General features: G+C 66.9%; 55 protein-coding genes and 1 pseudogene. 16 read left to right on the top strand and 40 right to left on the bottom strand.

The features are described from left to right. Window positions 1–52: 52 nt before the first annotated feature. On the top strand, window positions 53–574 hold the full coding sequence (locus ACGLHR_RS20390) for a hypothetical protein (RefSeq protein WP_400096087.1): 522 nt from the start codon (window positions 53–55) through the stop codon (window positions 572–574). A gap of 85 nt (window positions 575–659) precedes the next feature. Here ACGLHR_RS20390 and ACGLHR_RS20385 read toward each other — a convergent pair whose 3' ends face one another. From ACGLHR_RS20385 to ACGLHR_RS20350, 8 genes are all read right to left on the bottom strand, one after another. After that, the gene (locus ACGLHR_RS20385; RefSeq protein ID WP_400096093.1) at window positions 660–1,730 is read right to left on the bottom strand and encodes a phytoene/squalene synthase family protein; all 1,071 of its coding nucleotides are present in this window, start codon (window positions 1,728–1,730) and stop codon (window positions 660–662) included. Between the two features lie 490 nt (window positions 1,731–2,220). Further along, window positions 2,221–2,880 carry a glutathione S-transferase family protein gene (locus ACGLHR_RS20380; RefSeq protein ID WP_400096086.1) on the bottom strand — a complete coding sequence of 220 codons (660 nt, stop codon included), beginning with the start codon at window positions 2,878–2,880 and terminating at the stop codon, window positions 2,221–2,223. A 1-nt stretch (window position 2,881) separates the two neighbouring features. Continuing rightward, window positions 2,882–3,868: a Bug family tripartite tricarboxylate transporter substrate binding protein gene (locus ACGLHR_RS20375; RefSeq protein WP_400096085.1), complete on the bottom strand. Its 987-nt coding sequence runs from the start codon at window positions 3,866–3,868 to the stop codon at window positions 2,882–2,884. A gap of 51 nt (window positions 3,869–3,919) precedes the next feature. Further along, window positions 3,920–4,876 carry an SMP-30/gluconolactonase/LRE family protein gene (locus ACGLHR_RS20370; RefSeq protein WP_400096084.1) on the bottom strand — a complete coding sequence of 319 codons (957 nt, stop codon included), beginning with the start codon at window positions 4,874–4,876 and terminating at the stop codon, window positions 3,920–3,922. A 44-nt stretch (window positions 4,877–4,920) separates the two neighbouring features. Next, window positions 4,921–5,778 (bottom strand): amidohydrolase family protein, encoded by an 858-nt coding sequence (locus ACGLHR_RS20365; RefSeq protein ID WP_400096083.1) that lies wholly within the window; start codon window positions 5,776–5,778, stop codon window positions 4,921–4,923. 25 nt (window positions 5,779–5,803) lie between these two features. Beyond that, a complete protein-coding gene (locus ACGLHR_RS20360) occupies window positions 5,804–6,787 on the bottom strand; it encodes a Bug family tripartite tricarboxylate transporter substrate binding protein (RefSeq protein WP_400096082.1) in 984 nt (327 codons plus the stop codon). A 109-nt stretch (window positions 6,788–6,896) separates the two neighbouring features. Next, the gene (locus ACGLHR_RS20355; RefSeq protein ID WP_400096081.1) at window positions 6,897–7,697 is read right to left on the bottom strand and encodes an SDR family NAD(P)-dependent oxidoreductase; all 801 of its coding nucleotides are present in this window, start codon (window positions 7,695–7,697) and stop codon (window positions 6,897–6,899) included. A gap of 59 nt (window positions 7,698–7,756) precedes the next feature. Beyond that, window positions 7,757–8,308 (bottom strand): carboxymuconolactone decarboxylase family protein, encoded by a 552-nt coding sequence (locus ACGLHR_RS20350; RefSeq protein ID WP_400096080.1) that lies wholly within the window; start codon window positions 8,306–8,308, stop codon window positions 7,757–7,759. A 245-nt stretch (window positions 8,309–8,553) separates the two neighbouring features. On the opposite strand from ACGLHR_RS20350, the gene ACGLHR_RS20345 reads away from it, so the two are divergent. After that, complete coding sequence (locus tag ACGLHR_RS20345; protein ID WP_318234111.1) at window positions 8,554–9,444, top strand: LysR substrate-binding domain-containing protein; 891 nt, start codon at window positions 8,554–8,556, stop codon at window positions 9,442–9,444. 14 nt (window positions 9,445–9,458) lie between these two features. Here ACGLHR_RS20345 and ACGLHR_RS20340 read toward each other — a convergent pair whose 3' ends face one another. From ACGLHR_RS20340 to ACGLHR_RS20330, 3 genes are all read right to left on the bottom strand, one after another. Next, window positions 9,459–10,823, bottom strand: a complete 1,365-nt coding sequence (locus ACGLHR_RS20340; protein ID WP_400096079.1) for a TAXI family TRAP transporter solute-binding subunit — start codon at window positions 10,821–10,823, stop codon at window positions 9,459–9,461. Window positions 10,824–11,219: 396 nt separating this feature from the next. Next, on the bottom strand, window positions 11,220–11,738 hold the full coding sequence (locus tag ACGLHR_RS20335; RefSeq protein WP_400096078.1) for a hypothetical protein: 519 nt from the start codon (window positions 11,736–11,738) through the stop codon (window positions 11,220–11,222). 258 nt (window positions 11,739–11,996) lie between these two features. Next, on the bottom strand, window positions 11,997–12,272 hold the full coding sequence (locus ACGLHR_RS20330; RefSeq protein ID WP_400096077.1) for a hypothetical protein: 276 nt from the start codon (window positions 12,270–12,272) through the stop codon (window positions 11,997–11,999). Window positions 12,273–12,632: 360 nt separating this feature from the next. Between ACGLHR_RS20330 and ACGLHR_RS20325 the strand changes: the two genes are divergently transcribed. Continuing rightward, window positions 12,633–13,352 carry a Crp/Fnr family transcriptional regulator gene (locus ACGLHR_RS20325; RefSeq protein ID WP_318234115.1) on the top strand — a complete coding sequence of 240 codons (720 nt, stop codon included), beginning with the start codon at window positions 12,633–12,635 and terminating at the stop codon, window positions 13,350–13,352. Window positions 13,353–13,359: 7 nt separating this feature from the next. Here the strand turns inward: ACGLHR_RS20325 and ACGLHR_RS20320 are convergent, their stop codons facing one another. From ACGLHR_RS20320 to ACGLHR_RS20310, 3 genes and pseudogenes are all read right to left on the bottom strand, one after another. Then, a complete protein-coding gene (locus ACGLHR_RS20320; RefSeq protein WP_400096076.1) occupies window positions 13,360–14,247 on the bottom strand; it encodes an NAD(P)-dependent oxidoreductase in 888 nt (295 codons plus the stop codon). Between the two features lie 59 nt (window positions 14,248–14,306). After that, a pseudogene (locus ACGLHR_RS20315) lies at window positions 14,307–14,455 on the bottom strand (aldehyde dehydrogenase family protein); the annotation flags it as partial. A 135-nt stretch (window positions 14,456–14,590) separates the two neighbouring features. Next, on the bottom strand, window positions 14,591–15,571 hold the full coding sequence (locus ACGLHR_RS20310; protein ID WP_400096075.1) for a 2-hydroxyacid dehydrogenase: 981 nt from the start codon (window positions 15,569–15,571) through the stop codon (window positions 14,591–14,593). 219 nt (window positions 15,572–15,790) lie between these two features. On the opposite strand from ACGLHR_RS20310, the gene ACGLHR_RS20305 reads away from it, so the two are divergent. After that, complete coding sequence (locus tag ACGLHR_RS20305; RefSeq protein WP_400096074.1) at window positions 15,791–16,615, top strand: FadR/GntR family transcriptional regulator; 825 nt, start codon at window positions 15,791–15,793, stop codon at window positions 16,613–16,615. Window positions 16,616–16,641: 26 nt separating this feature from the next. Here ACGLHR_RS20305 and ACGLHR_RS20300 read toward each other — a convergent pair whose 3' ends face one another. Next, on the bottom strand, window positions 16,642–17,109 hold the full coding sequence (locus ACGLHR_RS20300) for a ferritin-like domain-containing protein (protein WP_318234119.1): 468 nt from the start codon (window positions 17,107–17,109) through the stop codon (window positions 16,642–16,644). A 34-nt stretch (window positions 17,110–17,143) separates the two neighbouring features. Next, on the bottom strand, window positions 17,144–18,220 hold the full coding sequence (locus ACGLHR_RS20295; RefSeq protein ID WP_400096073.1) for a methyltransferase: 1,077 nt from the start codon (window positions 18,218–18,220) through the stop codon (window positions 17,144–17,146). Between the two features lie 333 nt (window positions 18,221–18,553). On the opposite strand from ACGLHR_RS20295, the gene ACGLHR_RS20290 reads away from it, so the two are divergent. Beyond that, window positions 18,554–19,327, top strand: coding sequence for a BON domain-containing protein (locus ACGLHR_RS20290; RefSeq protein WP_400096072.1), 774 nt, complete (start codon window positions 18,554–18,556; stop codon window positions 19,325–19,327). Window positions 19,328–19,401: 74 nt separating this feature from the next. Here the strand turns inward: ACGLHR_RS20290 and ACGLHR_RS20285 are convergent, their stop codons facing one another. Both ACGLHR_RS20285 and ACGLHR_RS20280 read right to left on the bottom strand, forming a co-directional pair. After that, a complete protein-coding gene (locus ACGLHR_RS20285; RefSeq protein WP_400096071.1) occupies window positions 19,402–20,874 on the bottom strand; it encodes an MFS transporter in 1,473 nt (490 codons plus the stop codon). A gap of 25 nt (window positions 20,875–20,899) precedes the next feature. Beyond that, window positions 20,900–21,808 (bottom strand): alpha/beta fold hydrolase, encoded by a 909-nt coding sequence (locus ACGLHR_RS20280; protein WP_400096070.1) that lies wholly within the window; start codon window positions 21,806–21,808, stop codon window positions 20,900–20,902. A gap of 247 nt (window positions 21,809–22,055) precedes the next feature. Here ACGLHR_RS20280 and ACGLHR_RS20275 point away from each other — a divergent pair, with 247 nt between their 5' ends. Beyond that, window positions 22,056–22,520: an RcnB family protein gene (locus tag ACGLHR_RS20275; protein WP_400096069.1), complete on the top strand. Its 465-nt coding sequence runs from the start codon at window positions 22,056–22,058 to the stop codon at window positions 22,518–22,520. Between the two features lie 96 nt (window positions 22,521–22,616). Here the strand turns inward: ACGLHR_RS20275 and ACGLHR_RS20270 are convergent, their stop codons facing one another. The 5 genes from ACGLHR_RS20270 to ACGLHR_RS20250 form a co-directional block, all read right to left on the bottom strand. Then, window positions 22,617–22,829 carry a hypothetical protein gene (locus tag ACGLHR_RS20270; protein ID WP_400096068.1) on the bottom strand — a complete coding sequence of 71 codons (213 nt, stop codon included), beginning with the start codon at window positions 22,827–22,829 and terminating at the stop codon, window positions 22,617–22,619. Window positions 22,830–22,855: 26 nt separating this feature from the next. Then, entirely contained in the window at window positions 22,856–23,182 is a 327-nt protein-coding gene (locus tag ACGLHR_RS20265) for a hypothetical protein (protein ID WP_400096067.1), read from the bottom strand. A gap of 122 nt (window positions 23,183–23,304) precedes the next feature. Further along, entirely contained in the window at window positions 23,305–23,964 is a 660-nt protein-coding gene (locus ACGLHR_RS20260; RefSeq protein WP_400096066.1) for a hypothetical protein, read from the bottom strand. A gap of 203 nt (window positions 23,965–24,167) precedes the next feature. Next, window positions 24,168–24,332 carry a hypothetical protein gene (locus ACGLHR_RS20255; RefSeq protein WP_318234126.1) on the bottom strand — a complete coding sequence of 55 codons (165 nt, stop codon included), beginning with the start codon at window positions 24,330–24,332 and terminating at the stop codon, window positions 24,168–24,170. A 259-nt stretch (window positions 24,333–24,591) separates the two neighbouring features. Continuing rightward, the gene (locus ACGLHR_RS20250) at window positions 24,592–24,966 is read right to left on the bottom strand and encodes a response regulator transcription factor (RefSeq protein WP_400096065.1); all 375 of its coding nucleotides are present in this window, start codon (window positions 24,964–24,966) and stop codon (window positions 24,592–24,594) included. Between the two features lie 228 nt (window positions 24,967–25,194). On the opposite strand from ACGLHR_RS20250, the gene ACGLHR_RS20245 reads away from it, so the two are divergent. Further along, window positions 25,195–26,616, top strand: coding sequence for an MFS transporter (locus ACGLHR_RS20245; RefSeq protein WP_400096064.1), 1,422 nt, complete (start codon window positions 25,195–25,197; stop codon window positions 26,614–26,616). A gap of 334 nt (window positions 26,617–26,950) precedes the next feature. After that, window positions 26,951–27,331 (top strand): amino acid ABC transporter permease, encoded by a 381-nt coding sequence (locus tag ACGLHR_RS20240; RefSeq protein ID WP_400096063.1) that lies wholly within the window; start codon window positions 26,951–26,953, stop codon window positions 27,329–27,331. Window positions 27,332–27,404: 73 nt separating this feature from the next. Here the strand turns inward: ACGLHR_RS20240 and ACGLHR_RS20235 are convergent, their stop codons facing one another. From ACGLHR_RS20235 to ACGLHR_RS20215, 5 genes are all read right to left on the bottom strand, one after another. Then, window positions 27,405–27,818: a PaaI family thioesterase gene (locus ACGLHR_RS20235; RefSeq protein ID WP_400096062.1), complete on the bottom strand. Its 414-nt coding sequence runs from the start codon at window positions 27,816–27,818 to the stop codon at window positions 27,405–27,407. Between the two features lie 107 nt (window positions 27,819–27,925). Further along, window positions 27,926–28,288 carry a DUF3325 domain-containing protein gene (locus tag ACGLHR_RS20230; RefSeq protein WP_400096061.1) on the bottom strand — a complete coding sequence of 121 codons (363 nt, stop codon included), beginning with the start codon at window positions 28,286–28,288 and terminating at the stop codon, window positions 27,926–27,928. Then, on the bottom strand, window positions 28,285–29,943 hold the full coding sequence (locus ACGLHR_RS20225) for a PepSY-associated TM helix domain-containing protein (protein ID WP_400096060.1): 1,659 nt from the start codon (window positions 29,941–29,943) through the stop codon (window positions 28,285–28,287). Before ACGLHR_RS20225 ends, ACGLHR_RS20230 begins: the two co-directional genes overlap by 4 nt. Then, complete coding sequence (locus ACGLHR_RS20220; RefSeq protein WP_400096059.1) at window positions 29,940–30,230, bottom strand: iron transporter; 291 nt, start codon at window positions 30,228–30,230, stop codon at window positions 29,940–29,942. Before ACGLHR_RS20220 ends, ACGLHR_RS20225 begins: the two co-directional genes overlap by 4 nt. A gap of 13 nt (window positions 30,231–30,243) precedes the next feature. Beyond that, on the bottom strand, window positions 30,244–30,966 hold the full coding sequence (locus tag ACGLHR_RS20215; protein WP_400096058.1) for a cobalt ABC transporter substrate-binding protein: 723 nt from the start codon (window positions 30,964–30,966) through the stop codon (window positions 30,244–30,246). Between the two features lie 386 nt (window positions 30,967–31,352). Between ACGLHR_RS20215 and ACGLHR_RS20210 the strand changes: the two genes are divergently transcribed. Further along, window positions 31,353–32,114 (top strand): H-NS family nucleoid-associated regulatory protein, encoded by a 762-nt coding sequence (locus ACGLHR_RS20210; protein WP_400096057.1) that lies wholly within the window; start codon window positions 31,353–31,355, stop codon window positions 32,112–32,114. Between the two features lie 192 nt (window positions 32,115–32,306). Here the strand turns inward: ACGLHR_RS20210 and serA are convergent, their stop codons facing one another. Beyond that, on the bottom strand, window positions 32,307–33,518 hold the full coding sequence (serA, locus tag ACGLHR_RS20205) for a phosphoglycerate dehydrogenase (protein WP_400096056.1): 1,212 nt from the start codon (window positions 33,516–33,518) through the stop codon (window positions 32,307–32,309). A 410-nt stretch (window positions 33,519–33,928) separates the two neighbouring features. On the opposite strand from serA, the gene ACGLHR_RS20200 reads away from it, so the two are divergent. Next, window positions 33,929–34,888, top strand: coding sequence for a Bug family tripartite tricarboxylate transporter substrate binding protein (locus ACGLHR_RS20200; RefSeq protein WP_400096055.1), 960 nt, complete (start codon window positions 33,929–33,931; stop codon window positions 34,886–34,888). Window positions 34,889–34,936: 48 nt separating this feature from the next. Continuing rightward, entirely contained in the window at window positions 34,937–35,857 is a 921-nt protein-coding gene (locus ACGLHR_RS20195) for an SMP-30/gluconolactonase/LRE family protein (protein ID WP_400096054.1), read from the top strand. 21 nt (window positions 35,858–35,878) lie between these two features. On the opposite strand, the gene ACGLHR_RS20190 is transcribed toward ACGLHR_RS20195, so the two are convergent. Continuing rightward, window positions 35,879–36,619 carry a hypothetical protein gene (locus tag ACGLHR_RS20190; protein WP_400096053.1) on the bottom strand — a complete coding sequence of 247 codons (741 nt, stop codon included), beginning with the start codon at window positions 36,617–36,619 and terminating at the stop codon, window positions 35,879–35,881. Window positions 36,620–36,674: 55 nt separating this feature from the next. Continuing rightward, on the bottom strand, window positions 36,675–37,697 hold the full coding sequence (locus ACGLHR_RS20185) for a S1C family serine protease (protein ID WP_400096052.1): 1,023 nt from the start codon (window positions 37,695–37,697) through the stop codon (window positions 36,675–36,677). Between the two features lie 227 nt (window positions 37,698–37,924). Here ACGLHR_RS20185 and ACGLHR_RS20180 point away from each other — a divergent pair, with 227 nt between their 5' ends. Beyond that, window positions 37,925–38,212, top strand: a complete 288-nt coding sequence (locus ACGLHR_RS20180; RefSeq protein ID WP_400096051.1) for a YjfB family protein — start codon at window positions 37,925–37,927, stop codon at window positions 38,210–38,212. A 69-nt stretch (window positions 38,213–38,281) separates the two neighbouring features. Here the strand turns inward: ACGLHR_RS20180 and ACGLHR_RS20175 are convergent, their stop codons facing one another. The 8 genes from ACGLHR_RS20175 to ACGLHR_RS20140 all read right to left on the bottom strand — a co-directional run bounded on the left by ACGLHR_RS20175 (window position 38,282) and on the right by ACGLHR_RS20140 (window position 48,050). After that, complete coding sequence (locus ACGLHR_RS20175; protein ID WP_400096050.1) at window positions 38,282–40,198, bottom strand: ATP-binding protein; 1,917 nt, start codon at window positions 40,196–40,198, stop codon at window positions 38,282–38,284. Window positions 40,199–40,332: 134 nt separating this feature from the next. After that, window positions 40,333–40,731, bottom strand: a complete 399-nt coding sequence (locus tag ACGLHR_RS20170; protein ID WP_400096049.1) for a hypothetical protein — start codon at window positions 40,729–40,731, stop codon at window positions 40,333–40,335. A 78-nt stretch (window positions 40,732–40,809) separates the two neighbouring features. Next, a complete protein-coding gene (locus ACGLHR_RS20165) occupies window positions 40,810–41,586 on the bottom strand; it encodes a TolC family protein (RefSeq protein ID WP_400096048.1) in 777 nt (258 codons plus the stop codon). Next, window positions 41,541–42,191, bottom strand: coding sequence for a TolC family protein (locus ACGLHR_RS20160; protein WP_400096047.1), 651 nt, complete (start codon window positions 42,189–42,191; stop codon window positions 41,541–41,543). Before ACGLHR_RS20160 ends, ACGLHR_RS20165 begins: the two co-directional genes overlap by 46 nt. Before the next feature lie 10 nt (window positions 42,192–42,201). Then, a complete protein-coding gene (locus ACGLHR_RS20155) occupies window positions 42,202–45,342 on the bottom strand; it encodes an efflux RND transporter permease subunit (protein WP_400096046.1) in 3,141 nt (1,046 codons plus the stop codon). After that, window positions 45,335–46,501 (bottom strand): efflux RND transporter periplasmic adaptor subunit, encoded by a 1,167-nt coding sequence (locus ACGLHR_RS20150; RefSeq protein ID WP_400096045.1) that lies wholly within the window; start codon window positions 46,499–46,501, stop codon window positions 45,335–45,337. The genes ACGLHR_RS20155 and ACGLHR_RS20150 overlap by 8 nt, the downstream gene beginning before the upstream one ends. Before the next feature lie 460 nt (window positions 46,502–46,961). Further along, on the bottom strand, window positions 46,962–47,318 hold the full coding sequence (locus ACGLHR_RS20145; RefSeq protein WP_400096044.1) for a hypothetical protein: 357 nt from the start codon (window positions 47,316–47,318) through the stop codon (window positions 46,962–46,964). Window positions 47,319–47,345: 27 nt separating this feature from the next. Beyond that, a complete protein-coding gene (locus ACGLHR_RS20140; RefSeq protein ID WP_400096043.1) occupies window positions 47,346–48,050 on the bottom strand; it encodes an MgtC/SapB family protein in 705 nt (234 codons plus the stop codon). Between the two features lie 428 nt (window positions 48,051–48,478). Between ACGLHR_RS20140 and ACGLHR_RS20135 the strand changes: the two genes are divergently transcribed. Beyond that, window positions 48,479–48,667: a hypothetical protein gene (locus ACGLHR_RS20135; protein WP_400096042.1), complete on the top strand. Its 189-nt coding sequence runs from the start codon at window positions 48,479–48,481 to the stop codon at window positions 48,665–48,667. 16 nt (window positions 48,668–48,683) lie between these two features. Here the strand turns inward: ACGLHR_RS20135 and ACGLHR_RS20130 are convergent, their stop codons facing one another. Then, the gene (locus ACGLHR_RS20130; protein ID WP_400096041.1) at window positions 48,684–49,916 is read right to left on the bottom strand and encodes an MFS transporter; all 1,233 of its coding nucleotides are present in this window, start codon (window positions 49,914–49,916) and stop codon (window positions 48,684–48,686) included. Window positions 49,917–50,461: 545 nt separating this feature from the next. On the opposite strand from ACGLHR_RS20130, the gene gnd reads away from it, so the two are divergent. The 3 genes from gnd to ACGLHR_RS20115 all read left to right on the top strand — a co-directional run bounded on the left by gnd (window position 50,462) and on the right by ACGLHR_RS20115 (window position 54,251). Next, on the top strand, window positions 50,462–51,466 hold the full coding sequence (gene gnd, locus ACGLHR_RS20125; protein WP_400096040.1) for a phosphogluconate dehydrogenase (NAD(+)-dependent, decarboxylating): 1,005 nt from the start codon (window positions 50,462–50,464) through the stop codon (window positions 51,464–51,466). Beyond that, window positions 51,466–53,028: a glucose-6-phosphate dehydrogenase gene (zwf, locus tag ACGLHR_RS20120; protein WP_400096039.1), complete on the top strand. Its 1,563-nt coding sequence runs from the start codon at window positions 51,466–51,468 to the stop codon at window positions 53,026–53,028. The genes gnd and zwf overlap by 1 nt, the downstream gene beginning before the upstream one ends. 260 nt (window positions 53,029–53,288) lie before the next feature. After that, window positions 53,289–54,251 (top strand): chemotaxis protein, encoded by a 963-nt coding sequence (locus ACGLHR_RS20115; protein WP_318234152.1) that lies wholly within the window; start codon window positions 53,289–53,291, stop codon window positions 54,249–54,251. Window positions 54,252–54,487 lie beyond the last annotated feature (236 nt).

The raw sequence follows: 54,487 nt of genomic DNA, 5'->3' as shown, positions 1-54,487 counted from the left end.
GGAAGGGTTCCTGGCCCGGGAACACAACCCGCGCCGACGATGGAGAATGGTCATGCAATATCGCTTAGCCAGGTGGATAGGGACTACCGCCGCTGCGGTCGCGTTGTGCGCCTGTGCATCCCTGCAGCCGGTCGAGACCGCGCAAAAAATGATCGGCGGCCCGGAGAGCGCCGTGCGTGACACCTTTGGCAAGCCCACGGAGACCTACCAGCTCGCCGGCGGCACCAGCCGCTGGATCTACTCGAAGCAGCCGCTCGGCTTCGCCGTCTACGCGGCGGATTTCGATGCCAGCGGAAACCTCACCGGGTTCCGCCAGATGTTGACCGAAAAAGAGATCTATGAGGCGCGTCCAGGGACGTGGACCAAACAGGACGTGGCCCAACGTTTCGGGCTACCTCGCGAACCGGTCGAGTACTACCCGCTGATGAAGCGCGAGGCATGGTCGTACCGGATGTATATCGGCGCCTACCAGCCGGCCCACTTCAGCGCCTACTTTGACGATCGCGGGGTGCTGGATCGCACGATGATCATTGTCGATCCGCTTGGGGGCGACAGCCACACCAGCAGCAAGTGATTGCTGCCCGCCAAGGGACCCATCCCCTGCTGGCGTTGAATCGCCGCTCCTGTCCACTCGGATCGTCGGGGCGGGGTGGCGGCGGCTATCGACCGCCGCTGGGCTCGCCTCCCAGCCGCGCCTCGATCCCTCCCATCAACCGCTCGACCCAAATCCGCAGCAGCCCATTGGACGGCGCCATCAACGCCGAATACCCCACAATCCGATACACCTCACCCCGCCGTATCTTGGGCACCTTCGCCGGATCCAGCCAATCGTCATTGTTGACCAACAGCAGCAGGGTCTCCAATCCGATAAGCACCGGCCACAAACAGGCCAGCCGCAATCGCACAGAGAACGCCGGAATGGCAAACGTGTAGTCAACCGCCTCGCGAAAATGCGCCAGCGTCTTGCGGATCAACTCGAACAAGAGCGGCTTCGCACGCGCGGAATTGCTCGGCACCAACAGGTCCTGCGGCGTCAGTCCATGCCGATCCAGCATCTGCCCAGGCAGGTAGCAGCGGCCGATACGCAGATCCTTGGCGCAGTCCCGCAGCACATTGGTCATTTGCAGCGCCTTGCCAAAACGAACACCTCGCAGCAGCATCGCCTCTGAATCCCCTTTGAGGGTTCCGGGCATATGTGCGTAGGTCATCTTGGTCCAGAACTCGCCCACGCATCCCGCGACCAGGTAGGTGTAGCGGTCCAGCTCCTGCCATTCGCGCAGCACGCCAATCTGCCCGGAGTTTTCATCAGGGAAGGTGCGCAGATCAAATTCCATGCCGGTCGTCAGGGTCGACACGATTTCGCGTACCGCCGTGCGGTCGGCTTGGCTCAATTGAGACAGCACAGTGAGCGCCGGCCCCAACGATTCAAGCAGGACCTTCTCGTCCGATAGCGCTTGTTGCCCGGCAACCTCGGCCGCCAGGCGCGGCATGAGCGTGCCGTCGTCGGTGGCGCCGTTGACCTGGTCGCGCAGCGCCAGCAGCAGATCCAGCCGTTGCTGCGGCGGAATCAGCGAGGTGTCTGCAATGGTGTCGGCGGCGCGGGCCAGCAGATACGCCAGGCCGATTGGATCGCGCATGCCGGCGGGCAGCACGCGCAGGGTGAGGTAGAAAGAGCGTGAAACGCCTTTGAGCAGCGGGCCCAGAAGGAAGGCCCGGGTAGGGTTAGGCATGAATGGGGTCAGATCGGTATTGGACGTCTTGGACAGGTCAGGCGCTGCCGAATTGTATCCGGCAAGGATGTCGCGGGACAGCAACTCCGGGCCTGAGCCGATTTCTGGGCACGTCAGGGAAGCTGGTGGCCGAACAGAAGCGCCTGGATGAAGCCTCCGCATCGTGGCGCAAGGGCTCCGTTTGTTAGCGTGCCATTAGTGGCGAATAATGCACTCGTCCAAATTGACATATGCTGGCATATGTGTGGCACGCCGATCGGTGAGACCGATGCTGCCATCGCGGGACATGCAATCTCCGCTCGTGCTCGGCTGGTGACCAACAACGTGCGCGAATTCAAACGTGTGCCTGACCTTCTCTTCGAAGACTGGGCAAGACCTGCCGTCGAGTAGGCTCGCGATTTTCTGCCGACGAATTCGTCGGCAGGTCAGGAGGAAGAGGCCTGGCTTGGACACCATAGTCGCGCACACAGATCGCGCTATATGGCCAGGCTCAAGCCAGCGCCGGCAGCGTCGCCTGCATCGAAGCCCGCTGGTTGAACCCATCGAACCATGCCCCCAGCACCGGCACGCTATCCCGCCACCGCATCTCCTCGAAGCGGAAATCCAGGTAGCCCAGCGCGCAAGCCACCGCAATCTGTCCGATCGAGAGGGGCGCTGCTTGCAACGCCGCAGCCTCGGTCTGCAGGCGGCCCAGCGTAGCGCTCGCCTTGCTGCCCCAGGCGCGCATGACTTCGCCCGACTGCTTTGCCGGGGGCCGGTTGCGTTCGTTGCGCCACAGCACCAGCAGATCGGTCAGGCCATGCCCCAGTGCATGCCAGCGCATGGATTGCAGGCGCGCGGTGCGCGCTTGCGGGAACAGCGACGGCACCGCAGCCACGCTGTCCAGGTATTCGCAGATCAGCACCGTATCGAACAGCGCCGCGCCGTCCTCGGTGATCAGCGTGGGGATCTTGTTGAGCGGGTTGATCTGCATCAGCCCGGCGTGGCAGCCGGTCATGGCGACCACGGTGTCGATGCAGTGGAGGTCTTGCGCCAGCCCGAGTTCATGGGCTGCCACCATGACGCGGCGCACAAAGGGCGAACGGGGCGAGCAGAACAGGTTGAGGCGGCAGGGCAGGGGCGAGGGCGCCGGGGTGTCGGAGGGCATCATCTTATTCTCCATGGATGTTCTGGTCCTTGATGACGCGGGCCCATTTCGCGGAATCGGTGCGGATGATGCCGGCAAAGTCCGCGGCGCTGCCCGGGGCGGGCACCAGGCCGAGCTGGTCGAGGCTCTTGCGCACTTCGGGCGTGGCCAGCGTGCGGCGCAGCGCTTCGTTGACGCGGGTGACCACGGCGCTCGGGGTGCCGGCCGGGGCCATCATGCCGTACCAGTTGCTGGCTTCGACATTCCTGATGCCGAGCTCCGTCAGTGTGGGCACGTCGGGCAGGAAGGACAGGCGCTTGGGCGCGGCTACGCCGATGGGCTTGAGGCGCTTGCTGGTGATAAAGGGCATCAGGCCGGAGGCGTCGCCGAAGAAGGCGTCCACCTGCCCGCCGAGGGTGTCGGTGATGGCTGGCGCGGCGCCTTTGTAGGCTACATGCAGGAAGTTGACGCTGGTGGCTGCCTTGAACAGCTCGATGGCCATGTGCGGCATGCTGCCGACGCCGGTGGAGGCAAGGCTTGGCGGCTTGCCCGCCTGTTGCGCTTGCTTGACGAAGGCGGCCGCGGTGGCGGCGGGCGCATCGGGCTTGACCACCAGCACCTCCGGCGTGTTCACTACCATGGAGATGGGCGCAAGATCCTTCTGCGGGTTGTAGGGCAGGTTGGCGTACAGCGCCGGGTTGATGACGATGGCGCCGGCGCTGGTGAGGAACAGGACCGAGCCATCCGCTGGCGATTTGGCGACAAAGCCGGCGGCGATGGCGCCATTGGCCCCGGGGCGGTTGTCGATCACCACGGTCTGCTTGAGCTCGGTCTCGAGCTGGCGCGAGATCGCGCGGGCGAGCGAGTCGGCCGGGCCGCCGGCGGGAAACGCCACCACCAGCCGGGTGATGGGGGTCGCCTGGGCGGCGCCGGGCATGGCAAGCAGCGGTGCAAACAGGCAGGCGAGAAGCGCCGTGGCAAAGGTGCCGCGGGGCGAGGCGCTAAAGGGCATGGGTGGTCTCCGGTTTTCGGCGTTTTGTGGTCAACGTGCGGCGCGGCACGCTTAGCCGCCCAGCGCGCCTTGCGTGTTGACGTAAAGCGAATAGATCGACGTGCACGAGGCCATGAAGAGCCGATTTCGATGGCGGCCGCCAAAGCAGAGGTTGGCGCAGCGTTCGGGCAACGAGATATGGCCGATCGGCTCACCCTGGGGCGAGAACACGCGCACGCCGTCCAGCTCCGGCGCTCCCATGCCCCAGCCGCACCAGAGATTGCCGTCTACATCCACGCGGAACCCATCCGGCGTGCCGGGGCCGGCGTCCACCAGCACGCGGCTGGCGCCCAGGCCGGTGCCGCTGGCATCGACCTCGATCGCGCGAATGCGGCGCGGACGTGCGCGCGACTCGATCACGTACAGGGTGCGTTCGTCGGGCGAGAAGGCCAGGCCGTTGGGTCCGCTGATGTCGTCGGCCACCACGGCGGCTTTGCCGGTGGCAGGGTCCAGCCGGTAGACCCGCTCGGGCAATTCCTGCTCGGCGTGCTCGCCCTGGTAGTAGCCGGCAATGCCGAAGGGCGGGTCGGTGAACCAGATCGAGCCATCGGATTTCACCACCAGGTCATTGGGGGAGTTCAGGCGCTTGCCATCGAAGCTGTCCATCAGCACGGTAATGCTGCCGTCGTACTCGGTGCGCGTGATGCGCCGGCCGCCGTGCTCGCAGGTCACCAGGCGGCCCTGTCGGTCGCGGGTATTGCCGTTGGCGTTGCTGGACGGGGTGCGGAATTCACTGACTGCACCCGTTTCTTCTTCCCATTTGAGGATGCGGTTGTTGGGAATGTCGCTCCACAGCAGGTAGCGGCCGTCGCCGAACCAGACCGGGCCTTCGGCCCAGCGGCTGCCGCTGGCGATGCGCTCCACCGCGGCCAGCACCAGGTGGTACTTCTCGAAGGCGGGGTTGAGCACCTGGACGGCGGGGTCCGGGTAGCGGCACAGCGGCATCGGCGTATTCACGTTGTTATGCATGATGTCTCCAGTTTCAGGCTTGCTTTTGGCTTGCTTGCGGCGTGTTATGCGTACAGGCGCGCCGGGTTGCGCACCAGCACCGAGGCGGCGGTGTCGGCGTCGCCGCACACAGCGCGTACCCAAGCGAGCAACTGCGCCTCGTCCGGGCGGGGGTAGGCAATGTTCGGATGGGGCCAGTCGCTGCCCCAGATGGCGCGGCCCGGCGCGATGTCCAGCATCCTGCGCGCTACCACCGCTGCGGCGTCGGACGGTGCGCCGCCGGTGATGCGGTCTGCGCCGGAGAGCTTGATCCACACGTTGGGCAAGGCAAGGAACCGCTCGAATGCCGCGAAGGCGGGATAGTCCACGCCATCCGCTGCCTTGACGCGGGCCATGTGGTCGATCACCAGCGTCACGCCATGCGGAGCAAGGGTCTCCAGCGCGCCGTTCACGTCCTTCAATTCGCCGTGCAGCAGCGCATGCCAGCCGTAGGGGCGGATGCGATCCAGGATAGCCAGCATGCGGCCGGGATCGATGCGCCCGCCCAGGTGAGACATCAGGCCGAGCCGGATGCCCCGCACGCCACGCGCATGCATGTCCGCCAGGCGGGCTTCCTCGATCTGCGGATCGATCAGCGCCACGCCGCGATAGGTGCCGGCGCTGCTATCCAGCGCCGTCAGCAGGGCGCTATGGTCGTCGCCGTAGCAGGCGCCTTGCACCAGCACGCCATGGGCGACGCCGAGGCCGGCGTGCAACGCGTGCAGCTCGGAGAACGGTGCCGGGGGCGGGCTGTAGATGGCGTTCGCCGGCAACGGGTGCTGCGCATAGGGGCCGAAGATATGCGTGTGGCAGTCCCAGATGCCGCCGGATGCGGCACGAGTGGCATGAGTGGCACCAGTGGCAACAACGTCTTGATCGGTCATGGTGTGTCTGGTGTCCTTTGGAAGATCAGTCGGAGCTGGCGCCGGTTTCCTTGACCACGCGCGTCCAGCGGGCGTATTCGGCCTTGATCAGTTCGCCGTACCTGGCGGGGGTGCCGCCGGTGGGCTCGGCGCCTTGCGCCTGCAGCGCGGCGACGGTCTCCGGGTCCTTGAGCACGGCGGCAATGTCGCGGTTCAGGCGGCTGACAATGTCGGCAGGCAGGCCGCGCGGCGCCACGATGCCTTGCCAGGTACCGGAGTCGAAGCCCGGCGTGATGGTCTCGGCCAGCGTCGGCGTATCCGGCAGCACGGAAACGCGGCGGCTGGTGGTGGCCGCGATGGCGCGCAGCTTGCCGTCCTTGATATAGGGCATGACGGCGTTCAGGCTGCCGGACATCATGAAGTCGAGCCGGCCGGAGAGCAGGTCCGGCAGGGCGGCGGCGTTGCCCTTGTATGGAATATGGTTGAACTCGGTGCCAGTCTTGGCGGCAAACAGCACGCTGGTCAGGTGGTCGATGGTGCCGTTGCCGGACGAGCCGAAATTGAGCTTGCCCGGCTTGGACTTGAGCAGGTTGAGGAATTCCTGCGGCGTCTTCACCGGCGTCGACGCATTGACGATCACCACCAGCGGCACCGTGGCGACATACGCCACCGGCGTGAAGATCTCGCCCGGGTTCAGGGCCGGCTTGTGAAACAGCGCAGGGGAGATGGCGATGGACGAGCTGTTGTAGAGCAGCGTGTAGCCGTCCGCAGGCGCTTTTGAGACCTGCTCGGCGGCGATATTGCCGCCGGCGCCGGGCCGGTTCTCCACCACCACCTGCTGGCCAAGCCGGTCCCCCAGCTTGCGTGCGATCACGCGCGCGATGATGTCGGTGGGCCCGCCGGGCGAGAACGCGACCAGCATGCGCAGGGGTTTGTCGGGGTAGCTACTTGCCTGCGCGGTGCCGGCGATGAGGGCGGTGCCTGCCACGGCTGTGGCCAGCATGGCCTGCAACAGCGTGCGCCGTTGCATGATTGGCGCTCTGGCAGCCATGACGATTGATTTGCGCGATGCCATCGTGAAACAGTCTCCTGTGGTGTTCTTATCGGTGATGACTTGCGGCGAACGCCGCCGCCTGGTCCTAGTCGCAGCGCACGCTCATGCCGCCATCGACCACGATCTCCGTGCCGGTGATGAAGCGCGCCTCGTCGGACGCCAGGAACAGCGCCGCATTGGCGGTGTCGCGGCCATCGCCCATGAAACCCAGGGGGATGCGCGCCACACGCTGTGCCAGCAGCGCTTCGACGTCACCCCCGGCGCGCTGGCCGGCCAGGCGGGCCTCCACCATGGGCGTATGCATCTGCCCGGGGATGACCGTATTGACGCGCACCTTCTTCTTGGCATATTCCACCGCCACCACGCGCGAGAACTGGATGACGGCCGCTTTCGCCGATGCATAGCCCACCTGCGCCGCGCCCGTCCAGCGGATGCCGGAGGTGGAGGCGGTGTTGACGATGGCGCCGCCGCCCTGGTTCTCCATCAGCGGCAGCACGTGCTTGCAAGCCAGGTAGACGCTCTTGAGGTTGAAATCCAGTTGCTTGTCCCAGTCCGCCTCGCTCAGGTCCACCGGGCCGCCGCGCGCCGAGCCGCCCACGTTGTTGACGAGGATGTCCACGCGCCCGAAGCGCGCCACGCAGGCCTTGACCATGGCCTCTACCTCGGCGGCGCTGGTCATGTCGCAGGTGTAGGGCTCAACCTCGCCTTGTACCGCGCGGACCCGGGCCAGGGTTTCTTCCATGGCGTGGGCGCTCTTGTCCACGGCGAACACCTTGGCGCCTTCCTCGGCAAAGCGTACCGCTACCGCGCGGCCATTGCCCCAGCCGGGGCCGACGCAGCCCGCGCCGGTGACGATGACGACTTTTCCTTGCAGTCTTTGCGACATGATCTGACGTTCCTTGTGTGGCGATTGTTCGTGTGGGGGGCGGTGGATGCAGGCAGCGCTCAGGCGCTGAGTTCCGGCGGGGTGCCCTCGGGCGGCATGACCTCGAAGGCGTTGATCGTCATGGAGATCAAGGTGTAGTAGCCGGCCAGGCCGACCAGGTCGATCACGCTGTCCTGGCCCAGCAAGCTCACGGCTTGCTGGTAGAGCGGGGCGGGGATCTTGCGTTCCTGGTTGAGGGCGCGCATCACAGCGTAGACCACGGCCTCGTCGTCGTGCGCGAACTGCGGCGCCTGGCCTGTGCGGATGGCTTCCACCACCTCGGCGGTGATGCCGGCCTTGAGTGCCAGTGGCTTGTGGGCCCACCATTCGAACTCCGCGCCCCAGAACTCGCCCATGACCAGGATGGCGAGCTCGGACAGGCGAGTGGGCAGCGACGAGTCATAGCGGCAGTACTGGCCCAGTGCCTGCGCGGTGGCGGCCAGCTTGGGGCGATGCAGCCAGACCGCCAGCGGGCCGCGTACCTGACCGCGCGGGCCGGCCACGATGGTGTCGTGCACGGCGCGCTGCTCGGGCGTCATGTCGGCGGGGGCTAGAGGGGCAAGTCTTGTCATGGTGGCGCTCGTCAGGAGGTACGTGGACCGTCGTGTACGCACGTACGTACGGACGACGAGCTGCCGGGCAGGCAGGGCTTTGCCTCCATATCGCGTTGTTGTACGTTCTGGTGCGGTGCGGTGCGGTGCATTGCGATGCTGCATGCATTGTGCGTAGCGCGGCATGGCATCGTCCAATATATTTTTTGGAACAGACTAATTCCAAATTAGAATTACTGGCCCCTTATCCCGACGCGAGACGTTTCATGGAATTGCGAGACCTGCGGATGTTCCTGGCCCTGGCCGAGGAACTGCACTTTGGCCGCGCTGCCGAGCGCCTGCGCATCTCCCAGCCGCCGCTGACCAAGCATATCCAGCAGCTCGAGGCACAGCTCGGTGTGATGCTGTTCGATCGCAACAAGCGCAGCGTGCGGCTCACGCCGGCTGGCAGCGCGCTGGTCCAGGAAGCGCGGCGGATACTCAGCCAGGCCGAGGTGGCCATGCAGGTGGTGCGGCGCGCCGAGCACGGCGAGACCGGCACCTTGCGCATCGGCTTCGTGGCCGCGGTGATCTACATCGGCATCGAAAAACTCTTCGCGCGGCTGGAGCGCGACCTGGCCGGCGTGGAGACGGTGTGGGAGGAGATGGGCTCGTCCGAGCAGGTCGAGGCCTTGCGCCATGACCGCATCGACCTCGGCTTTGCCCAGGTGCAGACGGGCGCCGCCGAGATGAGCGCGCACCTGGTGGCGCGCACGCCGCTGGTTGCCGCGCTGCCGGCCACGCACCGGCTGGCGGGCAAGCGGCGGGTGGATCCCGCGGAGTTGGTGGAAGAGCCCTTCATCGTGATTCCGCGCGAGAGCGCGCCGGGCTACTTCGACCTGGTCGTCTCCACCTGCCTGCAGTCGGGCTTCAGCCCCAATATCCGGCACTACGCCAGGCACCTGCTGTCCGTGGTGAGCCTGGTGGCGCTGGGGCGGGGCGTATCGCTGGTGCCGCGCACGCTGGGGCGCGCGGCGTTGCCCGGCGTGGTGCTCAAGCCGCTGGCGGGGGCGCCGGCACAGGCGCAGGCGGAGTATTCGGTGATCTGGCATCCCGACAACCAGTCGCCTGTGCTGGCGCGGGCGCTGGGGCTGCTAGGCGTGCCGGCGGGGAAGTAGCGCCGCCCGCCAGCTCAGAGCGCGCCCGTCAGCCTGCGGCGCACAAAGACGATATGCTCGCGCAGCACATAGAACTGGTCGGCATAGGCGAGCGGCATCTTCATCTTGTTGACCGCGTCTTCGATGTGGTCGAGGCGCTGGGCCAGGGCGGCCTTTTCTTCCTCCGAGGGGTTCACCAGCGCCACGCGCTCGATTTCGATCAAGGCGCCGTACCAGCGATAGATGCGGGACTTGACCCGCCACCTGTAGAGCGAGGGCACCAGCCGGAAGGCCGGAATCAGGATCACGATAATCGGCACCAGCACCAGCGCACGGGAGAGCAGGCTCGCCAGCCAGAAGGGCAGGTGGCGGTAGAGGAAGCCCTTGCCCGATGCGTAGTAGCGCGTGGCGTCGTCGCTCAGCGGGAATTCATGCGCGCTGGCCGAGGGAAACTGCCCGGCGTTCTGCAGCAGCCCGGCCTTGCCGTGGACCTCGCGCGCGGCCTCGATCAGCAGGTCGGACAGGGCGGGATGCAGCGAGTCGCGCGCCACCAGTTCCACCGTCGGGCCGATCAGGCGGATCGGGTGCACGGGGAGATTCTTACCCAGGTCGAATACGCCGGCGGGCAACACCAGCTCCTGCAGATAGAGGAAGCGCCGCGTATAAGCATCGGCCTGCGCGAAATCCAGCAGGCGGATACCCGGCATGCGAAACAGTTTGCGCATGATTGGGCCGGTGGCGGAATCGCCGGTCAGCATGGCCACGTCGATCTTGCCGTCGACCAGCGCCTGCGCGGCGTCGTCGCCGTCAAACGCGATGAGCTCGGCGCTGCCGCCGGGCTCGATGCCGTTTTCCTTGAGCAGCGTCAGCGCCAGCGCGCGGGCACCGCTGCCTTCACGGCCGATCGCGATGCGCGACTTGCGGAAGTCGGATAGTTTGTGCTGTTCCTTGCCGCGGTACAGCACCGTGATGGGCGCGTAGAACATGCTGCCCAGCGAGACCAGGCCCTCGGTGTCCACATCGCTGGAGACACCGCCTTGCACCAGCGCCAGGCCAACGTCCTGCTTGCGATCGGCCAGCTGCTGCACGTTCTGGCGGGAGCCTTCCGAGGCCAGCACATTCAGCGTGATGCCATTGCGCGCAAGGATCATCGCGTACTTCTCGGCGGCGTTGTAGAAGGAGCTGCCCTTGGGGCCCGCGCTGATGGAGATGCTGCTCGGCGGCGCCGGCTGCACCAGCCAGACGGCGAGCCAGATGGCTGCCAGGGCAAAGACCAGCACGGGGCCGAAGGACACGGCCAGGTCGCGCCAGGAAATGGCGACAAAGCGGGCGCGCAGGCGGCGGATATCAGGGAGCGCGTTGGCGGGAGTGGGCTTGTCTGGTGTGGGGTCCGGCGTCATCGGCGCGATTGCGGGGGGATAGGGCCGTTGGATGATAGCACCCGCGGTGTGCCGCATTTTCCGCGCGTGCTATCCGGCAATGTCATTGCATCCAGCCGTTTCTCGGAGAGTAGTCGCGCCCCCGGCTATCGCCGGTGCGCTCCGCGCCGTTCATCTGCCCGCGATCGCCAGAGCGATGGTCGTTGTTCCATTCGTTGTACGGACGGCTGTCATGCCGGTCTGCACCGCGATACCCACCGTCCCCACCGGACCGGCCTTCGCCACCGGGTACCCACAAGCACCCCGTTTGGGTGAGCGCGAGCGCAGCAGCGCAAATAATGAGACGAGTTCGCATGACATGCTCCTATCGATACCACGCCGCAGGCGTGATGCGCTGCAACGGTCATTCGCAGTGTTTCATGCCCACCGGAAACCCGGTATGACGTCACTGTGTTCCTCAACGCTCACGCCGCCCAGCTCATTGATCATGAGTTTGACGGAATCCCTCGCGTCCTTGGCGCAGCTTGCGACCAGCAGCATTTCGCCTTGCGCAAGCCGTGCGCGTTCCCGGGCGACCTTGCCTCGCCGGATGTGTGCGCCAAGCCGGCCCGCGAGCCACCCGCCGAAAAAGCCGCCGAGGGACCCGCTGGCCACGCAGGCCAGCACACTGGCAAAGGTGCCGGCTGAGGTGCCAAGATGCAAAGTTGCAATGACGGCCAGCGCGGCTCCGCATAAAACGCCCGCTATCGTCCATTCCTCGCGATACGTTGTTTGGCTGGCCGCGGCACGGGGCAACCCTTCCATGGGCTGGTCGTCGCGCTGGATAAACCAGGGGCCGCCGATATGCACTGGGGCAACAGGCAACGCAAGCAATGTCGATTGAATGCTTCTAGCGGCAGCGATGCCGCTAAGCCGGAAAACCAGAACGCTGCGCATGATGTCACCTCGGTAGCCGTAGCGTTGCCCTGGCCACGCGGCGAGGGCCCGCGATGCGGGGCCGCTACGAGTCGAGAGTGGCACGGATTCGCAGGCAAGTCGGTACGATGGCGGACGCGGAAGCTGGCGGGTCGCGCCATGAAAAAAAAAGCCCTCGGCCCGAAGGCCGAGGGCATGAAAGGAATTGCGTTCAGCGTTGGCTTGCGTTTGCCGCCATCGCCGGTCGGCTGCACGACCTCTGCCCGGTCGCAGCCGCGTCTACTGCCTGGCAGTCTCCTGCTCTTCTGTGACTTGTGATACCCGTTCCCCATTGCCCAGGATCATCAGGGCGCTGTCATCCATTTCTGGAGACGGCTCTACCAGCTCAAGAACCGGGATCTTCGGGAACAACACCACGACCAGCTCTCTGACGAACTTGTGCGATTCGAACGGCCCGAAGCGGTAGACGGCTTTCCCGTTGACTTCCGCGAAGTACCATCCACCGATCATGTCGGGATAGACGATCACACTGTGACCATTACCTTGGACTTGCATGTGCCCTCCAAATCGTTTCCCCTGCCAAGTGGGTTGAGCGCCACTAATTACCGCATGCCCCAAGGGGAGGGAGAGGCATACATTGGCTGTGATGCGGCCTTGCGACCCTATGGCATCTGGCCGATCGACATCTGAGGGCATCTTAGGCGGGCGCCTACGGCAAGTCGGTACGCTAGCGTGCAAGCAGGGTTCTCTTTTTATGGGGCGGGGCAAGGGGCGAGCGCTCGCCACCCGGGTTTGGTGGCTTCGATAAGCGCGTCATGCGGCTGGTTTACACTGTGGCTCAGATAGCGGTCCTGACCCTCATTTGCCATGGCAGCTGCCGGCAAGAGGCAGGTCCTGAACCTACGAGGCACACCCATGCAGACGCAGGAAGACGCGAGAGCCAACCATCTGTTGGCGGTGTTGCCGGAAGAGGAATGGGCGCGCCTGGCGCCGCTGCTGGTGCTGGTGGATTTGCCGCTGGGACAGGTGATCTACGAGTCTGGCGACCGGCTCAATCATGTGTATTTTCCAACCACGTCGATCATATCGTTGCTCTACGTGATGGAAAACGGTGCATCGGCCGAGATCGCCATCGTCGGCAACGAAGGCATGGTCGGGATTGCGCTGTTCATGGGGGGCGAAACCACGCCGAGCCGCGCCATCGTGCAAAGCGCCGGCACCGCCTATCGGCTTGACAGCGCCGCGATGAAGGCGGAATTCAATCGCGCCGGCCCCATGCAGCGGCTATTGCTGCGCTATACGCAGGCGCTGATCACGCAAATGGCGCAGACCGCTGTGTGCAACCGGCATCATTCCATCGAACAGCAGCTTTGCCGCTGGCTGTTGCTCAGCATGGACCGCTTGCCAAGCAACAAATTGAAGATGACGCAGGAGCTGATCGCCAACATGCTCGGCGTACGACGGTCGGGCGTGACGGAGGCGGCGCTGAAACTGCAGAATGCCAGCCTGATTCGCTACCACCACGGTCATATCGAAGTGCTCGACCGGCCAGGGCTGGAGCAGCGCGTGTGCGAATGCTATGCCGTGGTGAAGCGCGAGTGCGATCGCCTGCTGCCCGACCTGCGGGCGATCTGAGCGAGGATCAGCCCGCCTTGCCGGCTTCGTCTGCCAGGATCGAAATCAGCTCCGGCACCGTCGGCTGCGGCCGCGGGGTGTGGCTGGCGCGCTCGTAGGTATCCCGCACCGCCTCCGCCGTGGCCCGCGCGGCGCCGAGCTCCTGCGCCATCGTGGTGTAGTAGCCCATGTCCTTGAGCGCGTTGGCAATCGAGAAGCGGAAGCCGGACTTGTCCTGCGACTCGATGTAGGGGCGCAGGCGGTTGAGGATCACGCCGTCTCCGCCGCCCTTGGCCAGCACCTCCACCAGCACGGCCGGGTCTACGTCGGAGCGTTCGGCGCAGGCGGCGGCCTCCGCCAGCACGGCTGAGAAGCCCAGCGAGACAAAATTGTGCAGCAGCTTGAGCCTGTGGCCCGAGCCGGCGGGCCCGGCGTGCACGATGTTTTCCGCGAAGCAGGCCAACAATGGCCGGCATTGCTCGAACAAGGCGCGGTCGCCGCCGACGATCAGGTTGAGGCGGCCTTCCGCGGCTTCCTTGGGCGTGCGCGTCATGGGCGCGTCGAGGAAGCGTCCGCCGGCCTTGGCCACCGCCGCGGCGATGCGCTCCGTGGAGGAGGGGATGGCGGTGGAGCAGTCGATCACCACGGCGCCCTGGCGCAAGCCGGCAAGCACGCCGTCCGGGCGGAACAGCACATCCTCCACTTCCGGCGTGCCTGTGACGCACAGGATCACGATATCGACCGCGCGCGCTAGCTCGGCCGGCGTGGCGGCCGTGGTGGCGCCGGCGGCCAGCAGGTTGTCGACCGGCTGGTTGCCGGGATGGTCGAGCAGCACCAGCGGGTGGCCGTGCTTGGCGATGTTGGTGGCGATGCCATGGCCCATCATGCCAATGCCGATCATGCCGATTGTTTTCATGTCGTCTCCGTTCTTGTGTTTTTTTCCGCGGTGCGATTATCTGAGCGCGGGTGCGTGGCTCAGCCGCGCTTGCCGCCAAGGCCGCCGGCGCAGATGTACTTGATTTCCACGTAGTCCTCGATGCCGTACTTGGAGCCCTCGCGGCCAACGCCGGATTCCTTTACGCCGCCAAACGGGCCACCTCGGTGGAGATGATGCCTTCGTTCAGGGGTTTCGCCGTTGGCGGCGTCCACCCACTGGCCGTTGAGGTGGCATTGCTGGCGCAACAGCGAGGTGCGTGTGATCTTCATCAGGTGGAACTCCCGGCGGGCGCGCGCCGTATCGAAGGGGAAAGAACGGCCAGTCAGGCCAGCAGGTTGGTTGGCACCTCGCCACGGCCCAGCGCTTCCAGGCCGTCGATCAGCAGCCAGCCCATGGCGTCGCGGGTCTCGAACGTGGCGCTGCCGATGTGCGGGGTGAGGAAGACGTTGTCGAGCGTGCGGTAGCGGGGATCGAGCTTGGGCTCGTTGGCAAAGACGTCGAGCCCGGCGGCGAATACCTGGCCGCTTTGCAGCGCTTCGATCAGCGCGCCATCGTCTACCAGGTCGCCGCGCGAGATGTTGATGACCACGGCCCGGGCCGGCAGCAGGGCCAGGCGGCGGCGATCGAACACGCCCTTGAGCTGGGGCGTGCCGGGCGCGGCGATCATCAGGATATCGGCGTTGCCCAGCAGGCTTTCCAGGGTGTCATGGTAGACGGCGCCGTCTTCCAGTTCCGGCGCCAGGCGGCTGCGGTTGTGATAATGGATCCTCAGGCCGAAGCCGCGCGCGCGGGTGGCGATGGCGCGGCCGATCCGGCCCATGCCGAAGATGCCGAGGCGGCGCCCGACGAGGCCCTTGCCCAGCAGTTGCGTGGGCGCCCAGCCTGGCCACTGTCCGCTGCGCACCATGCGGTCGGCCTCGAAGCCACGGCGGCAGGCGTTGAGCAGCAGCAGGAGCGCGATCTCGGCGCAGGCGTCGCTGAGCACGTCGGGCGTGTGCAGCACGCGGATGCCGAGCTTGCGGGCCGCGGCCAGGTCGATGTGGTCATGCCCGACCGAGAGCGTGGCGATGGTATGCAGGGTGGGGCGCAGCGCGCGCATCAGGCTGGCGTCGACGATCTCGGTGGCCGTCACGAAGAGCACGTTGGCCCCTTCGGCCTGCTCCGCGATTTGCGCTGGCGCCAGGATCGCGTCATCGGCGTTCAGGCACAGCGCGTAGCGCCTGCCGAGTTCAGCCTCCACCGCCGGGGTGAAACGCCGGCACAGGTAAGCCTGTTCGGTGAGGATGGCGGAGGTTGTACTCATTGCTGCTGGCAGCATGCTCTTTGCGTCTCCTTTGGCCTCGACTGGCAGACCTTGCCGGCTTGCTACGGCGCTTGCAGGGCCCGTTCCGTGGGCGTTAAGTTGTATTACAAATTTATACTATGAGTTTGTCAAGCAAATTTGTTCGCAGTGCTATGATCGCCATCAGACGAGTCTCATCACCAACTTCAGAACATCCTGCATCCCAAGTATGGAGCCCGAATGCGCACAGACACCGTGAAGAACGCGGCAGCGCCGAAAAAGCCGGCTGGCGAGCTGACCCTGGCGGATCGCATCACCGAGCTGCTGGCGGGGCAGATTCGCAAAGGCACCTATCCGGTCAATGCACGCCTGCCCACCGAGAAGTTCATGACCGAAGCATACGGCGTGAGCCGTACCGTGGTGCGTGAAGCAATCTCCCGGCTGAAATCCGAAGGCCTGGTTGAAACCCGGCAGGGCAGCGGCACCGTGGTGCTGGACCCCAAGACCAGCGAAGCCTTCCGGCTCGGGTCCAGCGATGACAACCCCGCGCGGGGCGTGCTCCGCATCATCGAGTTGCGCCGCGGCATCGAGGCCGAGATGGCCGCGCTGGCGGCGGAGCGCCGCAGCGGGGCCGAGATGACGCAGATCCGCCGCGCGCTGAAGGCGATCGACCGGGCCGTTGCCGCGGGCGGCGACGGCGTGGAGGAGGACCTGGAATTCCATATGGCCGTGTCCCGCGCCACCGGCAATCCGCATTACACCGAGTTACTCGGCCTGCTCACGCGCGCGCTGCAGGATGCCATCCGCGTCACGCGTGGCAACGAGGCGCGGCGCACCGACCTGGCCGCGCAGGTACGCGCTGAGCACGAAGCCATGTGCGCGGCCATCCAGGCGCGCGACCCGGAGGCGGCGCGCAAGGCCGCCTTCTTGCACATGAAGAATACAGCGGACCGCATCGGCGAAGCCGACCAGAGCTTCTGGACCGGCAACAGCCGCGAAGCCGCGCAGCGCCTGGCGCGCGCGGGCCTGGGCGAAGTGCTGCGCCGGCCTTCCGCGCGGCGTTGACACAAGCCGGCCGCGCACCACGCGCGTCAGGCTTTTGGCGGCGGCGCAAAGGCGGCAGTCTGCCCCGGCTTGCGCAGCATCTTGTCGACCTCGCCGGCATGCAGTTCCTCGATCTGGATCATCTGGCGCGCGAACTCCTCCAGTGCCACGGAGCGGTCCTCCACCAGCGTCAGCAACTGGCGATACAGTGCGAGGGCAGCGTTTTCCGCTTCCAGCGATTCACGCAGCATGGCGGCGGTATCGAAAGTGTGGCTGTCGAGCAGCTTGCCGATGGCCAGCGACGGATACGCGCCTAGCGTGGTAATCCATTCCCCCGCCTGCTGGGCATGCAGCAGTGATTCATTGGCCTGCTCGCGCAGCCAGGAAACGATCGGGATGCGGCCGAAGCCGAACACGAGCAACGAGTAATGGGTATAGCGGACCACCCCCGCAAGCTCGGCTTCGAGGATCCGGTTCAGCACGCTAACCACTTGTTCCTTTTCGATCTCAGCCATGGCACGTTCCCTCCGATGGGTTGGCGTTGCTACGTCATTGGCGGGTCGCAATCATCATGGAGTCCGGCCCGGTGAGCGGTTCCACCCGCGCCTGCGCAAAGCCCACTTGCCTGGCCCACGCGCAACACTGCGCCCCGGTGTAATCAAAGCCGCCCGGGGTTTCGATCAGCATGTTCAGGCTCATCAGCAAGCCAAACACGTTCTGCCTGCGCGCGTCGTCGATCATCGCGTCGTAGACGATCAGGCGTCCGCCGGCGGGCAGCGCCGCGTGGCACTTTTCCAGCAGGTAGAGCTTCTGCTCGAGATCCCAGTCGTGCAGGATATGGCCCATCACAAGCACGTCTGCCTGCGGGCAGGGGTCGCTGAAGAAATCGCCGGCATAAAAGCGCAACCGATCCTGCAGGCCGTGCGAGGCAATGTATTCCTCGAAGACCGGGCCAACCGCCGGCAGGTCGAAGCCGCCACCGCGCAGGTGCGGGTGGGCCAGCGCGATCTGTACCGGCAGGGCGCCTTGCGCTGTGCCGATGTCGACAAAGGTCTGGCACTCCGCCCAAGGGAATTTGCGCACCATCGCCTGGGCGGCGGCCAGGCTGACGCCGGTCATGGCCTGCAGGAAGCCGCGCAGGCCTTGTTCGTCCCGATAGATCGCGGCAAAGAGGTCGCCGTGCTCGTCGGCCCCGCTCTGGGGCAGCCCGGAGCACAGCGAGTCGGTCAGCCGTCCCCAGCTTGGGTACAGGCGCGCATTGGCCATCTCCAGCAGGCCGCCTACGTAGCTGGGCTTTGCCTTGTCCAGGAAGAGGTCAGTGTCGGGCGTGTTGCTGTACCGGCTGGGCGTCTCGGCGTCTTCGCGCTCGAGCAGGTGCAGGGCCACCAGCGCATCGAGGAAATCTACCGCGCCGCGTGGATGCAGGCCAAGGTCTGCGGCCAGGGCACCAGCTGGTTGCGGCGCTTTCGCCAGATGCGTGAACACACCAAGCTCGACCGCGCTGAGCAGGGTCTTGGCGGCCCAGAAGCCCATCCCGAGCTGCAACACCCGCTCTGGCGTCAGGTCCGGCACCTGCCACGGGCTGGCGGGTGTGGCGTCGCGGGCGATGTCTTTTCCGTTCTGCATAAGTCACCTCGTCGCCGCCGCCGGCGCGTACCTCGATACCCGGGCGCCGGGGCATAGGGAAGGATGCTGGTAACTCTAGATGCCGGAAGAGGCGAAATCCAGCCGATTCTGGCGGCATTGCGCCAATTTACAAGGCCCGGTAAGGCGCACACGCGGCGCGCGGCGCCAATCCCCTATGCCCTGGCCCGTGGTCTCCGTGCGCAGTCCCGCCAGGCGTTGCTCCACCGTGCTTTCGGCAAGTGCCGCCGGTATCCGGTACGGAATTTGCGCCCGTCTTCCCATACGCTTGAAGGGTGCTCCCGCATCCTTCGTGGAACCAGCATGGAGACGGCAATGGGCAATTGGACAGACGAATACGGCCGGGAACGGTACGTGCGCGGCAACCGCGATGAACTCGGCGATGACGACCCCGCGTACGTTGCAAGCAACACATACGGCACCCGCAACGAGCACCGGGCCGGCGCCATGCGCGAGCGGCAGCTCGCAGGCGAGCGCAGCCGGCCCGCCTGGTTCTCGGGCGATCGCGGCGACGATAGCTGGCGCCGCGGCGAAGAAGAGATCGCGCGCTATGAGTCGCGCTATCCGCAAGCCCGGTTCCGGGGGCCCGGCGCAGCCGCCGGATCGCGACGGCCTTGGGGGCAGGAGAGTGGCAACGAGCGAGCCGGCGAAGGCTACGGCGTGGCCGGCGCATCTGCCTCCAACGAGGCAGACGGCGCGCCCGGCGGGCGCGGCTATGTCAGCGGCTATTCCAGCGGCTATGCGGATGGATACCGCGCGGCCCAGCAGGGGCTGGCTCGCGGCAATCCCGGACTCCCGAACGCGGAGCGCGGCGACTACGCTCGCGGCCGTCGCACGGGTCCCAAGGGCTACATGCGCTCCGATGAACGCATTCGCGAGGATGTCTGCGACCGCCTTGCCACGGATCACGAACTGGATGTCAGCGAAGTGAGCGTGTCGGTGAGCAGCGGCGTGGTCACCCTGGAAGGCACGGTGACCCAGCGGCACGTGAAATACGCGATCGAGGATGTCGCCGATGACGTGTATGGCGTCTCGGAGGTGATCAACCAGATCCGCGTGCGCCCCTACGGCGTGCTGGCGTCGGAGTAACCGCACCGAGCAGTCCCATGTCCCCGCCAGCGATGGCAGTCAGCGGCGCCCCAAGCGAGCGCCGCTGGTGCGGCCTACGGGGCCGCGGCCAGCCGCCGCCCGCGACACAGGTGGGTGACAAGCAGCGCAAGGCCCAGCAGACATCCCAGGCACGAGGCAAAGGCGCTGCCGTAGCCATGCGCTGCGCCGGCGCCTTCCAGCCGCGCGTAGAACAGGTTCCCGACCAGCGCTACGCCAACCGAATTGCCTACCTGCTGCACCGTGGCGAGCACGCCGGCGGCCACGCCTGCATGGTGTTGCGCCGTCCCCGCCAGCACGGCGCAGGCCAGCGGCGCCATCACCATGCCGATGCCCGCGCCCTCTACCAACAGCAGGATCAGCAACACTGCCAGCGAGCCGGTGCTTTGCGCCTGCCATGGCAGCAGCGTGTTCGCCAGTTGCAGCCAGTGGCCCGCCGCCAGCAGCATGGCGCCATAAGCGATGGATGAGCGCCCCAGGCGGGCGGTGATGCGCGGCGCGGCCAGTGAAGTGGCAAAGAAGCCCAGCGCCAGCATCGTGAACGCGCCGCCGCCTTGCAGCGGGCTCAGGCCAAGGCCGTCTTGCAGGTAGAGGGCCAGCACGAAGTAGAACGAGGCATTGCCGGCGTAGAAGGCTACCGTCACGGCCAGGCCGCGCGCAAAGCCCGGTGCGGCGAACAGCGCCGGGCTGACCAGCGGCTGCCCGCCGCGCGCATGCAGCCGGCGCTGATGCCAGGCGAACATGGCGATCAACACGGGCGCCATGGCCAGCGTAAGCAGTGCGGCCGGCGGCCAGCCTTGCTGCCTGCCTTCCACCAGTGGCCACACCAGCGCGCCCAGTGCCGCCGCCAACAGCGCCATGCCGGGCACGTCCGGCTTGCTGCCCCTGGTGGCCGGCGACGCGCGCAACACGCGTGGCGCCAGCGGCAGGGCAATCAATGCCACCGGCACGTTGATCAGGAAGCAAGTGCGCCAGCCCAGCCCGCCCAGATCGGCCCGGATCAGCCCGCCGCCCACCAGCTGGCCCAGCAGCGCTGCCAGGCCCAGCGTGAGACCGTACGCGGCGAAGGCCCGCGCGCGCGCCGGGCCGGTGTAGGTGAGCGAGAGCATGGCCAGCACCTGCGGCTGGAGCAGCGCGCCCGCCAGGCCCTGCGCCACGCGCGCCGCTACCAGCACGGGCGCGGACGGGGCAAGCCCGCAAGCGGCGGAAGCAAGCGCGAACAGCAACAGGCCCAGCATGAACATGCGGCGCCGCCCAAGCATGTCGCCCAGCCGCCCGCCGGTGATCAGCCCGGCGGCATTGGCCAGGCCATAGCCCGCCACCACGAACTGCAGCGCGCCGGCGCTGGCGTGCAACTCGCGCTGGATGGCCGGCAGAGCCACGTTCACGATAAAGAAGTCCATCACCACCATGAAGGTGCCGCTCAGCATCACCAGCAGGGCCAGGCGGTCCATGGCGGTCGGGGACGATGCGGCGGCGTGGTGCGGGACAGGCGCGCTCTCGGCGCGGTCCAGGCTCGAGGAGGTCATGGCAGGAGTCCTTGGCAAAGGGGCTTTAGCCGAGTTCGCGCACGAACGCCAGGATGTCCGCGCCAAGCCGCTGCGCATGCGTGAACGGCAGGCCGTGCGGCGCGCCAGCGTAGACGGTGAGGCGGGCGTCGGGCAGCAGGGCCGCCGTGCGCTCGGCGGTCAGCGCAATCGGGCAGGAGGCATCGTTGTCGCCGTGGACCAGCAGGGCGGGTACCTTGATCGCCGGCAGCTCCGCGCGGAAATCCGCGTGGGTGTTGGCGTGGTTGCAGCCCAGCAGCGCCTGCAGCGAAGTCTGCAGCGCCATGGCGCGCACCCACTCAAGCCGCGGCGCCGAGCACAGCCCGCCGCCGAACGGCGCGAGGTTGTTCTCCACCCAGAGCGGGAAGTCGTCCGCCAGCTCGGCCGCCACTTGCGCCAGCAACGCGGGATCGATGCCGTCCGGGTTGTCCTCGCTGCACGGCACGCACGGCGTGGTGCAGCCCACCAGCACGATGCCGGCGACGCGGGTCGCGCCGTGGCGCGACAGGTAGCGCACGATCTCTCCCGCAGCCATCGAATGGCCGACCAGCGTCACGCGCCGCAGGCCAAGCGCGTCGATGACGTCCGCGAGATCGTCGGCCAGCGTATCGAAGTCATAGCCGCGCCCCGGATCGCTGGAACGGCCATGCCCCCGGCGATCGTAGGCGATGCAGCGCATGCCGGCAGCATGCAGCGCCCGCATCTGCCCGCTCCAGGCGTCCGATGGCAGCGCCCAGCTGGCCGCGAACAGCACCACCTGCGCCGCCGCATTGCCGTCGTGCCAGTCGCGCACAAACAGGGACACACCGTCACGGGTCAGCACATGGCCGGGCTGCGCGGGATGGCGCTCAGCGGGGTTTGCCGCGCCGGGATGGCGCAGGGACGGGGCGGAAAGTGTAACGGTGGCGGCAGGCATGACGGGCAGCTCCGGTGGCGGTTACCTGGCGACTCCAGGCAAGCTCAGTGTCGGAGCTGGGAGGCTGCGAGCCAATTACCAGGTAGGTAATCAAGACGCTTTTGACGCTGTCCTGCCGCGCGCGGATCGGGCCATCGCACGGCCTTCGCACGATGTAACCGCATTAAGATTTCGTAACCCCTTGGCTCGCAGGGCTTCGCTAGACTCGATCGCATGACCTCAACCATGAGGGCTTCAGGAGCTTTGAATGCAGAAGAACAAGGTGATCACGAGCTTGTTGCTGGCGGCGTGTACGCTCACGTCGATTGCGGGTTACGCACAGGACAGGGGGCCCGGTGGCGACTATCGCGGCGGGCCTCCCATGGAGCGGGATCACGGATATGGCCCTGACAGGGACCGCGGGCCTGGCGGCCCCGGCCATGACGACCGGGGCAGAGGCCAGGGGGATCATCGCCATGACGACCGGGGCAGGGGCGAGGGGGATCGCGGCCCCGACTACGACCGGCGCGCCGATCGCCCCGGTCCTGGCCGCTGGCAGAAGGGCGAAAGGGTGCCACCGGAATACCGTCAGCGCCAGTATGTCGTCGATAACTGGCGGGACTACAGGCTGTCGCCTCCGCCGCGCGGCTACAACTGGGTTGGCGTGGGTGGAGACTATCTGCTGGTCGCCATCGGCACGGGCCTGGTTTTCAATGTGATTACCGCCCGGTGATCTAGAACCTGGTGCGGGGCAACGCCGCTTGATTCGGTAGCGTTACCCGCACCGGCGCTTTGCCAGATTCCCCCGCTTATCTCCCGTTACCTTCCGTTACCGCCGGCGATGCCCCACCGCCCGCGGCGTCCCGCTTCGTATCGCTTCCTCGAGCAAGTCCGCGAGCGCCCGCGTCCGGTGTTCCGCGATCTGCTGCGCCGTGGCCCGTGCGCCAGGCATCCCCGCATCCGCGAGCGCATCGGCACTCAACTCCTTCGTGACTTCGCCGCGACGGACCGGATCGACCTGTGGTTTCGAGTTCTGGAGCATGGGGTTCGAGGCCTGCGGTTGCTGTTTCAGGCCGGATTGTGCACCACATCTGACATGTTGGGATCCCCGCTTGGTGGGGTAATCGTGAAGGATGATTGACGGCGGAAAAGCGCCTGCGCCGGCGCCCGGCGATCCACCATCGGGATGACATGGATGAGGGCCACGAGCTTTTCTGGCGGGGCCGTTCCGCACAAGGCCCAGGTTTCGGCGTATGCCGCTGTCTTGAACGCTATTGCATGCGCCCGGCAAGGCAAAAAAATGCCCGCCGTGTAAACGGAGGGCATGAAGAAGTGACATTGGGCGAGACGCTTTTTCCCGCCCGCACGCAGTGTCTCACCGTGGGAGGCGGGCATCTGCCCCAAGAGCGAGGGGATTATGCTCCATCACTCACTTGACATGGATCAACATGCAAAGCTAGGAAATGTGATTCATGCTCCCTGCGTGGCAGTGGCCCTGGCCGGCCTCAGCGGCCTGCCTACTGCTCGCGCGGGACAAACCGCCAGCCGCCGGCTTCGAGCGCAAAGGCAATGCCGGAGACGCGCTGGTCGGGCTTGCTGGCGGTGGCGACAACGGCGGCGCAGCGTACGTTGCCGCTATCGCGGCTCAGGTGGCACTCGTCGAGTTGCTTGACCGCCAGCGACGTGGCCATTGCCGTCAGTTCCGCGACTTCTTCCGCGCCAGTCTGGGTCTTCAATTGCCCACGGGCAAATTCGCGCATCGAGGCGGTGGCCTGCTCGGCATCGGGGCCGGTGATGGCGGGTTCTTCGCGCCGCGCCAGCACCCAGGGCTCAGGGTTGCCGCCGAAGGCCAGTGCGCGATAACCGTCGCGGCGGCCGGCCTTGACCCCGACGATGCAGACGATCTCGCCGCCGCTGGCGGGCAGGCAACCCTTGACCGTGTGCGCCTTGATAGACGCCATGATCCCTGCCACATACGGCGAGCGGGCACGCTCGGCCGCGGCCGGGTCGGTCTGCTCCAGTTGCTTCAGGCGCTCGGCCTCCGACTGTTGGATGGCAGCGGTGACCTGCTCGGGCGAGGGGGAGGGCGGGGCCGTGGCTGCGATGACGCCGGCGCTGGCGGCAGCCAGGCAGACACAGAGGATTGCAGCTTGGTTAGGGAAGCGGGAAATGTGCATGGATAGGGAGCAACGGCCGGACATGAAGGGCGGGCAGTTTAGCATCCAGGCCGGCATTCATGAGCAGCAAAGGCCTCTTGGGCAGGGCGCTCGCTTTCCCTTTTCCGTTGCGGTGATCGCGCCCAGCCCCAGCCACCGGCATGAAAAAGCCCGCCGATCGGCGGGTTGGGCGGCCTCACCAGGCCTTGCGGGGTCCAAGCGACTTAGCTAGCTTTCTCTTTCTTCTGGTGATGGACGATCCGGTCCCACCAGTAATGGAAGGGATGGGCGTGTTCCGGATAGAGCACCGACTTATGAAAAAAGCCTGCGCGAATGATGAAGGCATAAAGCAGGACGATTACCCCGAGGAAGATCATGGAGGCGATCATGGCGGTTCCCTTTCATGGTGGCCATGATTCATTGTAGGCGTCGCGCGCCACGAGTGCTGCGCGCGAGCGTGCTAGCGTGCACGTCAGGGGCATGGGATTGGCATCAACCTGCCGGAAACCGCCTTCCCGGCGTTCCCCTCGCGCTGCCAGCTACATTGCCGGCCAGGTCGTGCATATCAACGGCGGAGAAATCGTGAATGGCTGAGGGCGCACGCGCCTTGCAGGCGGGGATGGCAGGGCCAGCAGGGCGGTAAGAATGTCAAGGACGCGGCGCGTCGTACGCGCGAGCGGGGGATGGGTTGCGCAGCAGGTCATGCACGATCCGCACCACGTCATCGGGATGACAGGGTTTGGCACAGTAGCGGACCGTGGCGTTGGGAATCGTCGGCTCCGGCTTGCTGCTGGTCGAAATCACGATGGGCGTATCGCTAAGGGAGCGTTCGCGCAGCAGCAGCGTGCACAGCATCGCGCCATCGGCATGCGGCATGATCCAGTCCGTCACCACCACGCTCGGATGCACGCGCTGGGCGAGCGCAAACGCGCTGAATCCGTCCAACGCCCTCTCCACGGCATAGCCTTCGCGCTCCAGCGCATAGGCCAGCGCATCCGCCACGCCCGGTTCGTCGTCAACCACGAGAATTGTATGTACGCGATTCTGCACGGGATCTGCCTATGATGGAAACGGCTCCGGCATGGAAACTTGCCTTGATGGCTTTACCGTACGCAAGTGCCGGGCCAGAGGTAGAAAACCCGCGGCATGGCCGCACGCTGGCGTTGTGCCCGCATCGGCATCGTTCTTGCGGACTGCAGCGCATGCCTGCCGCATACCTGCCAATCGCCGCGCCGAGACGGAAAGCCGCCCATGCCAGTCATTCAGAGCGATATCCCCGCCCGCCTGGACCGCCTGCCGTGGTCGCGCTGGCACTGGCGGGTGGTGATCGCGCTGGGGGTGGCGTGGGTGCTCGACGGGCTGGAGGTGACGCTGGTGGGCTCGCTGGGTGGCGTGCTCGAGCGCCCGGATGGCCTGGGGCTCAATGCGGCGCAGGTAGGGTGGCTAGGGTCGCTGTACGTGGCTGGCGCGGTATTGGGCGCGCTGGTGTTCGGCCGCCTTGCGGACCGCCTTGGGCGCAAGACCTTGTTCCTGGTGACGCTGGCGGTGTACATGGCGGCCACATTGGCCACCGCATTTTCCACGGGCTTTGTCTTCTTCGCGGTGTGCCGCTTCCTGACGGGCCTTGGCATCGGCGGCGAGTACGCGGCCATCAACTCGGCCATCGATGAGCTGATCCCGGCGCGCGTGCGCGGGCGCGTCAACCTGGCCATCAACGGCAGCTTCTGGTTGGGCGCCGCGCTTGGCGCGGGCCTGAGCCTGGTGCTGCTGGATCCGCGCGTGCTGGGCCCGGCCCTGGGCTGGCGCGCGGCGTTCCTGCTCGGCGCGCTGCTGGCGGTAGCCATTTTGCTGGTGCGCCGGGACGTGCCCGAGAGCCCGCGCTGGCTGCTGACGCATGGGCGTGGCGAGCAAGCCGGGCGCATCGTCGCCGCCATCGAGGCGCAGGTGGTGGCCCAGTACGGAGCACTGCCGCCGGCCACGGGCACGATCCTGCTTTCGAGGCGCGCGGCGCCCACGCTTGGCGAGGTCGCGCATGTGCTGTTCAAGCGCTACCGGCTGCGCAGCGCGGTGGCCCTGGCGCTGATGGTCTCGCAAGCGTTTTTCTATAACGCGATCTTCTTTACCTATGCGCTGGTGCTCACGCGCTTTCACGGCGTGCCCGACAACCGCGTGGGGCTGTACATCTTCCCCTTTGCGCTGGGCAATGTGCTGGGGCCGTTGCTGCTGGGGCCACTGTTCGACCACGTGGGGCGCCGCCGCATGATCGGGCTTACCTATGTGCTCTCCGGCGTGGGCCTGGCCCTGACCGGGTGGGCCTTCGAGCAGGGCTGGCTTGACGCGCGCAGCCAGGCGCTGTGTTGGTCGGCGGTGTTTTTCCTGGCCTCCGCGGCGGCCAGTTCCGCTTACCTGACGGTCAGCGAGGTCTTTCCCATCGAGACGCGCGCCCTCGCCATTTCCGTGTTCTATGCAGTGGGGACGGGTACCGGGGGCTTTATCGGGCCGCTGTTGTTCGGCGCGCTGATCGAGAGCGGCAGCCGCGCCGCGGTGGCTGGCGGCTACGGCATTGGCGCGGCGCTGGTGATCGCCGCGGGCTTGTTTGCCCTGCGCTATGCGGTCAATGCGGAAAAGCGCCCGCTCGAAGAGATTGCGCCGCCGCTGTCGGTGCGCGACTAGCGTGGCTTGCGTGCCACGCCTGCGCTGCCGTATGCGCGGCTCCGGACTGGTAACGATTACCACCGTGCGTGTCATTGCTGCAAAGCGTCATCGAGATGGCGCCTACCGCCGCAGCCCCGGGCGAGTGGCCAGATGCGGCTCAAACCGGCGCCACGCGCAGCCTGTCAATGTTTGCCTGCGCTGCCCCGGGACCCGCATGGCAGTGTGATCTTGCGGCTTTGTCGGGCGTCGTCCGACTGGCACGTGTCTCGCTTGAACCCGTCAAGCGTTCAGCTTCGGGCAACGCGCTATGCTGTGTTCAATCCAGCGCCTTCGGGCGTCCAAGGAGGTATCCATGAAACATCATCTCGCCAAGACCTTGCTGCTGGCCGGCGCTGCGGCCGTGTCCTTCGCCACGCTGGCGCAGACCGCGCCGGGCGCGCGCGACCCGTACACGCAAGGCGCGGATGCGCCCGGCGCGCGGGACCCCTACACGCAGGGTGCCGCCACCAACACTGGCCCAGGCGTCACGGACCCGAATGCGGGTGGGGCGCGCGCGCCGGACAAGTTCGACCCCTACACGCAGGGCGCCAATCAGTCGACCCGCCAGGACCTCGCGCCGGCGCAACCGGAGCCCATGCCGGGTTCGCCCGCGTACATGGACAGGTCGCGCTGGCTTGGCCCGAGCCTGGGCACGCGTACCGGCGTGCGCAACCCGTTCCTGGACGGCGCTTGAGCGCCGGCTGCGGCTGGCGTGACTGCCCTGCCCGGGCCGGCGCGCCGGCAACACGGGCGAGGGTCCAGGCTGCTCAGACCGGATCCTTCCTGCGGAATGCGGCCTGCGCGGTGGCGATGAGACGGCCTTGGCTGTCGGTGATCTCGGCGTTGGAGAAAAACACCCGGCGCCCACCACCCACGCGCCGGCCCACCACAAGCAGCCGCTCCACATGCGCGGACGAGACATAGTTGACGTTCAGCGAGATGGTCGTGGCGGCGCGGCGCACGCCATTCTCCGGAAACAGGCCGGCGTAGCCGCCCGCCGCGTCCAGCAGCGTGGCCAGGATGCCGCCTTGCACCACGCCTGTGTTGTTGACGTGCGCAGCCTGCGGCATCAGCGACATGCGCACCAGGTCCGGCTGCCAGTCCACGATGGTGACATTCAGCGATTCGAGAAAGGGGTTCTCCAGCGCATAAGGCTGGCTTGCGGGGGTATTGTCAGGCATGGCTGGCGAAGGACGGTGCCGGTGAGTTGGAATGGCCGTCATGATAGCCACTAGCAGGCCCCCGGCAATCCGGATCTCGCAAGGGGGGCATCCAGCCACGGAGATGGCTAGGCGGGCATCGCGCGCATCATCAGCAGCCCGCATCCGCCCAGCATCCCCGCCCAGCGGGCGGCACGTACCGCAATGGCCGGCGCATAGGCGAGCAGCAGCACCAGCACGAGCGCACCGAGCGTCAGCGTGCCGATCCACGAGACGCTGCCCATCGGCCAGCCCTCCTGCTGCACGCAAGCCGCCAGGGCAAGGGCCAGCGCAGCACAGCCCAGTCCCTGCAAGCGCAGCCGCTCGGCGGGCGAAGGTGCGGCGCCACGGCCGTGGCGATCGGCATAGTGGCGGTCCAGCGTCTGGCTTAGCGCGGTGAAGCCGCTATAGGTGAAGGCCAGCGCGGTGAGAAAACCCAGGCTTGTGCTCATGCGGCTCCCTTCGCGTCGCCTGGTGGCATGCCCGCGTTTTTTGCCGGAAGCACGCGCCGCGCGGGTGCGCCTGCCGGCGCGCGCGCCTTGGTGCGCCGCCCCAGGACATGCGCCGCCGCGCCCAGCGCAATGCCCAGCCCCAGCACCGTCAAGTCGAATCCCGCCACGGCAGCGGGCCCCTGGCCCTGCAACAGGGTCACGCCAAGGTGGGATTGCGTGGTGAAGGCGTTGAGCACGGGAATGGCAGCGAGCATCAGCGCGCCGGCCCACAGCTGCACGCGCCACATGCCGCGCGTCGGCCGCACCTGCGCCAGCACGGCTGCCGCGGCCCAGGCGATGAAGAAGGCATGGATCTCCGCGTCGGGCCGGTGGGCCATGCCCACCGGCAGCAAGCGGTTGGCCCAGAAGTACGTGGCGAACGCGATCGGCAGCCCGGCAATGGCGCCGATGTTGAGCGCGTCCACCAGCCGCAAGCCAAAGCTCGGGCGCGCGCCGGCCGCCAGCGCCTTGGCCTGGCCCTGGCGCGTCTTCACGCCCCACAGCAACGCGCCGGTGGCCACCATGACGCACCCCGCCAGCCCGCTCACGAAAAACAGCGCGCGCAGCAAGGGGCCGGCGAAATGCGCCTCGTGCAGGCCCACCATCACGCCGCGCGTCTGGTTGGCGGCGGCGGGCGCGTCGCCCGTCGTCGCGACCAGCGCGCCAGTGACGCCGTTAAAGCGCATCGACGGCGCATTGGCGGACAGCGAGCCTTCGGTGCCGCGCGACACCGTGATGGTGGCGTTGGCGTCGCCCGCCAGCGTGATGGCGACGCGGCTCGGCTGTGCGCCATCCCAATGGCGCATGGCTTGTTCCACCAGCGGCGCGAGCGGCGTCAGCGGGGCCGCCTGCCCACTTGGCTTGCCTTGCGGCGCGCGGCCGAACGCCTCGTTGTTGAAGGCCTGCTGGTTGCCCTGGTACGCGGTCTGGATGCCCCACGGCATGTACATGAACATCAGCGTAACCAGCCCGGTGTAGGTGATCATCAGGTGGAAGGGCAGGGCCAGCACGGCGGTGGCATTGTGCGCATCGAGCCAGGAGCGCTGGCCCTTGCGCGGCCGGAAGGTGAAGAAGTCCTGGAAGATGCGCCGGTGCGTGATGACGCCGCTGAGAATGGCCACCAGCATGAACATCGCGCAAAAGCCGATGATCCAGCGCGCCCAGATTGCCTGCATGAAGTACAGGTCGAAGTGCAGGCGGTAGAGGAACTCGCCGCCGCGCGTGTCGCGCACGCTTTGCAGGAAGGTGCCGGTGGCGGGATCCAGCGTGCGGCTCTCGAAGCGGCCGCGGCCGCCCCCGATGCCCGAGGCCGGCGCGCCGGGCAGGCGCATCCACAGCACGTTCACGACGGGGTTGCGTTCGTCCGGCAAGTCAATGAACCAGCGGGGCGAATCCGCCGCGTTGCGCTGCAGGAACGCCACCGCGCGGCTGGCCGCTTTGGCGCTGGCCACTTGCGTGGCGGCCGAGCGGTGCAGCTCGGGTTTCATCCACAGCGTGATCTCATCCTTGAAGTAGCTGGCGGTGCCGGCACAGAACACCAGCACCAGCACCCAGCACACCAGCAGCCCGGACCAGCTATGCAGCCAGGCCATGGACTGACGCAGCCCGGCCTTCATGGCGCACTCCGCAAAGCAGCCAGCAAGACGCCGAGGACGATGGCAGGCGCCGCCACGCCGGCCCAGGCGCGCAACGCGCTGCCGGCGGCGAACACCCACAGCACCGCGCACGCGTACAGCGAGAACGACAGCAGCGTGGCTGTCATCACCGCCTCGGCTGGCGGCATCGGCAGCACCACGGCCAGCAGCCCGGTGGCCACGGCCGCGAGTACATAGCCGCCCACGATGGCAGCCACCACGCGCGAGGCAACGCCAAGGCGATAGCGGCCGGTCTGGCTCAATCCCATGGCAAGCTCTCCCTTACTTGTTGGGCGCGGCAGCCGGCACTGCGGGTACCGCGGCCAGGCCATCGGCCTGCGTCAGCGACAGGGTGGTGACATAGCTGGCGATGTCGTACGGCTTGCCATTGCGCTCGCCGGCGGTCTTGTCGACGTGGCGCACCTCCAGCACGTAGGTGCCTTGCCACGGTTGCGTCAGGTGCACCATGCCTTGCTCGTCGGTGCGCAGCTCGCGGCCCCAGCCGGACTGCACGGCCACGCCTACCTTGGTCTTGGGCAGCGGGCGGCCCGCATAGACCACCTGGTACTCGCCGGCGCGGCCGGTCGGCACGATGTCGAGCGCCAGCTTGGGCGTCACCGCGGCCGCGCCGCCGGCACCCAGCAGCCGGGCCGCCGGCGTCCAGGCGGTGCGGATCACCTTGTCGCCGTCCTTGCGCTCCAGCAGGGGATAGCCCGCGTCCTGTGCGACGATGGTCTCGCCCGCGCCTGCGCGCCCCGACAGCACGAAGCCGTTGGCTGTCTTGTCGGCCTTGAGGGGTTGCTCACCCTTGGCCGTGACCAGCACGGCGGTGGGCTGCACGAACCGGTCCAGCAATCCCGGCGAAACTTCGCGCAGGTTCTCGTTGAATTCGCCAAAATACAGTTGGGCGGCTGCCGGCGTTTGTTCCAGCCAGACCTGGTGGGCCTGGGCGGTGCCGCTCAGTGCGGCGCCGCAAAGCAAGGCGGAGGTAATGAGGCGATTCATGGGCTATGCATCCTTTCAAGACGGGGGGCCTGGCAGTGCCGTGTTGCGCACAGGCCGTGGCTGGGACGGCCGGGAAATCGTGACCCGGAAGCTGTATATGATAATCGTTCTCATTTATCCTGTGTGGATTTTGCGTGATGGCGGAGCGTGGCGACAGGGCGTGGACGCGGGGCAGCCGACGCCCTCGGGAAGCGGATCTGCGGCCCTTGAGGGGGTGTGGGAGAGCGGCTTTTGGTCCGGCTTTTGCATCCGGATTCAAGGCTTGGCGCGGACTGGTCCCGCGCTCGGCTATCATGTGCGATCCTCAGGATCTCCAGTGTGCGGCCAGCGCCGCATCCGCGACCGTTCCCCCGCCCCTTCTACCTGCATTCATTGTGTCTTTTGCCATGCCTTCTTCTGATCCCGCCGACGTCAAGAAAGTCGCCGCCATTGTCTGGATTCGCGTTCAGATCGAGCGGCTCGGCATCTCCATGGATGAACTGGAGGCGGCAGGTTGTTTTGACTGGGTGGCGGCGCCGGCCAGGCAGCCGATCGTGGAGCCGGTAGCGGAGGAAGCTGAGCTGGATGCAGTACCGGCGTTGTTGCCCGCAGGACCGATCACGGCGCCGCCCGCGCTGTTGCCTGCCGGGCCAATCACCGCGCCGCCCGTGGTGGCACCTGCGCCATTGCGCAAGGCCGAAGCGCGCAAACGTGCTCATGCTCCTGTCAGGCAATCAGCGCCGCCTGTTGTGCCGGTCGCAGCGCCGGTAGCCGCGCCTGTTGTAGTTGCCGCAGTAGTTGCTGAAGCCGTGCCCGCGGAAAAACCGGCAGCAGCATCGGTTGCCGAACCGGTGGCCACTCCGGCAGTGGTTCCCGCGCCTGCACGGGCGACCATGTCCGTGCCCGCACAGAAAGCGAGAGCGGTGAGACCGGCGGCACCTGCAGCGGCACCTGCAGCGGCACCTGCAGCGGCGCCGGCACAGGTAGCCGAGGCCGTCGCAGCGCCGGCAGCGGCAGCAGTTGCGCCAGCACCGTCACAGGCGAGCGCGCCCGCACGCCGCTACCGCAATGCAGAGGGACAGGTCTGGGATGGCGTGGGCCCCATGCCGGCATGGCTGCTGCGCGCAGTCAACGCGGGCCAGTCGGTGGAGCATTTCCGGGTGAATTGAAGACAGCGGCCGATGGCCGCTGTCTCAGACCGCTGACAAACCTGAAGCAACAGCCGAAGTCGCCGGACAGGCCAAAGCCGCGCGCCATGACGACGGCTGTTCTCCCTCTCCCCCAGCCCCTCTCCCGCGCGCGGGAGAGGGGAGCACGACAACGCAGATCCGGCTTTGTCAGCTACGGCGCCGCGCTGCCGTTCAGGCCAGCGGGTTGAGGATGGTGCGGCAGCGGATAAACGTCGTTTCCGCATCCAGCGCGGCGGCCAGCGTCGGCGAGGGGACCTTGTCGAGGTCGGTCACCACGTAGCCCATCTGGCCATGCGTCTGCAGGTGCTGGGCCACGATGTTGACCCCGTCGCGCGCCAGCAGCGTGTTGAGCGCGGCGAGCGCGCCCGGCGCGTTGCCGTGCACGTTGAGCAGCCGCGCCGGCGACGTCAGCGGGCCGGGGCTCACCTCGGGGAAATTCACCGCGCCAATCGTGTCGCCCGTCCTGAGGAAGGCAATCAGCTTGGTGGCGACTTCCGTGCCGATATTTTCCTGCGCCTCTTCCGTGCTGCCGCCGATATGCGGCGTCAGGATCGCGTTGGGCACCCCCTGCAGCGGGCTGGTGAACAGATCGGCGTTGGTCTTGGGCTCTTCGGGGAAGACGTCGATCGCCAGCCCGGCGATGTGGTTGTCATCACACGCTGCGCGCAGCGCTTCGATATCCACCACCGTGCCGCGCGACGCATTGATCAGTATCGCGCCGCGCCGGAACTGCCGGAGCACGTCGGCATCGATCATCTTCCTGGTCTGCGCGGTGGCCGGCACGTGCAGCGTCACGATGTCGGCCTGCGACACCGCATCCGCCAGCGAGCGCGCCGCGCGCGCCGAGCCGAGCGACAGCTTGGCCTGCACATCGTAGTACACCACGCGCATGCCCATGGCTTCTGCCAGCACGCCAACCTGCGAGCCGATATTGCCATAGCCGATGATGGCGATGGTCTTGCCGCGCGCCTCGAATGACCCGCTTGCTCCCTTCGCCCATTTGCCGGCATGCGCCAGTGTGTTCTTCTCGGGAACGCGGCGCAGCAGCAGGATCGCCTCCGCGATGACCAGCTCGGCCACGGAACGCGTATTGGAAAACGGTGCGTTGAACACCGGCATGCCGGCACGGGCCGCGGCGTCGAGGTCTACCTGCGAGGTGCCGATGCAGAAGCAGCCGATGGCCACGAGGTGCTTGGCGGCTTCGATTTCAGCCGCGCCAAGGTGCGTGGCGGAGCGAATGCCGAGAATCTGGTGGGCCGCGGGAGCGCGATGCAGTTCGTCGCCCGCGAGCGCGCCAGTGCGGCGCTCTACGGTGACGTGCGCTTCCTTGAAGCGCTCGACGGCGGTGTCATGGATGTTTTCAAGCAGCAGTGCTGAGGTCATGGCGATTGGGTGATGGCGGCGAAGGCGCGAGGTGGGTGCGGCAGCGCGAGGGCATGCGCAATGTGAAGCGTACGCTGCCATGGTAACGCAGGCAGCGCTGCCCGTCCGAACACCCACATTGCCGCCAATGGCAAATCCGTCCCGCCCGGGGCGAGGCCCGCTAGGGAAAGCCCCCGGATTGACCGGCGAATCAACGGCTCATACAATTAATTGGAATATCGTTCTGACTAATAGAACAAAATGTGCGGGGCGAGGATGAGCTGGCCTGGCAGAACAACCTGGAGATTGCCGGTCTGCTCCAGCAATGGATGCTGGCCAATATTCGCTGAAGGGCCGCTCTTGCTGGACCTGAACCATAGACAACGGCCTGTCGCCAACGACGGGCCTTGACTTCATAGAAGGAGACAACCATGCATTTCCGCCTTTGCGCCAGCCTTGCCCTGGCCACCGTCAGCCTGGCAGCCCATGCCGACACCTGGCCCGACAAGCCGGTGCGCATCGTCGTGCCATACACCGCCGGCGGCACCACCGATTTCGTGGCCCGCCAGGTGGCGCAGAAGCTCACCGAAAGCACCGGCAAGTCGTTCTTCGTGGAGAACAAGCCCGGTGCCAGCGGCACCATCGGCACGCTGCAGGTGGCACGTTCCGCGCCCGACGGCTACACGCTGCTGGCTAATGACACCACGTACACCATGCTGCCGTCGCTGTTCAAGACGCTGCCCTGGGATTACAACAACGACCTAGTGCCGGTGACCACGATCGCGCAGACGCCGGTGATCCTGATCGTGCCGGCGAGCTCGAAGTTCAAGACGCTGCAGGAACTGATCGACTTCGCCAGGCAAAACCCGGGCAAGCTGAATTTCGGCTCGGGCGGCGCCGGCAGCTCCACGCACTTGTCCGCCGAGGTGTTCAAGAAGGACGCCAAGGTGTCGATCACGCATATCCCGTACAAGGGCGCGGGCGATGCGCTGATGGGGCTGATCGGCAACAACGTGGATATCCTGATCACCGCCACGCCGACCGCGGTGCCGCAGATCAAGGGCGGCAAGGCCCGCGCGCTGGCGGTCACGGGAGCCGCGCGCGTGCCCGCGCTGCCGGACGTGCCGACCTTTGCCGAGGCCGGCCTGAAGGACTACAAGGTGATCAACTGGTTCGGCTTGGCGGCGCCCAAGGGCACGCCCCCTGCGCTGGTAGCAAAACTGCAGGCGGAGGTGCAAAAGAGTGTGAACAGCCCTGAGGTCAAGGAGCGCCTGGCCAGCATGGGCGCCCAGCCGGGCGGCATTGCACCGGCGGACTTCGCCAGGCGCATCAAGGACGACACCGCGCTGTGGAGCCAGGTGGCAAAATCCGCCGATGTGAAGGCCGAGTGAATGGGTAAGCGCCGCCATTGCGCGGCGCGAGGACAACAAGGAACGAACATGTACTTCAGAACCGTGCCCCGGGAGATTTGCCTCCAGGTCTTCTCGGCCATGCCCGCGCATTTGCGCAAGACCGGCGTGCGCTCCGAGTGGGCTGACGCCAACAAGGGCGGGGCCTGCATCGACAGCTTCCTGGAGGGCCCGGTATTCGACCCCGCGGGCAACCTGTACGTGACGGACATCCCGTTCGGGCGCATCTTCCGCATCTCGCCCGCCGGAGATTGGTCGCTGGTCGCCGAGTACAAGGGCGAGCCCAACGGCATGAAGTTCCTGAACGAGCGCGAACTGGTGGTGGCCGACTATCGCAACGGCCTGTTGCGCGTCAACGTGGATACGGGCGAGGTGGCAACCTTGCTGGGACGGCGCAACGCGGAGCAGTTCAAGGGCGTGAACGACCTGGTGATCGCGCGCAACGGCGACCTGTACTTCACCGATCAGGGCCAGACCGGCCTGCACGATCCCACGGGCCGCGTCTACCGCCTGCGCGCCGGCGGGCAGCTGGACTTGCTGCTGGGCAATGTGCCCAGCCCCAACGGCCTGGCACTGTCCCGCGACGAGAGGGTGCTGTTCGTGGCGGCAACGCGCGGCAATTGCGTGTGGCGCGTGCCGCTGCAGGCCGACGGCAGCGTGTCGAAGGTGGGGCAGTTCTTTACCTTCTATGGCACCAGCGGCCCCGACGGCATGGCCATCGACAGCCGCGACCGGCTGTTCGTGGCGCATGCCAGCCTGGGCTGCGTGTGGGTGCTAAGCAAGCGTGGCGAGCCGGAAGCGATCCTCGCCAGCCCGGTGGGCGCGACCACGACCAACCTCGCGTTTCAGCCCACCGTTGAGGCCGGGCGGCCGCGCAAGGTGTTCGTCACCGAATCGGAGACGGGCACGATCCTGTTCGCGCACCTGGACGAGGCCGGGCTGGGCGCTTGATGCCGTTCAGGCCCGCGATTGTCACTTCGGTGGCAGCAGGTCTTGCAGGTCCCGCAGTGTTGCCGCGGTCGCGGGACCCGCAGGTGCGGCAACGGGCGGCACCGGACGGGTCGCGCTGGTCGTACTCCTCGCGCCAGTCGCGCCAACCTGGCCGGTGCTGATGCCGGCGGCGACGTGCGGCACGGCAGCCGGGTCGAGCCGGCCATTCTGGCCCAGCGCGATCTGCGCGCAGCCGGTGAGCAAGCCGTCTTTCTTCAGGCTGTTGGTGATATCGATCGCCAGGACTGCCGCGCGCTCCTCGATGGGAATGATGGTGCCGCCGCGGCTGAACGTGTATTTGCCTTTCCACACCGCGCGGTTCTGCCTGACATCCGTCAGCGTCGTGCCATAGTTGATCGACAGCCGGCCGCCGGCCGTGTTAACCACGCCCCCGCCATTGGCGATGGTCAGCACCGTATCGGCGCCGAATGCCCGCATCCTGCCGGTCAGCGCGGACGAATCGAGCTCCAGTCCGGTGATTTCGTCATACGCCGATTCCACGCCGCATTGCCGGGTCACCTCCCGGAACTTGGCCGAGAACGCCGCGGAAAAATCGCTGTTCCAGCCCATGCCGGTGGTGCCCAGCACATACATGCGGGTGGGCTTGTTGGTGTAGTCGCTGGCGCGGCTGGTCACGCCGACGGTGGTCGGCGCGCAGCCGCCCAGCAGCAGCAAGGCTGCGGCCACTACGGCCGGGGCGCCGTTTCGATAGAGGTTTCCCATGTCTTGTGCCCTGAGGGAGATAGCGAGGCGACCGGCTGTGGCCGGCGCCCGCTTGCTACTTCGTGTATGAAAAGTAATAGGGACTGGTGGCGGAGCGCATGACAAAGCGCCCGTCGGCCTCGGTCAGCCGATAGCAGGTCTGCATCGCGCTGAACGTCGGGTTGGCCATCTCGAAGCAGATTTGGTTCGCTTCCGGCTCGATCCGATAGCTGCCGGGCGAATAGCCCCGGGTAACTGAGTTGGTCACATCCAGGCCGCCGCTTTCCCGGACCTGCATCCAGAGCGTGATGCCGGAGGGCGCGATAGCGTTGATCCTGCCAAGATGCGTGAAATGGCTGGCCAGCTCGGCCCCGGTCAGTTGCCGGCCTTGTGGTCCGGCCGCGGGCCGGGCCGGGGCGTAGGCCGCGGCGCCTTGGGCCGGTTGGCCTGGCTGCCCGGATGGGACGGCCATGGCAGGCGGGGCGACGGATGCGGTCTCGCTGCGGAATTTCTGCAGCGCCAGCGCGGACCGGGCGGGCACCTCGCTGATCCATTGCGCAGGAATGGCGAAATTGATGTTCTGCGCGTCGGTCCGCATCAGGTAGGTAATGCCGATGAGTTGCCCGTCCGTATTGAACAGGCCACCCCCGCTGGAACCGGGGGAGATCGGGGCGGTGGTCTGGAGGCGGACGATGCGGTCGCGCTCATCCTTGTTCAGCGAGGAGAGCAGGCCATCGCTCAGCGTCAACTCGTAGCCGCGTGGCGCGCCGATGGCGTAGACCTTTTGCCCGACCTTGAGCGCGGCCAGCGGTGCGATCTTCACGGCCGGGGCGGTAAGGCCCTTGGCGCGCAGGATGCAAAGGTCGCGCTCGACATCGGCGTGCACCAGGCTGGCGCCATACGTGACCTTCTCGCGCCGGATGCTGACGGACTTGCCGCTCTTGAGTACGTGGCAGTTGGTGACCAGCTCTTCCGGCCCGATCACCACCGAGCTGCCCAGGCCGAAGCGCGTGCCTTGCGCGTCAAAGACGGACACCACCCAGATGCTGGGCGATTCCCGCTCATAGAGCTCCGCCGAATCCAGCGCCAGGCAATCCATTGCGATGCCAAAAGCCAAACACGAAATAGCGATACTTCCCGCAATTTTTTGCGCCCGACCCATGATGTTCATTCTGGTGACTGGTTTCGCCGGATTCAGCGGCTCTCCCGGCGGTGCTGGCTGTCTGGTCTTTCCCGGCCAGATCGACCGGGCTGCTTATGATAAACGTTCCGGATGCCAAGCGGGTGGCCCGCTATTGCGGCCGCGGCGCTAAAGATTCTGGGTTGATGGCCGACAACATGGATGCTGGGAGGTGCGCCTTCCCGCTGGTTTCAATGCCAAAGCGTAGCTTCACCCTCAACCTCAATTTCAACCTGGAAGACCATTCAATGGATATTTCCCTCGTCAGTGCGGCCAGCAACTCGGGCGGCGATCCGGTGCCCACCCTGATGCTGCGCAAGTCGCTAGACCTGCAGGCTCAGAGCGTGGCAACCCTGCTGGGCTCGATGCCGCAAGTCAGCGTCCCGGTCAGCAATCCCCCTCACCTTGGCCAGACCATCGACATCAAGGTCTGATTCCGGTAACGGAGTCGCCCGCGCCCGGGTTGACATCGAACTTGACATCGAACGGGCGCGGGAAGGGAGCTAAACGGCAGAAACGGGTGGCTCCGGCGCAAGCGCAAACGCCAGCCGCACGGTAGTGCCCTGCGGTGAAGAGCGCAGGTCCAGCGCCGCCCCGATGGCCTCGGCGCGCCGGCGCATATTGCCCAATCCCCGTCCGTGCGCGGCAGCCTCGGGCGTAAAGCCGCAGCCATTGTCATGGATCTCGATAACCAGGGCTTGCTGGCCAGCATCATGGCGCGCCGAGACCCGGATGGCGCTGCCGCGGGCATGTTGCATGGCATTGGAAAACACCTCCAGCAACAGGTAGTGCAGCTCCCGCACCCGCTGCGGCGTCAGGTCGTGCAACGCCGGCAGGCGCGCCACCTGCCAGTCCACCCGCAATCCCGCTGCCTCCAGCCGCGGGCCAAGCCGGTAGCGCAGGTTGCCGAGTACGGCGGCCAGGTCGCCGCCGGTATCCTGCAACGCATCGACGGATAGTTTCAGGGCATCCAGCGCATGCTGAAGGTGTTGTTGCAACGTGTGCGTGGAAGGGCTGCCGGCACGCAGCATGGAGAGCATGCCCACCAGCTGGCTGCCTAGCCCGTCATGGATATCGCGCATGATCCTGCCGCGCTCCTGCAGGGTGGCCTGCTCGCGTTCCATCTCGCGCGAATGGCGGTACAGCTCATACAGCTCCTGCTCCTTGCGGGAGACCGCGCTGTCGAGCTTCTGGTTCAGGGCAGCCAACATGCGCGTGGCGCGCGTGTAGCGATCGACCAGCAGCCAGCCCATGGTCAGGCTGAATATCAGCGACACGTAGCGGGTGACCGAGGAGTCCCAGTAGTAGTCGCCGATCCACCAGACGTGGATCAAATCCAGCATCGAGATGAGCAGTGTGAGGCCAAGGGCGGCGGCAATCGCCATGCGTTCACGCTCCGGACGCGTCACGGCGGCGCGGACCAGCACGGCCACGATCGACAGGGCCATTGCGACATTGACGATCACGTTGGCCAAGACCATGGCGCGCGTGCTGTGCGCCGCCACCATCAGCGCGATCAGCGGAATCTTGACAACCAGGTAGAGCAGCAGCATGCGGCGTAGCCAGCGGGCCTCCAGGCCGGTCACCAGGATGGCGAACCTGGCAGTCGCGTACATGAACACTGCCCGCCCGGCCAGCACCACGGCGAGCCACGCATCGGGCGCGCCGGCGTCGTCGGAAACGAAGTACTCGGCCAGCCCGAAAGACCAGCCGAGCTCGGCGATGGCATATAACCCGAACAGGGGATCCCGCTGCCGCCACCACACCAGCGCTGCCAGGCAAGCCAGCAGCACGCTGACCGCCGCGATGACTACCGGGCCGATGGCCTTGAACCAGAGCGCCCGGTGGTAGTGCGCCTCCACCAGCGCCGGTGCACCAAACTCCACGCGCGACAGGCCGCCGCGCGAGCTGGCGCTGGCGGCGATGGTGACAAGCAGTTCGTTCTGCGGGCGCAGCAGGTCCGCCGGCACCGGGATCAGCAACGGCTGCTGGCCGGCATAGGGCGCCGGGGCAGACAGGCTGCCAGCGTGGGTGAGGCGGTTGCCGTTGAGCCGCACTTCATAGCTGTTGGCGACCCGCTCCACGTACAGCGCGGCCATGCCCTGGCGGCCTGGCATGTCCTGGAAACGCAGGAGAAATCGCGCGCCGCCGGTCTCGCCGGGACGCGACCGGTCCCAGTAGTAAGGCAGGCTGACCGTGGCCGGCGGCCCGTCACCGGTGATCATGGTGGCTTCGCCGAGGATTTGCAGCTGGCCGGCGGCAAGCGCAGATGTGCCAGGCAAGGCGAGCAGCAGCCAGAGCACAAACGCTAGCAGCGGCTTTGCGGTGAGCGGGGATTGGGGCAGCAGGATGCGCAGAAGCCGCAAGGGGGCGGTAGTCGGCGTGGCCGGGGAGCAGGCCACCGCTTGGGGTATCACCATGAGCTGGTCTGGGGCTTGGCGCGAGGGTGCGAGATGATGGTTCCGCCGCGCCCATCGTAGCTTTGCGCCGGAGTTCGGTCAATCGCGCCAGTTGAGCGGCCCATCCCGCGCCTTCACGCCGGATGGGCCAGGCTTCATCCTACCGGGGCCGGCGCGGTCGCGGCGGGCCAGGTTCTGGTGCCGCCAGCCGGCGAAGACACCAGTTCCGGGCGTGCGGCGTGCGCCGCCTCGGCATGGTTGCCCATGACCTCCAGGCGCAGCAGGACAATGGGCACGGACAGCAAGGCACGTTCCAGCGCGACCAGCAACTGCCCGGCCCGCATCTGCGGCATCCGGATCTCGAAGCTCAGCATGCACTTGACTGGCGGCAGGCCGAGCGGCAACTGCCGCTCGTTGACCGGATACTGGCCGCAGTCGCTGGTGGCGCAGCGCAGGGCCAGGCGCACGTCGGGCACATCGTCCAGCCGCGCGATCACGCTCAGGCGATACACGCGCCACCGCTGGACCGGCGGCGCAAGGTTGACGGCTTTCATGGCAGGTCTCCTTTGTCCTTTGACTCGTGGCAATCGAAGCGTTTGGTGCGCCCGGCCGTAGCCGGGCGCACCGCGCCATCAAAGCGCGGGCCGCAAGCCGGTGGAAAGTTGCAGTTCCACGGTGGCGCCGGCCAGGTCCGCCTGGGCCTGGAGGTAGTCGAGGTAGGTCTCGTCCGCGGTGCGTTGCGCATCGAGCAGTTCCAGCAGCGATGCCGCGCCCTGGCGATACGACTGGCGCATGCCGTCCAGCACCCGGTCGGCATCGGCGATCACCGAGTCGCGGTAACGTTGCAGGTTGTCCTGCGCGGCCTGGAACGCGGTGAGCGCGTTGCGCACGTCGATTTCGGCTTTCAGCTCCGCCTCGCGCAGGGCCAGCATGGCTTGCGTGACCTCCGACTCCGCCTGGATCAGCTCGCCGCGCTGCAGCCGCGACAAGGGCAGGGGAATCGACACCGACACGCCCAGCATGCGCGAGCGCGGCGTGCCATCGCCGTTGGGCTGGCCCTCGTCGTCCATGGTGCCGCGCACACCGGGGGTCATGGTCATGGTGAAACTCACGCTGGGATCCACCCAGCGGTTGGCGCGCGCCAGTCCGGACTTGTCGCGGGCATTCTCCAGCGTGGCGCGCGCAATCCGCACCTCGTCGCGCGCTTCCATGGCCCGGGCGATCAACGCGCCGCTGTCGGTGCCGGGGTCAAAGGGCTGGAACTCGCAGGCCAGCGGCGTGTTGCCGAAGGCCTCGGCCACGCGCACGCCAAGCTGGATGGACAGCTTTTGCATGGCGGCCTGCGCGGCGGCGCGCGCCGATTTCACCTCGGTGGTGAAGCGGTCGCGCTCGACCCGCGATTGCGACAACCGCCGATGTCACCCGCCTTGCGGCGGATCTCGTTGGCGCGCACCACGTTGGAGAGGGCGGTCAGCGTCGATTCCTGCCGGACCAGCGCCTCGCGGCTGCGGCAGGCTTCGACGAAGGCTGCGGCGGATTCCGCGTACAGCGTGTGCCTGAAGCCCTGCAGGTTGGCCTCTGTCAGGCGCAGGTTGCTCTCGGCGGCGCGGATGCGCGCGCCGCGCTTGCCGCCCAGCTCGATCGGGATCTCGACTTCGAACTCATGGGTGCGTGGCGGCTTGGGCGACACCGCGCGGCTGGTCTCGATGTCGCCACGGCCGTACTTGAGCACCGGGTCCGGGCGCACGCCGGCGATCGAGATCTCGGCTTCGGCGCCGCGGATGGTCTCCTGCTGCGCGGACAGGCTGATGTTCTGCCGCTCCACCGTGTCGAGATAGGTGGAGAAGCGGACCGGGGCGATGGCCGTGGTGGTGGCCGTGGCGGTGGCAGGCACGGCTGCCGGCGCCTCCTGCGCCCAGCAAGCGGATGCCGCCAACATCAGCGTTGCCAGGAGGCTGTGGCGCAGGGCGGGCGTTGCCTGCCGGAACTTGTTGCTGGTCTTGTTGCGTTGCATGGGATTCTCCTCAGGCCTGGCCCGCGGCACGGGTCGCCGGCGCGTTGCCTTCGGCATCGATTTCCAGTTCCCTGGCACGTTGCGCCGCGCGCTCGGCGCGGGCTTCGACCAGGTAGTAGAGGGCGGGCAGCAGCAGCAGGGTCAGCAAGGTGGCGGTAAAGAGGCCGCCCACCACCACGGTAGCCAGCGGACGCTGCACATCGCTGCCGAGACCTCGCGCCAGCATCGCGGGCGTGAGCCCGATGGCGGCCACGGTGGCGGTCATCAGCACCGGCCGCATGCGGCTTGCCGCGCCTGAGATCACCGCTTCGCGCAGGCTCAAACCGTCTTGCGCGCGCATCCGGTTGATCTGCGCGATCATCAGCACGCCGTTGAGCACGGCTACGCCGAACAGGGCGATAAAGCCCACCGCGCTGGATACGTTGAGCGTCATGCCGCGCAGATGCAGCGCCGCCAGGCCGCCGATGGTGGCCAGAGGCACCGCCAGCAGCACCAGCGCCGGCTGGCGCAGGTTGCGGAACTCGGCAAACAGCAGCACGAACATCAGCGCCAGCGTCATCGGCAGGATGATGGCGAGGCGCGCCTGTGCACGTTCCAGGTTCTCGAACTGGCCGCCCCATTCGATCTGGTTGCGCTTGTGGTCATAGGACACGGCGCGCTCGATGGCGGGCTGGGCCGCCTTGAGGAAGCCGGACAGGTCGCGGTCGCGCACGTTCAGGCGCACGATGATGTGGCGGCGCGCCATCTCGCGCACGATCACGCTTTCGCCGGACACGGTGGTGATGCGCGCGACTTGCGCCAGCGGCACCTTGGCGCCGTTGGCGGCGGTCAGCATCAGGTCGCCTACGCCAGATGCGCTTGCGCGCATGGCCGGCGGGAAACGCACCGTCATGTCGTAGCTCTTTTCACCCACATAGAGCTGGCCGATCGGCGAGCCGCCGATGCCGGTGGAGATCAGCTCGGCCACGTCGGCCGCGTTGATGCCGTAGCGCGCGGCGGCGGCGCGGTCCAGGTCGATCTTCAGGTTGGGCAGCGGCGGTTCCACGTCGATCGCCACGTCGGCCGCGCCGGGCACGCCGCGCAGCGCGGTGGCCACTTCGCCGGCAATGCGGCGCACCTCGCCCAGGTCGTCGCCGAACACCTTGACCACCAGGTCGCTATGGGCACCGGAGAGCTTGTCCTGCACCCCGTCGATCATCGGCTGCATGAAGCCCACCGAGTAGCCCGGCATCTGCGCGTAGCGCGCCGCCAGCTTGTCGATCAGCTGCTGCTTGGTCATGCCCGAGGCCCACGTCTTGTACGGATGCAGGCCGACGCTGGCCTCGATATGGGAGGGCGTCCAGTAGTCGGTGCCGTCGTCGTTGCGCCCGGTCTGCGTCACCACGTAGGAGACTTCCGGGAACTCGCGCGTCACCCGGCGCAACTCGCTGGCCATGTCGGAGGCGCGCTCCAGGGTGATGCCGGGCGGCATCTGCACCTGCAGCCACAGCGAGCCTTCATCCAGGTAGGGCAGGAAGTCGCGGCCGATGGTGGCGCCAAGCGCCAGCACGCAGGCGAGCGCCAGCGCGCAGCTTGCGGCCACCGAGCGGACCCGGCCAATGCCGCGCTCCAGCGCAGCGCGATAGCGCACGCCCAGCCATTCCAGCACGGGATTGTGGAACACGCGGCGCGGCTTGCGCATGGCAATCCAGGCCAGCCCGGGCACCAGTGCCAGCGCAACGATCAAGGCGCCGATCAGCGCCGCGCCAACGGCGAACGCCATCGGCGAAAACAGCTTGTACTCGATGCGCTCGAAGGAGAACAAGGGCAGGTAGGCCGCCACGATCACCAGCATGCCGAAGAACATCGGCCGCGCCACCTGCAAGGTGGCGTCGATGGCGTCGCGCGGGGTGAGCGTGCGGTCCTTGTCCTGCTCGCGCCGGCGCAGGATGTTCTCCACCAGCACCACCGCGCCATCCACCAGGATGCCGAAGTCGATCGCGCCCAGGCTCAGCAGGTTGGCCGGGATGCGCAGGTGATACATGAAGACGAAGGCGATCAGCAGCGAGAGCGGAATCGTCAGCGCCACGATCAGCGCCGCGCGCGGGCTGCCGAGGAACAGCAACAGCACGATGCCGACCAGCAGCATGCCTTCGGTCAGCGTGAAGCCAACCGTGCGCATGGTGGCGTCGATCAGCGAGGTGCGGTCGAGGTAGGCGACCACCTTCACGTCCTTGGGCAGCAGGTTGTCGTTGAGGTCGCGCACCGCTTCGTGCACGCCTTCCAGCGCTTGCGATGCATTGAAATCCTTGAGCAGCAGGGTGATGCCGGAGATCGTGTCGGGGTTGTCGTCCTTGCCCAGGATGCCGCGCCGCTCCACGTTGCCGTAGCGCAGCGTGCCGAGGTCCTTGACCAGCACGGGCGTGCCGTCCTTGCTCGTGACCACCACGTTGCCCATGTCGTCGAGCGAGCGCAGCAGGCCTACGCCGCGCACCACGTACGATTGCTCGCCGCGGTCGATGACGCTGCCGCCGGCATTGACGTTGTTGGCGTTGAGCGCCTCGGTGACCTGTGTCAGCGTCAGGTTGTACTGGGTCAGCCGCGCCGGGTCGAGTTCCAGCATGAACTGCGTGGTGAGCCCGCCGAAATTGGTCACGTTGACCACGCCGCGCACCTTCTTCAGGCGCGGGATCACGGTCCAGGTCTGCAACTCGGATAGCTCGCGCAGGTCGCGCGTCCCGGACTCGAGCGTGTAGCGGTAGAACTCGCCAGTGGGCGAGGTGTACGGGTCCAGGCCCGGCTTGGCGTCGTAGGGTAGCTCGACCTCGTTCAGCCGCTCCTGCAGCCGCTGGCGCGCCCAGTAGCCGTCGGTGCCATCCTCGAACACCACGGTGATCAGCGACAGCGCAAACAGGCTGCGGGTGCGCAGCACATGCATGCCGGGCGTGGCCAGCAGCGCACGCTCCAGCGGGATGGTGATCTGCTGCTCGATTTCCTCCGCGCCGAGGCCCGGCACCTGGGTAACGATCTGCGACGTGACGTCGGCAATATCCGGATAGGCCTCGATGGGCAGTTGCTTCCAGCTGTAAGCGCCGTACAGCGCCACCAGCGCAAAGACCAGCCAGATGATGGCGCGCCGGTTAAAGCATAGGGTGACGAGGCGGTCAATCATGTAGCAGCACTCCGTTTTTCACGACAATGCGCTCGCCGGCCTTGAGCCCGGCGAGGATCTCGACTTGTCCGTCGGCATGCGCGCCGATGGTGACCACGCGTGGCTCGAAGCGCAACGGCGCCTTCTCCACCAGCACGCGCGTGTAGAGCCCGCTTTGCAGCAGCGCGGTGGGCGGCACCAGCAGCGCCGCGTGCTTTTCTCCCGCGAAGATCACCTTGGCAAAGAGGCCGGGGCGATAGCGGCCGTCCTGGTTGTCGATGGCCACGCGGACCTTGACGGTGCGGGTGTCGGGGTCGAGGATCTCGCCGATGTAGCGGACCTTGCCGGTCACGGGCTTGCCGGGGTAGGCGTTGAGCAGGATCTCGGCGGGCTGGCCGACGAAGATCGAGGCGGTGTCCTTCTCCGACACGCTGGCCGCGAGGTAGACCGTGGACAGGTCGGCCACCGTCATGACCGGCGCGCCGTTGTCGTTCCAGAAGCCGCCCTGCGCGCCTTCGAGCTCGATCACCCGGCCGGCCAGCGGCGCATGCATGGTGTACTGGCGGTGCGAGCGCGGGGCGCTGCCGGCGCCAAGCTGCGCGAGCTGGGCAGCCGTGGTCTCGGCGTCGCTGTTGGCTTGCGCGTAGGCCAGCTGGGCTTGTTCATAATCCTTGCGGGGCGCGATCTCCGCTTCGAACAGGGCGCGTTGGCGGTCCAGGTTCAGCCTGGCTTCAAGCAGCGCCGCGCGCGCCTTGCTGGCCTCGCCCTGGGCCGCGCTCAGCTCGGCGGAATCCAGCGTGAACAGCGGGTCGCCCTTGCGCACGACGTCGCCCAGGGCAGCGTGCAGGCGGACGATCCGCCCGGGCATCGGCGGCACGATCTTGACCAGCTTGGCGGCATCGGGCTCGATCGAGCCCGGCACCTCGATGGGGCGCTCCAGCGCCTGTTCGACGATGGTCTGCACCTGCAACTGGGCGCGCAATGGCGATGCCTCGGGCACCGTGATGAAGTTGCCCTCGCGGACCGGTTCGGTGCTGTGCTCGGGCGTGTTGGCGTGGGCGCCAAACAGGCTGGCGCCATCGCAGCCGGCCAGCACGAGACATGCCGCGCAGATGGCGGCGAGCGCAAGGCCAGGCGGGCGGCGCAGCGCAAAGCGTTGGCGCGTGGTGGGCGTTTGCATTGGTTCTTCTCCTCGATTGGTGCGCTTGCCATGGCGGCAGCCAGGGCAGGGGCACCGCTTGTTGTCGGTGCGTCGTCGATGGAATTGAAAAGCGGAATCGCATCCAGGATCCAGGGACGACAGGAATCGACAGGCGTGACGCATCCCCGGCGCTGCAGGGTGGCAAATCCACGCAGGTAACCGGTGATGGGCGAAATCGCCCGCGTTGCTAACGGGAAGGAGGCGGCGCGGAAGGCGGGGCGGGGCCGGCGCGTACGCGGCCGGGATGCCGCGAAACGCAATGGGAGCCTGGCGGGTCCAGGTGGCTGGTGCCGCGGCTCCGGCAGGATGCTGGAAGCGGAATCAGGCCAACCGGTACACGCCGTGCCTTCGGCGCTGCCTACTAGAAGGGTCGGGGTCCATGTCTTTCCTCAGGCAATCAGGGTGGATCCTGGTGGATCCTGGTGGGTCGGTCTTGCTCTCAGGCCGCGGCTAACGCGCGCACGGGCTGCGGCACGCTTTCCCAGCGCACGGCGCGAACCAGCGGCTCCAGGCCAAGGCGCTGCACCAGCCTGACCATGCCGGGCCTGCCGCCCGGCTGGCAATGCACCAGCACGCGCATCTCGACCAGCGCGCGGCGCTCGCACTGCCGGGTGTGCAAGCGCTGCAGCGAGAGATCGCGCGCGGCCAGCTCATGGCGAATCTGCTGCTCCAGCCGGGCGCCATGGTCGTCCTTGCAGAGCAGCACCACCTGGAACAACTGGGCGGCTGTGCCGCGGCTCGCCTGGGCGGCGCGGCGGTTGGGGGCCTGGGGGAGCATCCAGTCGAACAAACGCATATCCAGCTCCTTTCTTTCTCCTTGGGGTTATTCGAGCGCGCCGGCCGGAATGGCCCAGCGCACGAGGGAAACGCTTTTCTCCATGCTGATGCGGCTGACGATCTGCTCCAGCTTGCTTTCATTGCCGGGCGCGGCCAGCACATCGGCGCGGACTTCTATGTGCCCGCCGGCGGCGGTGTCCTCGCTGTGCAGCGACTGCAGCAGCAGGGCGGGCATTTCGGTCAGCGCATGCAACAGCAAGCCGCGCACACGGATTTCTTCCTGGGCCGTGCATACCGTGGTGATGCGATAGACCATCTCCACTTCCGGCGCAATGGCCGTGCCGTTGCGGTTGATGCGCTGGCCCAGCATGCGCAGGCCAAAGTTGGCGCACAGGATGCAGGCGGTGCCGATCGCGGCTTCCAGCGCATGGCCAAGGCCGGCGAGCACGCCGACGGCGGCGGAGCACCACAGCGTGGCGGCGGTATTCAGGCCGCGCACGTTCAGGCCGTCGCGCATGATCACGCCAGCGCCGAGAAAGCCGATGCCCGAGACGACCTGCGCGGCAATGCGCGCATGCCCCTGCGGATCAAACGTAAAGGCGGAAACCGAAACAAACAAGGCCGCGCCGGCGGCGACCAGCGCGTTGGTGCGCAGCCCCGCCATGCGCTGGCGCAACTGCCGTTCGGTACCGATGCAAGCGCCCAGCGCTAGCGCTTCGAGCAAGCGCAGGGCGAATTCGTGCCACACCATGAGAACTCCCGTATTGAGCAGGAAGCACCGGTGAGTCTTGTGCAAATCGCGGGCAAGCGCAGGCAGCAACGTGCTGCAACGCAGGCGCGATCGGAAGAATGAAGCCGTATTCAAGAAGAGAGGCGGGACAGGACGTCTGGCCTCGAAAGCACCGTGCCGCAAGCGGGGCACGGTCGCTAGGGATACCGTGGCCCGTCAGGCGGAGGTGCCGATCCTGGATCGACTACTGTCGTCGGAACAAGTGCTCACTGGGCAGCCCTGGAATTAAGAACCCGCGTACTGTAGCGGCGCAAGTGGAATGGGTCAAGCGGAAAACGGCCTTTGCCGTCGTTTAAGCGGGCTTTAATGCAAAGAGCCTGAAGATCAAGCGGAATTGTCTTAAATTATATTGGGAATTTTCTGAATTTATTCAGCGCTACGGCGGTGACGTGCACCGCCGTACCCGATATCAGCCGTTGCCCGATTCCTGCCCCATCTATCACAAGTCGAATGCGTACACGATGTCGCCCATGTTCGACCGCGACATGCTGGAGGCGGACTGGCAGCGCCAGCACCACGACATGGCGTGCGCCATGATCGCTGGCTACCTGCAGGGCCAGGCTGCGGCGCTGCGGTAGTCCGTGCTTCAGTGGGTCAGTGTGTCAGCGCCGGCACGGCAGCGCGGCGCGACCGCGCCGCCAGCACCTGGCTCAGGCCCAGCCCGCCCAGCGCCGCCACGGCGGAGAACAGGAACACCGAGCCATAGCCCGCATGGCTGGCGATCACGCCGGCCACCGGGCCGGTCAGCCCCAGCGCCAGGTCCAGGAACAGCGCATAGGCGCCAAGCGCCGAGCCGCGGTTGCTCTGGGGCACCAGCTTGACCGCCTCCATGCCCAGCGAGGGGAACACCAAGGCAAAGCCAAAGCCGGTGACGGCGGCGCCGATCAGCGCCTGCGTGGGCGTCGGCGCAAGCCAGATCAGGGCCAGGCCGGCGGCTTCCACGGCAAACGAGCACAGCGCGACCCGATAGCCGCCAAAGCGGCCGATGCTATCGGCCAGCAGCATGCGCGCCACCACAAAGCTCACGCCCAGGCTGGTCAGCGCCAGCGCGGCGTGGCCCCAGCCGTGGCTGGCGTAGTACAGCGTGACAAAGGCCGTGATGGCGCCAAAGCCCACCGAGCCCAGCGCCAGGCACAGGCCAAACGGCGTCATGTGGCGGAACACGGTGCGAAACGGCATGCGCGCGCCCTTTACCGTGGGCACCGCAGCCTTGCGCCGGGCCAGCGCGAACGCGGCCAGGGCCATGACGGTGGCGACGATGCCTAGCGAGGCAAAGCCCCAGCGCGCATCCAGCAGCACGCCAACCGGCGCGCCCAGCGCCAGCGCACCGTAGGTGGTCATGCCATTCCACGAGATCACCTTGCCGGTATGGCGCGCGCCCACGTCGCCGATGCCCCAGGCAATGGTGCCGGTGGTCACCAGGCTCTCGCCCGCACCCAGCACCAGCCGGCCGGCGAACAGCCACGCCAGGCTGAGCCAGCCGATCGACACGAACAGGCTGGACAACACCGCCAGCAGCCCGCTGGCGGCAACCAGCGTGAGCCCGAGCGTGACCGATTTCTTGGGGCCCTGCAGGTCGCACAGGTTGCCGGCGTAAGCCCGGCTCAGCAGCGTGGCCAGGTACTGGATGCTGACCGCCAGCCCGGCCACGACCGTGCCATAGCCGAGATCGCCATGGACGAAGCCAGGCACCACCGCCAGCGGCAGGCCGACCGTCAGGTAGGCAATGAAATTGAAGAAGACGATGGCGACGATGCGCCGGTTGATGCTGCCTTGCTGGTGTTCCCCGGATTCGGGGGCGGCGAGGGTCGTGCTGTTTGCGGACATGGCGATGCGAAGGCGAGTGTCTTGGCGGTAAAAGCGCAGGGCCCGGACAACGAACCGGGGCGCGCCAGGATCAGGGCGCGCGGGATAGTGCGGTCTTGGGGCGATTGCGAAGCGGGTAGCGAGGGTGTGATGCTGGCGCTACTCGAGACGGCGGATCGGCATGGCGGGGCGTGGGTGGTGGACTGGCAGCATGAGCAGGGACATGGCTAAGGGGCGGTTAGCCGGCCTTTGTCCCCAGTAGCTGGCCGGTGAAATCGGAGCCGCCCGGTCGTATGCAAGTCCGCCGATGCTGGCTGGGCAATTTTAAGCGCCTGTTTAGTTGGTGTAAATCGGGGTTGCGGAATTTAGCGCTATATGTGTGCTCGGGCGTGAGCCGGGGCAGGCCACGAAGTGCGCTAAATAGCACGTAGGCGGCTCGGCTGCGGCCCGGCTGCTGCCTGTGCAAGTGCGCTCGGAGAAGTGGACAATGCCCCGTGGCGGGGGAGGGTTTCGTCACCAGTTTCGTCACCAGTTTCATCACCATTGACTCAGTGAGAGGACCGGATATGCAACTCGGAATCATAGGGCTCGGGCGCATGGGCGCGAACATCGCAAGGCGGCTGCTGCGCGCGCAGCACGAGGTGGTGGTGTACAACCGTAGCGCCGACAAGGTGCAGGCGCTGGAGGCGGACGGTGCCGTCGGCGTCACCAGCATCGAGGCGCTGGTCGGCAAGCTGGCCGCCCCGCGCGCGATCTGGGTCATGTTGCCGGCAGGCGACACTACCGAGCAGATGATCGCCGCGCTGGCGGGCCTGCTCGAGCCCGGCGACGTCATCATCGACGGCGGCAACACCTTCTACAAGGACGATATCCGGCGCGCGGACGAACTGGCCGCGCGGCAGTTGCACTATGTGGACGTGGGCACCTCGGGCGGCGTCTGGGGGCTGGAGCGCGGCTATTGCCTGATGATCGGCGGCAAGCAAGAGGTCGTGAGCCGGCTTGACCCGCTGTTCAATACGCTGGCGCCGGGCTATGGCGACATCCCGCGCACGCCCGGGCGCAACCCGGCCAACGACCGCGCCGAGCGCGGCTATATCCACGCGGGGCCGGCGGGCGCGGGCCACTTTGTGAAGATGGTCCACAACGGCATCGAGTACGGCCTGATGCAGGCCTATGCCGAGGGCTTCGACATCCTCAAGACCAAGGCCTCGGAGAGCCTGCCCGAAGCCGAGCGCTTCCAGCTCGACCTGGCCGATATCGCCGAGGTGTGGCGGCGCGGCAGCGTGGTGTCCTCGTGGCTGCTCGATCTCACCTCGCAGGCGCTTGCCAGCGACGTCAAGCTGTCGCGTTTCTCCGGGGAAGTCGCTGATAGCGGAGAGGGGCGCTGGACGATCGACGCGGCTGTCGAACAGGCTGTGCCGGTCCCGGTGCTGGCCAGCGCGCTGTTCGCGCGGTTCCGCTCGCGGCAGGATCATACGTATGGCGAGCGGTTGCTCTCGGCCATGCGCTTTGGCTTTGGCGGGCATGTGGAAGGGCATGGTGGCGGCAACGCCAGCGGGGAGCCCAGGTAATGGCGGCCCGCAAGCGCCAGAGCCAGGCCGCCATTCCCAAGCCGCCGCCCGCCACGCTGTTCCTGTTCGGTGCGCATGGCGACCTGGTGCAGCGCCTGCTGGTGCCCGCGCTTTACAACCTGCGGCGCGACGGCCTGCTGGGCGATGACCTTGCTCTCGTCGGCGTGGACCACAACGCGATGACCGACGCCGCGTTTCGCGAGCGGCTCGCGCAGGGCATCCGCGCCCGGGCCCGCCCGGGCAGCGAGGGCGGGGTGCAAGGCGGCAAAGGCAAGCCCAAGGTCAAGACGTTCGACCCGAAGCTATGGAATCCCCTGGCTCGGCGCGTCGGCTATCTGCAGGGCGACTTTCTCGACGACCAGACCTACGCCGCTATCGAGGCGCGCATCAAGGCCGCCGGCACCGGCAACGCGGTGTTCTACCTCGCCACCTCGCCGCGCTTCTTCGGCGAGGTGGTCGACCGCCTTACCGCGGCCGGCCTGCTGCATGAGGCGCCAGGTGCGTTCCGCCGCGTGGTGATCGAGAAGCCCTTCGGCACCGATCTCAAGTCGGCGCAGGCGCTCAACGCGCGCGTGCTGCGCGCCATGCGCGAGGAGCAGGTCTACCGCATCGACCACTTCCTCGGCAAGGAGACCGTGCAGAACATCCTGGTGAGCCGCTTCGCCAATGGGCTGTTCGAGGCGTTCTGGAACAACCACTATGTGGACCACGTGCAGATCACGGCGGCGGAGACGGTGGGCGTGGAGCAGCGCGGCGATTTCTACGAGCACACCGGGGCGCTGCGCGACATGGTGCCCAACCACCTGTTCCAGCTGCTGGCGCTGGTGGCCATGGAGCCGCCGGCCGCGTTCGGCGCCGACGCCGTGCGCGCAGAGAAGGCCAAGGTGGTCGGTGCCATTCGCCCGCAGTCGCGCAAGGAAGCGCTGGCCAATTCCGTGCGTGGTCAGTACCGCGCCGGCACGCTGGCCGGAGAGAGCGTGCCGGGCTATCGCAGCGAGCCCAATGTGGCGCGCGCCAGCCGCACCGAGACCTATGTGGCCATCAAGGTCATGGTGGACAACTGGCGCTGGGACGGCGTGCCGTTCTACCTGCGCACCGGCAAGCGCATGGGCGTGCGCGACACCGAGATCGCGATCTGCTTCAAGCCGGCGCCCTCGTCGCTGTTCCGCGATACCCAGGTGGACCGGCTCAAGCCCAACTACCTGATCATCCAGATCCAGCCGGACGAGGGCATGTGGTTCGATTTCCAGGCCAAGCGCCCCGGCCCGGCGGTGGAGATCGACAACGTGCAGATGGGCTTTGCCTATGCCAGCTTCTTCCAGATGCGGCCTTCCACCGGCTACGAGACCCTCCTCTACGACTGCCTGATGGGCGACCAGACGCTGTTCCAGCGCGCCGACAATATCGAGAACGGCTGGGGCGCGGTGCAACCCTTCCTGGATGCCTGGCGCGAAAGCGAGGAGGGCACGGAGGTGGAAGGCTACAAGGCGGGCAGCGACGGGCCCCGGGGCGCCGAAGCGCTACTGGCGCGCGACGGCCGCAGCTGGCACAAGCTGGCCTGAGCTGGCCTGATTCCCAAGCCCGCCGCACCGGCGGGACTGTCTCATCCCGCACTTTAGTGGGGTGAGGCGTTAAATCGTCTGTCCATTGCCGCTTTGCCGCTAAATTTCCCCGGGGATTGGCCGTTAGCCGGAGCAGTGGCCCGTCATTGCAGCGCGCCGCTCCAGGGCAAGCGCCGCTGGAGCCACGCAGCGCCGCCGGGCCCGGGGAAACGATCAACACCGCGCAGCGAGCCCGCGCATTGCGGGGACAAAGGAAGCGTATGAGCAGCTCGATGAGAGACATCGACGAACGGACCAACCTGACCAACAACAACCAGTTCGAGTTGCTGTTGTTCCGCCTGGGCGAGTCGGACCAGTCCGCGCAGAGCGAACTGTTCGGCATCAACGTCTTCAAGGTCCGCGAAATCCTGGTAATGCCCCAGGTCACCACCGTGGTCGGCGGCGGCCCGGCCATGCTCGGCATGGCCGATATCCGCGGCCAGGTGATTCCGGTGATCGACCTGCCCAAGATGGTGGGATGCACGCCGCGCACCGGCCTCAATATCCTGCTGGTGACCGAATACGCGCGCTCCACGCAGGGCTTTGCCGTGGAAGCCGTGGAAGAGATCGTGCGCCTGGAGTGGAACCAGGTGGTCTCGGCCGAGACCAGCGTCCGGGGCGATATGGTGACCAGCATCGCCAAGCTCCATAACGAGGCCGATCCCGCGAACCCGCGCCTGGTGCAGGTGCTGGACGTGGAGCAGATCCTGCGCGACGTGCTGCCGACGCGCCAGCCGGAAGTCGATCCCAAGACCGTGGGGCCGCAAGTGAAGCTGCGCCCCGGCACCAAGATCCTGGCCGCCGACGACTCCGCTTTTGCCCGCAGCCTGATCGAGCAAGGCCTCAAGGCCATGGGCGTGCCGGTGCTGATGACCAAGACTGGCCAGGAAGCCTGGCAGCAGCTGGGCGAGATCGCCGATCACGCCGCTGCCAACGGCCGCACCGTGCAGGACGAGATCGCGCTGGTGCTGACCGACCTGGAAATGCCCGAGATGGACGGCTTCACGCTCACCCGCAAGATCAAAGCGGACGCGCGCTTCAAGTCGATCCCGGTGGTGATTCACTCCTCGCTGTCCGGGACGGCCAGCGAAGACCACGTGCGCAAGGTAGGGGCAGATGCTTACGTGTCGAAGTTCCTGGCGAAGGACCTGGCGGATACGATCCGGGGCGTGCTGGCACGTTGATTTCTTGTCCCTTGGTTTGTTCCCCTCTCCCCACTTGTGGGAGAGCAATCGTGTCAAGTGGGGGCGGGGGAGAGGGCGGGCGTTGGATGTGGCGTTTGGTCCTCGCAACTGCAACTGCAACTGCAACTGCAAAATCAGATTCAAATTCAATGGCTTAACGTCAAGGGCAACTGCAGTTTCACCTCCCCTTCGGGGAGGCGACCTACTTTTTTGTCTTGCCAAAAAAGTAGGCAAAA

The organism is Cupriavidus sp. CuC1 (genome assembly GCF_044627735.1).
Classification (GTDB): domain Bacteria; phylum Pseudomonadota; class Gammaproteobacteria; order Burkholderiales; family Burkholderiaceae; genus Cupriavidus; species Cupriavidus ulmosensis.
Note: the sequence above shows the minus strand (reverse complement) of the source record. Positions and strands in the feature narration are given on the sequence as shown.

Coding starts and splice junctions, on each gene's coding strand:
- ACGLHR_RS20175 (WP_400096050.1), bottom strand. CDS start 40,198: ATGGTGATACCCCAAGCGGTGGCCTGCTCCCCGGCCACGCCGACTACC.
- gnd (WP_400096040.1), top strand. CDS start 50,462: ATGCAACTCGGAATCATAGGGCTCGGGCGCATGGGCGCGAACATCGCA.
- ACGLHR_RS20365 (WP_400096083.1), bottom strand. CDS start 5,778: ATGACCGATCAAGACGTTGTTGCCACTGGTGCCACTCATGCCACTCGT.
- ACGLHR_RS20305 (WP_400096074.1), top strand. CDS start 15,791: ATGCGCACAGACACCGTGAAGAACGCGGCAGCGCCGAAAAAGCCGGCT.
- ACGLHR_RS20275 (WP_400096069.1), top strand. CDS start 22,056: ATGCAGAAGAACAAGGTGATCACGAGCTTGTTGCTGGCGGCGTGTACG.
- ACGLHR_RS20255 (WP_318234126.1), bottom strand. CDS start 24,332: ATGATCGCCTCCATGATCTTCCTCGGGGTAATCGTCCTGCTTTATGCC.
- ACGLHR_RS20335 (WP_400096078.1), bottom strand. CDS start 11,738: ATGCGCAGCGTTCTGGTTTTCCGGCTTAGCGGCATCGCTGCCGCTAGA.
- ACGLHR_RS20170 (WP_400096049.1), bottom strand. CDS start 40,731: ATGAAAGCCGTCAACCTTGCGCCGCCGGTCCAGCGGTGGCGCGTGTAT.
- ACGLHR_RS20130 (WP_400096041.1), bottom strand. CDS start 49,916: ATGTCCGCAAACAGCACGACCCTCGCCGCCCCCGAATCCGGGGAACAC.
- zwf (WP_400096039.1), top strand. CDS start 51,466: ATGGCGGCCCGCAAGCGCCAGAGCCAGGCCGCCATTCCCAAGCCGCCG.
- ACGLHR_RS20140 (WP_400096043.1), bottom strand. CDS start 48,050: ATGGTGTGGCACGAATTCGCCCTGCGCTTGCTCGAAGCGCTAGCGCTG.
- ACGLHR_RS20240 (WP_400096063.1), top strand. CDS start 26,951: ATGAAACATCATCTCGCCAAGACCTTGCTGCTGGCCGGCGCTGCGGCC.
- ACGLHR_RS20185 (WP_400096052.1), bottom strand. CDS start 37,697: ATGGATTGCCTGGCGCTGGATTCGGCGGAGCTCTATGAGCGGGAATCG.
- ACGLHR_RS20340 (WP_400096079.1), bottom strand. CDS start 10,823: ATGACGCCGGACCCCACACCAGACAAGCCCACTCCCGCCAACGCGCTC.
- ACGLHR_RS20350 (WP_400096080.1), bottom strand. CDS start 8,308: ATGACAAGACTTGCCCCTCTAGCCCCCGCCGACATGACGCCCGAGCAG.
- ACGLHR_RS20145 (WP_400096044.1), bottom strand. CDS start 47,318: ATGCGTTTGTTCGACTGGATGCTCCCCCAGGCCCCCAACCGCCGCGCC.
- ACGLHR_RS20370 (WP_400096084.1), bottom strand. CDS start 4,876: ATGCATAACAACGTGAATACGCCGATGCCGCTGTGCCGCTACCCGGAC.
- ACGLHR_RS20115 (WP_318234152.1), top strand. CDS start 53,289: ATGAGCAGCTCGATGAGAGACATCGACGAACGGACCAACCTGACCAAC.
- ACGLHR_RS20390 (WP_400096087.1), top strand. CDS start 53: ATGCAATATCGCTTAGCCAGGTGGATAGGGACTACCGCCGCTGCGGTC.
- ACGLHR_RS20355 (WP_400096081.1), bottom strand. CDS start 7,697: ATGTCGCAAAGACTGCAAGGAAAAGTCGTCATCGTCACCGGCGCGGGC.
- ACGLHR_RS20290 (WP_400096072.1), top strand. CDS start 18,554: ATGGGCAATTGGACAGACGAATACGGCCGGGAACGGTACGTGCGCGGC.
- ACGLHR_RS20280 (WP_400096070.1), bottom strand. CDS start 21,808: ATGCCTGCCGCCACCGTTACACTTTCCGCCCCGTCCCTGCGCCATCCC.
- ACGLHR_RS20235 (WP_400096062.1), bottom strand. CDS start 27,818: ATGCCTGACAATACCCCCGCAAGCCAGCCTTATGCGCTGGAGAACCCC.
- ACGLHR_RS20215 (WP_400096058.1), bottom strand. CDS start 30,966: ATGAATCGCCTCATTACCTCCGCCTTGCTTTGCGGCGCCGCACTGAGC.
- ACGLHR_RS20360 (WP_400096082.1), bottom strand. CDS start 6,787: ATGCAACGGCGCACGCTGTTGCAGGCCATGCTGGCCACAGCCGTGGCA.
- ACGLHR_RS20285 (WP_400096071.1), bottom strand. CDS start 20,874: ATGACCTCCTCGAGCCTGGACCGCGCCGAGAGCGCGCCTGTCCCGCAC.
- serA (WP_400096056.1), bottom strand. CDS start 33,518: ATGACCTCAGCACTGCTGCTTGAAAACATCCATGACACCGCCGTCGAG.
- ACGLHR_RS20245 (WP_400096064.1), top strand. CDS start 25,195: ATGCCAGTCATTCAGAGCGATATCCCCGCCCGCCTGGACCGCCTGCCG.
- ACGLHR_RS20310 (WP_400096075.1), bottom strand. CDS start 15,571: ATGAGTACAACCTCCGCCATCCTCACCGAACAGGCTTACCTGTGCCGG.
- ACGLHR_RS20345 (WP_318234111.1), top strand. CDS start 8,554: ATGGAATTGCGAGACCTGCGGATGTTCCTGGCCCTGGCCGAGGAACTG.
- ACGLHR_RS20160 (WP_400096047.1), bottom strand. CDS start 42,191: ATGCAACGCAACAAGACCAGCAACAAGTTCCGGCAGGCAACGCCCGCC.
- ACGLHR_RS20210 (WP_400096057.1), top strand. CDS start 31,353: ATGCCTTCTTCTGATCCCGCCGACGTCAAGAAAGTCGCCGCCATTGTC.
- ACGLHR_RS20150 (WP_400096045.1), bottom strand. CDS start 46,501: ATGCAAACGCCCACCACGCGCCAACGCTTTGCGCTGCGCCGCCCGCCT.
- ACGLHR_RS20200 (WP_400096055.1), top strand. CDS start 33,929: ATGCATTTCCGCCTTTGCGCCAGCCTTGCCCTGGCCACCGTCAGCCTG.
- ACGLHR_RS20195 (WP_400096054.1), top strand. CDS start 34,937: ATGTACTTCAGAACCGTGCCCCGGGAGATTTGCCTCCAGGTCTTCTCG.
- ACGLHR_RS20230 (WP_400096061.1), bottom strand. CDS start 28,288: ATGAGCACAAGCCTGGGTTTTCTCACCGCGCTGGCCTTCACCTATAGC.
- ACGLHR_RS20300 (WP_318234119.1), bottom strand. CDS start 17,109: ATGGCTGAGATCGAAAAGGAACAAGTGGTTAGCGTGCTGAACCGGATC.
- ACGLHR_RS20330 (WP_400096077.1), bottom strand. CDS start 12,272: ATGCAAGTCCAAGGTAATGGTCACAGTGTGATCGTCTATCCCGACATG.
- ACGLHR_RS20180 (WP_400096051.1), top strand. CDS start 37,925: ATGGCCGACAACATGGATGCTGGGAGGTGCGCCTTCCCGCTGGTTTCA.
- ACGLHR_RS20295 (WP_400096073.1), bottom strand. CDS start 18,220: ATGCAGAACGGAAAAGACATCGCCCGCGACGCCACACCCGCCAGCCCG.
- ACGLHR_RS20190 (WP_400096053.1), bottom strand. CDS start 36,619: ATGGGAAACCTCTATCGAAACGGCGCCCCGGCCGTAGTGGCCGCAGCC.
- ACGLHR_RS20380 (WP_400096086.1), bottom strand. CDS start 2,880: ATGATGCCCTCCGACACCCCGGCGCCCTCGCCCCTGCCCTGCCGCCTC.
- ACGLHR_RS20260 (WP_400096066.1), bottom strand. CDS start 23,964: ATGCACATTTCCCGCTTCCCTAACCAAGCTGCAATCCTCTGTGTCTGC.
- ACGLHR_RS20385 (WP_400096093.1), bottom strand. CDS start 1,730: ATGCCTAACCCTACCCGGGCCTTCCTTCTGGGCCCGCTGCTCAAAGGC.
- ACGLHR_RS20220 (WP_400096059.1), bottom strand. CDS start 30,230: ATGGGATTGAGCCAGACCGGCCGCTATCGCCTTGGCGTTGCCTCGCGC.
- ACGLHR_RS20265 (WP_400096067.1), bottom strand. CDS start 23,182: ATGCCCGCCTCCCACGGTGAGACACTGCGTGCGGGCGGGAAAAAGCGT.
- ACGLHR_RS20155 (WP_400096046.1), bottom strand. CDS start 45,342: ATGATTGACCGCCTCGTCACCCTATGCTTTAACCGGCGCGCCATCATC.
- ACGLHR_RS20225 (WP_400096060.1), bottom strand. CDS start 29,943: ATGAAGGCCGGGCTGCGTCAGTCCATGGCCTGGCTGCATAGCTGGTCC.
- ACGLHR_RS20375 (WP_400096085.1), bottom strand. CDS start 3,868: ATGCCCTTTAGCGCCTCGCCCCGCGGCACCTTTGCCACGGCGCTTCTC.
- ACGLHR_RS20320 (WP_400096076.1), bottom strand. CDS start 14,247: ATGAAAACAATCGGCATGATCGGCATTGGCATGATGGGCCATGGCATC.
- ACGLHR_RS20270 (WP_400096068.1), bottom strand. CDS start 22,829: ATGCTCCAGAACTCGAAACCACAGGTCGATCCGGTCCGTCGCGGCGAA.
- ACGLHR_RS20325 (WP_318234115.1), top strand. CDS start 12,633: ATGCAGACGCAGGAAGACGCGAGAGCCAACCATCTGTTGGCGGTGTTG.